The sequence below is a fragment of the bacterium genome (assembly GCA_030646995.1).
Lineage (GTDB): Bacteria > Patescibacteriota > Minisyncoccia > UBA6257 > WO2-44-18 > JAUSKF01.
This window is the reverse complement of sequence record JAUSKF010000004.1, coordinates 110,373-168,043: the sequence shown is the minus strand read 5'-3', so window position 1 is coordinate 168,043 and position 57,671 is coordinate 110,373. Positions and strand designations below refer to the sequence as shown.

54 protein-coding genes, 1 tRNA gene and 2 rRNA genes (2 of these 57 cut by a window edge) are annotated in these 57,671 nt (G+C 46.3%); 54 read left to right on the top strand and 3 right to left on the bottom strand.

The genetic code is table 11. The features are described from left to right. The 10 genes from Q7S83_02400 to Q7S83_02355 form a co-directional block, all read left to right on the top strand. A protein-coding gene (locus tag Q7S83_02400; protein ID MDO8466969.1) for a hypothetical protein crosses the window boundary here: on the top strand, positions 1-139 show its final stretch. It extends 575 nt beyond the left edge of the window; only the last 139 of its 714 coding nucleotides appear in the window; the start codon falls outside the window, past its left edge; it ends in the stop codon at positions 137-139. 535 nt (positions 140-674) lie between these two features. Continuing rightward, positions 675-845: a hypothetical protein gene (locus tag Q7S83_02395; protein ID MDO8466968.1), complete on the top strand. Its 171-nt coding sequence runs from the start codon at positions 675-677 to the stop codon at positions 843-845. Continuing rightward, positions 842-991 carry a hypothetical protein gene (locus Q7S83_02390; protein ID MDO8466967.1) on the top strand — a complete coding sequence of 50 codons (150 nt, stop codon included), beginning with the start codon at positions 842-844 and terminating at the stop codon, positions 989-991. The genes Q7S83_02395 and Q7S83_02390 overlap by 4 nt, the downstream gene beginning before the upstream one ends. 61 nt (positions 992-1,052) lie before the next feature. Then, entirely contained in the window at positions 1,053-2,201 is a 1,149-nt protein-coding gene (locus Q7S83_02385) for a DUF4263 domain-containing protein (GenBank protein ID MDO8466966.1), read from the top strand. A gap of 316 nt (positions 2,202-2,517) precedes the next feature. Beyond that, a complete protein-coding gene (locus tag Q7S83_02380) occupies positions 2,518-3,606 on the top strand; it encodes a S1 RNA-binding domain-containing protein (GenBank protein MDO8466965.1) in 1,089 nt (362 codons plus the stop codon). Between the two features lie 21 nt (positions 3,607-3,627). Next, a complete protein-coding gene (rpsO, locus tag Q7S83_02375) occupies positions 3,628-3,894 on the top strand; it encodes a 30S ribosomal protein S15 (protein ID MDO8466964.1) in 267 nt (88 codons plus the stop codon). 39 nt (positions 3,895-3,933) lie between these two features. Beyond that, positions 3,934-4,464, top strand: coding sequence for an NYN domain-containing protein (locus Q7S83_02370; GenBank protein ID MDO8466963.1), 531 nt, complete (start codon positions 3,934-3,936; stop codon positions 4,462-4,464). 4 nt (positions 4,465-4,468) lie between these two features. After that, positions 4,469-6,580, top strand: coding sequence for a polyribonucleotide nucleotidyltransferase (locus tag Q7S83_02365; GenBank protein ID MDO8466962.1), 2,112 nt, complete (start codon positions 4,469-4,471; stop codon positions 6,578-6,580). Between the two features lie 141 nt (positions 6,581-6,721). Beyond that, entirely contained in the window at positions 6,722-7,639 is a 918-nt protein-coding gene (locus Q7S83_02360; protein MDO8466961.1) for a hypothetical protein, read from the top strand. Between the two features lie 111 nt (positions 7,640-7,750). Further along, a complete protein-coding gene (locus tag Q7S83_02355) occupies positions 7,751-8,077 on the top strand; it encodes a hypothetical protein (GenBank protein ID MDO8466960.1) in 327 nt (108 codons plus the stop codon). 29 nt (positions 8,078-8,106) lie between these two features. On the opposite strand, the gene Q7S83_02350 is transcribed toward Q7S83_02355, so the two are convergent. Beyond that, positions 8,107-8,667, bottom strand: a complete 561-nt coding sequence (locus tag Q7S83_02350) for a hypothetical protein (GenBank protein ID MDO8466959.1) — start codon at positions 8,665-8,667, stop codon at positions 8,107-8,109. Between the two features lie 98 nt (positions 8,668-8,765). Then, a complete protein-coding gene (locus Q7S83_02345) occupies positions 8,766-9,206 on the bottom strand; it encodes a Trp family transcriptional regulator (protein MDO8466958.1) in 441 nt (146 codons plus the stop codon). Between the two features lie 124 nt (positions 9,207-9,330). On the opposite strand from Q7S83_02345, the gene Q7S83_02340 reads away from it, so the two are divergent. The 4 genes from Q7S83_02340 (at position 9,331) to rrf (ending at position 15,735) form a co-directional block, all read left to right on the top strand. Next, positions 9,331-10,854 carry a YifB family Mg chelatase-like AAA ATPase gene (locus Q7S83_02340; GenBank protein ID MDO8466957.1) on the top strand — a complete coding sequence of 508 codons (1,524 nt, stop codon included), beginning with the start codon at positions 9,331-9,333 and terminating at the stop codon, positions 10,852-10,854. Between the two features lie 65 nt (positions 10,855-10,919). After that, positions 10,920-12,131 carry a trypsin-like peptidase domain-containing protein gene (locus Q7S83_02335; protein MDO8466956.1) on the top strand — a complete coding sequence of 404 codons (1,212 nt, stop codon included), beginning with the start codon at positions 10,920-10,922 and terminating at the stop codon, positions 12,129-12,131. Positions 12,132-12,397: 266 nt separating this feature from the next. Beyond that, positions 12,398-15,519 (top strand): 23S ribosomal RNA (locus tag Q7S83_02330). Between the two features lie 98 nt (positions 15,520-15,617). Continuing rightward, positions 15,618-15,735 (top strand): 5S ribosomal RNA (gene rrf / locus Q7S83_02325). 34 nt (positions 15,736-15,769) lie between these two features. On the opposite strand, the gene Q7S83_02320 is transcribed toward rrf, so the two are convergent. Then, positions 15,770-16,204 carry a hypothetical protein gene (locus tag Q7S83_02320; GenBank protein ID MDO8466955.1) on the bottom strand — a complete coding sequence of 145 codons (435 nt, stop codon included), beginning with the start codon at positions 16,202-16,204 and terminating at the stop codon, positions 15,770-15,772. A 49-nt stretch (positions 16,205-16,253) separates the two neighbouring features. On the opposite strand from Q7S83_02320, the gene Q7S83_02315 reads away from it, so the two are divergent. The 40 genes from Q7S83_02315 to murA form a co-directional block, all read left to right on the top strand. Next, positions 16,254-17,024, top strand: a complete 771-nt coding sequence (locus Q7S83_02315) for a hypothetical protein (GenBank protein ID MDO8466954.1) — start codon at positions 16,254-16,256, stop codon at positions 17,022-17,024. A gap of 102 nt (positions 17,025-17,126) precedes the next feature. Further along, positions 17,127-18,224 carry an FtsW/RodA/SpoVE family cell cycle protein gene (locus Q7S83_02310; protein ID MDO8466953.1) on the top strand — a complete coding sequence of 366 codons (1,098 nt, stop codon included), beginning with the start codon at positions 17,127-17,129 and terminating at the stop codon, positions 18,222-18,224. Beyond that, positions 18,217-19,083, top strand: coding sequence for an endolytic transglycosylase MltG (locus tag Q7S83_02305; GenBank protein MDO8466952.1), 867 nt, complete (start codon positions 18,217-18,219; stop codon positions 19,081-19,083). Before Q7S83_02310 ends, Q7S83_02305 begins: the two co-directional genes overlap by 8 nt. Positions 19,084-19,207: 124 nt before the next feature. Beyond that, the gene (locus Q7S83_02300) at positions 19,208-19,891 is read left to right on the top strand and encodes a DUF3800 domain-containing protein (protein MDO8466951.1); all 684 of its coding nucleotides are present in this window, start codon (positions 19,208-19,210) and stop codon (positions 19,889-19,891) included. Positions 19,892-20,237: 346 nt separating this feature from the next. Next, entirely contained in the window at positions 20,238-20,633 is a 396-nt protein-coding gene (locus tag Q7S83_02295; GenBank protein MDO8466950.1) for a hypothetical protein, read from the top strand. Positions 20,634-20,758: 125 nt separating this feature from the next. Beyond that, positions 20,759-22,021: a DUF2130 domain-containing protein gene (locus Q7S83_02290; protein MDO8466949.1), complete on the top strand. Its 1,263-nt coding sequence runs from the start codon at positions 20,759-20,761 to the stop codon at positions 22,019-22,021. Then, positions 22,008-23,162, top strand: a complete 1,155-nt coding sequence (locus Q7S83_02285) for an AAA family ATPase (GenBank protein ID MDO8466948.1) — start codon at positions 22,008-22,010, stop codon at positions 23,160-23,162. The genes Q7S83_02290 and Q7S83_02285 overlap by 14 nt, the downstream gene beginning before the upstream one ends. 195 nt (positions 23,163-23,357) lie before the next feature. Continuing rightward, positions 23,358-25,733: an N-6 DNA methylase gene (locus tag Q7S83_02280; GenBank protein MDO8466947.1), complete on the top strand. Its 2,376-nt coding sequence runs from the start codon at positions 23,358-23,360 to the stop codon at positions 25,731-25,733. 727 nt (positions 25,734-26,460) lie between these two features. Then, on the top strand, positions 26,461-29,667 hold the full coding sequence (locus tag Q7S83_02275) for a DNA-directed RNA polymerase subunit beta (protein MDO8466946.1): 3,207 nt from the start codon (positions 26,461-26,463) through the stop codon (positions 29,665-29,667). A gap of 10 nt (positions 29,668-29,677) precedes the next feature. Next, positions 29,678-33,226 (top strand): DNA-directed RNA polymerase subunit beta', encoded by a 3,549-nt coding sequence (gene rpoC, locus Q7S83_02270; GenBank protein MDO8466945.1) that lies wholly within the window; start codon positions 29,678-29,680, stop codon positions 33,224-33,226. 24 nt (positions 33,227-33,250) lie between these two features. Next, a complete protein-coding gene (rpsF, locus tag Q7S83_02265) occupies positions 33,251-33,694 on the top strand; it encodes a 30S ribosomal protein S6 (protein MDO8466944.1) in 444 nt (147 codons plus the stop codon). Positions 33,695-33,795: 101 nt separating this feature from the next. Continuing rightward, positions 33,796-34,257 carry a single-stranded DNA-binding protein gene (locus Q7S83_02260; protein ID MDO8466943.1) on the top strand — a complete coding sequence of 154 codons (462 nt, stop codon included), beginning with the start codon at positions 33,796-33,798 and terminating at the stop codon, positions 34,255-34,257. Between the two features lie 28 nt (positions 34,258-34,285). Continuing rightward, positions 34,286-34,486, top strand: a complete 201-nt coding sequence (gene rpsR / locus Q7S83_02255) for a 30S ribosomal protein S18 (GenBank protein ID MDO8466942.1) — start codon at positions 34,286-34,288, stop codon at positions 34,484-34,486. A 93-nt stretch (positions 34,487-34,579) separates the two neighbouring features. Further along, positions 34,580-35,107, top strand: coding sequence for a phosphatase PAP2 family protein (locus tag Q7S83_02250; GenBank protein MDO8466941.1), 528 nt, complete (start codon positions 34,580-34,582; stop codon positions 35,105-35,107). Between the two features lie 11 nt (positions 35,108-35,118). Continuing rightward, positions 35,119-35,709 (top strand): hypothetical protein, encoded by a 591-nt coding sequence (locus Q7S83_02245; GenBank protein MDO8466940.1) that lies wholly within the window; start codon positions 35,119-35,121, stop codon positions 35,707-35,709. Between the two features lie 339 nt (positions 35,710-36,048). Next, positions 36,049-36,119: transfer RNA gene (locus Q7S83_02240), tRNA-Pro, on the top strand. 188 nt (positions 36,120-36,307) lie between these two features. Then, positions 36,308-36,949 carry a phosphatase PAP2 family protein gene (locus Q7S83_02235; GenBank protein MDO8466939.1) on the top strand — a complete coding sequence of 214 codons (642 nt, stop codon included), beginning with the start codon at positions 36,308-36,310 and terminating at the stop codon, positions 36,947-36,949. Positions 36,950-37,131: 182 nt separating this feature from the next. After that, positions 37,132-38,265, top strand: a complete 1,134-nt coding sequence (locus Q7S83_02230) for a hypothetical protein (GenBank protein ID MDO8466938.1) — start codon at positions 37,132-37,134, stop codon at positions 38,263-38,265. Positions 38,266-38,334: 69 nt separating this feature from the next. After that, positions 38,335-38,763 carry a plastocyanin/azurin family copper-binding protein gene (locus Q7S83_02225; GenBank protein ID MDO8466937.1) on the top strand — a complete coding sequence of 143 codons (429 nt, stop codon included), beginning with the start codon at positions 38,335-38,337 and terminating at the stop codon, positions 38,761-38,763. After that, positions 38,764-39,108: a hypothetical protein gene (locus tag Q7S83_02220; protein ID MDO8466936.1), complete on the top strand. Its 345-nt coding sequence runs from the start codon at positions 38,764-38,766 to the stop codon at positions 39,106-39,108. It begins immediately after the preceding gene. Positions 39,109-39,214: 106 nt separating this feature from the next. Then, complete coding sequence (gene dnaG, locus Q7S83_02215) at positions 39,215-40,966, top strand: DNA primase (GenBank protein ID MDO8466935.1); 1,752 nt, start codon at positions 39,215-39,217, stop codon at positions 40,964-40,966. 34 nt (positions 40,967-41,000) lie between these two features. Next, positions 41,001-42,293, top strand: a complete 1,293-nt coding sequence (locus Q7S83_02210; GenBank protein MDO8466934.1) for a sigma-70 family RNA polymerase sigma factor — start codon at positions 41,001-41,003, stop codon at positions 42,291-42,293. A gap of 333 nt (positions 42,294-42,626) precedes the next feature. After that, positions 42,627-43,229: a hypothetical protein gene (locus Q7S83_02205; protein ID MDO8466933.1), complete on the top strand. Its 603-nt coding sequence runs from the start codon at positions 42,627-42,629 to the stop codon at positions 43,227-43,229. A 1,106-nt stretch (positions 43,230-44,335) separates the two neighbouring features. Next, positions 44,336-46,096: a hypothetical protein gene (locus Q7S83_02200; protein MDO8466932.1), complete on the top strand. Its 1,761-nt coding sequence runs from the start codon at positions 44,336-44,338 to the stop codon at positions 46,094-46,096. A gap of 285 nt (positions 46,097-46,381) precedes the next feature. After that, positions 46,382-46,765 carry a hypothetical protein gene (locus Q7S83_02195; protein ID MDO8466931.1) on the top strand — a complete coding sequence of 128 codons (384 nt, stop codon included), beginning with the start codon at positions 46,382-46,384 and terminating at the stop codon, positions 46,763-46,765. A 76-nt stretch (positions 46,766-46,841) separates the two neighbouring features. Next, a complete protein-coding gene (locus Q7S83_02190; protein ID MDO8466930.1) occupies positions 46,842-47,261 on the top strand; it encodes a hypothetical protein in 420 nt (139 codons plus the stop codon). A 184-nt stretch (positions 47,262-47,445) separates the two neighbouring features. After that, a complete protein-coding gene (locus Q7S83_02185; GenBank protein MDO8466929.1) occupies positions 47,446-49,209 on the top strand; it encodes an alanine--tRNA ligase in 1,764 nt (587 codons plus the stop codon). A 71-nt stretch (positions 49,210-49,280) separates the two neighbouring features. After that, positions 49,281-50,456, top strand: coding sequence for a hypothetical protein (locus Q7S83_02180; protein MDO8466928.1), 1,176 nt, complete (start codon positions 49,281-49,283; stop codon positions 50,454-50,456). A gap of 39 nt (positions 50,457-50,495) precedes the next feature. Next, positions 50,496-52,043, top strand: coding sequence for a hypothetical protein (locus Q7S83_02175; protein ID MDO8466927.1), 1,548 nt, complete (start codon positions 50,496-50,498; stop codon positions 52,041-52,043). A gap of 36 nt (positions 52,044-52,079) precedes the next feature. Continuing rightward, on the top strand, positions 52,080-52,295 hold the full coding sequence (gene infA / locus Q7S83_02170) for a translation initiation factor IF-1 (GenBank protein MDO8466926.1): 216 nt from the start codon (positions 52,080-52,082) through the stop codon (positions 52,293-52,295). 53 nt (positions 52,296-52,348) lie between these two features. Further along, positions 52,349-52,462: a 50S ribosomal protein L36 gene (rpmJ, locus tag Q7S83_02165; GenBank protein MDO8466925.1), complete on the top strand. Its 114-nt coding sequence runs from the start codon at positions 52,349-52,351 to the stop codon at positions 52,460-52,462. 53 nt (positions 52,463-52,515) lie between these two features. Next, positions 52,516-52,899, top strand: coding sequence for a 30S ribosomal protein S13 (gene rpsM, locus Q7S83_02160; GenBank protein ID MDO8466924.1), 384 nt, complete (start codon positions 52,516-52,518; stop codon positions 52,897-52,899). 45 nt (positions 52,900-52,944) lie between these two features. Next, positions 52,945-53,397 (top strand): 30S ribosomal protein S11, encoded by a 453-nt coding sequence (rpsK, locus tag Q7S83_02155; GenBank protein MDO8466923.1) that lies wholly within the window; start codon positions 52,945-52,947, stop codon positions 53,395-53,397. Between the two features lie 42 nt (positions 53,398-53,439). Next, entirely contained in the window at positions 53,440-54,054 is a 615-nt protein-coding gene (gene rpsD, locus Q7S83_02150) for a 30S ribosomal protein S4 (GenBank protein ID MDO8466922.1), read from the top strand. Positions 54,055-54,081: 27 nt separating this feature from the next. Then, on the top strand, positions 54,082-54,864 hold the full coding sequence (locus Q7S83_02145) for a DNA-directed RNA polymerase subunit alpha (protein ID MDO8466921.1): 783 nt from the start codon (positions 54,082-54,084) through the stop codon (positions 54,862-54,864). 45 nt (positions 54,865-54,909) lie between these two features. Further along, on the top strand, positions 54,910-55,257 hold the full coding sequence (gene rplQ / locus Q7S83_02140; GenBank protein ID MDO8466920.1) for a 50S ribosomal protein L17: 348 nt from the start codon (positions 54,910-54,912) through the stop codon (positions 55,255-55,257). 55 nt (positions 55,258-55,312) lie between these two features. After that, the gene (rplM, locus tag Q7S83_02135; GenBank protein ID MDO8466919.1) at positions 55,313-55,654 is read left to right on the top strand and encodes a 50S ribosomal protein L13; all 342 of its coding nucleotides are present in this window, start codon (positions 55,313-55,315) and stop codon (positions 55,652-55,654) included. 1 nt (position 55,655) lies between these two features. Continuing rightward, entirely contained in the window at positions 55,656-56,063 is a 408-nt protein-coding gene (rpsI, locus tag Q7S83_02130; GenBank protein MDO8466918.1) for a 30S ribosomal protein S9, read from the top strand. Continuing rightward, positions 56,048-56,449 (top strand): hypothetical protein, encoded by a 402-nt coding sequence (locus Q7S83_02125; GenBank protein MDO8466917.1) that lies wholly within the window; start codon positions 56,048-56,050, stop codon positions 56,447-56,449. Before rpsI ends, Q7S83_02125 begins: the two co-directional genes overlap by 16 nt. A 67-nt stretch (positions 56,450-56,516) precedes the next feature. Then, on the top strand, positions 56,517-57,671 hold the 5' portion of the coding sequence (gene murA / locus Q7S83_02120) for a UDP-N-acetylglucosamine 1-carboxyvinyltransferase (GenBank protein MDO8466916.1). 156 nt of this gene lie beyond the right edge of the window; 1,155 of the gene's 1,311 nt are visible here — the first part of the coding sequence; its start codon is at positions 56,517-56,519; its stop codon lies off the right edge, out of view.

The window sequence follows — 57,671 nt, the reverse complement described above, 5'->3', positions numbered from 1 at the left end:
ATGTCAGGTATGCAATGGTGTTTATAAGGATGACTATGTGTTTGACGCAAAAGGGAGGGCTATCGCGGTGGCATCTCCTAGACCTGTTCTGAAGGCCGACAAAGCGGTACAAGAACAAATCAAAAAGTTACTGGGATAGTTAGAAAATTTCGACGTAGACTTTAATTTATTGCAAAGCCAGATCCGCCATGATCTAATTCGGTCATGGCTGGAAATAAGATTGCGGGAGACAAGGGGGAGCAAGAAATAATAAAGTTAATTCCTTGCCCGAATTGCGGGAAAAAGTTAATGTCTTTGCCGCAAAATTATCCCCTTTACGATGTGCAATGCACTGGATGTTCTTTCCGCGCGCAGGTTAAAACTAATAATTCTAGCCTAAAAAAGAAATTTTTGGTGCCGGTTGGGAAATTATGGAAAAAGTTTTAAAATCCGGCTTTATGACCCCGCCAATGATGGCGAATTTTAAATGGACCGACAAACAAGGGCAGCATCAAGAAATTAGATTTTATCCGTTCGTTCCGAAGGGGAGCCTCAGGAAATATACGCTTTCACCGGAAGCTAGGCGCGCTAACTATAAAATGTTCAGGTATAGCGGACTCGATGAGCTCCCGCACTTTGTACTTTACAAGAAATAACCTTTTGATCTTTTCCGGAAAGTGATCAATGATTTAATCATGAATAAAATCACTTTTGTGATCACGGAAAAAGAAATTGAGCGAGTTGCCGGGCGGAAAATAGGCAGGGCGAATGCTAATAAGATTCTAAGGGCAGTCGAAAACGACGTGGTTCTTTGGAGCGACATCGAAAATTCTATTAAAGACGCAATTAATCAAATTCTTTTATGAACCTATTAAGATTCATCAAAGAGCTAGAAAAAATCGCAAAAAGCGTTGAGCGACCGGAGAAAGTAGAAGTTCAGATGGCAGACACCATTCCGGTCGTGGAGCCGCTTTTGATAGAGGGCGTGGTTTATATCTCGGACCAAAAATAATTTTCTGCCCTAAATTTCGGCCACATTTTCAATGAGCAGTCTTTTGTGTTATTTTGTCGCTATGGAAAACATTCAACCGAAAGAGATAGGGGGCATGAAACTGGTTGAGGCGTCAGCACCTGACTATGTCGCTGGAAAATTGCCCGGGAAAATATATGCATCAGATTTTCGGGGTCAAAGCGGGAAGTATTTCAGCGTTGTTGCAGATCAGCCGGAAGGCGGGAGTCGGGTTTTATATGAGGGTGCTCGGCTACAGATAAGAGCCGCCTATATTGCTCAACGTGGGCAGGTGGTTGAGCTAAAAATCGAAAGGTATGAAAAGAAAAAGGGAGTGCTTGACCCGAATAGTAAGGTCGAAATCCGAATTGACACCAAAAACCTAGTTGTACTTCGTGACTTTATTGATTTTTTACAGAAGACAAATCTATCGGCGGTAGCAGCCGGGCGTCTTAGTTTCGATGCCAATTTGAAACTTGACCCTGATCTACAGGCTAAATTAGTTGCCCTTGCTCAAGACGAGGCTGGGAAGGAGATATTGCTTAAATTGTTCCAGGATGGATATCTTACGGCAGGACTTGACCTTCCAGATCTGATTAAGAAAGGTTTGATACGAACAAAAATTGAGGAGAAGTTCTCAGTAATTACCGAATTTGAAAAATTGATTAACACTTCAGGCGCTAATGAGTTGGTAATACAAGAATTTCTCACCTCGGCGCCGTGGATTTTTGGTCCAGAATATATAAGCGCCGATATCCGCGGAGCTGGCTCTTCCGGCATTCCCGATCGGCGCTTAAAAAGAATCGATGGGCTCAGCGATATATTAGAGATAAAACTTCCAACGGCTGAGGTTTTAAGGACTGATAAAATGGGTCGCCAGTACATTGCAGACGACACAGCTAAAGCTCTAGGCCAGTTAATGGCATATCTTGAGTTTTATACCAGCGAGTATCGTCAGGAGAAAGATGATAAAAGCGGCGAGGAGATATTACCGGATACTTATGGACGATATTACAAACCGAAGGGAATCCTTTTGATTGGAAGAAGAAGCGTCGCCTCTGGAGTCGATGGGGTTAAGACGACTTCGGATGTTCATCCAAAATATCTGCGGCGGATAATGTCGTATTTTCATGGTATCGAAGTGCTGACGTATGATGATCTTATTGAGCGTGCACGCAATGGGCTAGAGGCAATATCTGGTGGTGATAAATAAGGTCGTCGGCTTTTTGAGGAGATAATTTCTCCGGGAAATTTTTTGGCGTGGATAGAAAATCCTATTAAGCCGCGGATTTCTGGCGGCTACATACTTCGCCAGCCCCACCCCCCCGGCTTTAAAATTGTAGGCTAGTGCCGGTGAGCTTCTAAGGAACATCTCGGAACCCCGACGGGCTTGGTCTACTTATATAGTAGCCGTCGGGGCGAGAGAGAAGCAGGCTGGCTCGCAGGAAGCCAGCCATGGTGTGTCCGCGGAAGCTTGCCGGCACGAGTCTGTTTGCGTTTTTTTAAGCCATCCGCTATACTTTTACACAATGATTTCTGTAACCAAGACAAACTCTCAGCTCGGAAATTTTCTGAAAACCGAAGGCGCGGGAATAACTATCTTCAAGCATGGAGATTTAGTGGATGGAAAAATGATTAAGAAAGCCCCGAAAGCGGTTTATTTTGACTTGGGTTCTTTCGGCACGGGCGTAGTATATGGAATCGAACTGATGAACGCGCAGGAAATTTTGCGTAATGCCAAAGTCGGCGACACTATCACCGGAAAAGTTTTGGATGCGGAAAATGAAGATGGCTATGTGGAGCTTTCTCTTCGTGAAGTTGGAAAGCAAAAAGCTTGGCAGGAAATTAAAGATTTGAAAGACAAGGGAGATGTGGTGGCGGTAAAAATCACAGGAGCAAATTCCGGCGGCTTGATGACCGATATCAATGGCTTGAAAGCTTTCTTGCCGGTTTCCCAGCTTTCTACTTCCCACTTCCCGAAAGTAGATGACGGCGACAAGGCGAAAATTTTGGAAGAGTTGAAGAAATTAATCGGCGCCGAACTGAAGGCAAAGATCATCGACGTGAATCCTCGCGCCAACAAATTAATCTTGTCGGAGCGGGAAATCGTGAGCGAGAACGTAAAAGAGCTTTTGGCTAAGTATAATGTAGGCGATATTATCGATGGCATCATCGGCGGCGTGGCTGATTTCGGCGCTTTCTTCCAGTTTGCCGATAACCCGAGCATTGAGGGCTTAATCCATATTTCTGAATTGGATCACCGCTTGATTGAGAATCCGAAAGAAGTGGTAAAAATCGGCGATGCTGTAAAAGCGAAAATCGTGGAAATTAAAGACGGTCGCGTCTCCCTTTCTTTGAAAGCTTTGAAACCGAATCCATGGGATAAGGCGGAAGAGAAGTTCAAATCCGGCGGAGAATATTCCGGCACAGTCTTGCGCTTCAACCCATTCGGAGCTTTCGTTGGATTGGATGCCGATATCCAAGGCTTGATTCACGTATCCGAATTCGGCGGCATTGATGAAATGAAAAAGCAGATTGAGGTAGGGAAGTCCTACACCTTCAAAGTCGATTCCGTTAAGCCGATGGAAAAGCGCATCATCCTAAAGTTGAAAAAGTAAGATATAATAAAAAATATAAACATGTTAACTTCCAGAAAAAAGAAAACAGTAATTAAAGAGCACGGCGTACACGACACCGATACCGGTTCGGCCGCGGTTCAGATTGGTTTGTTGTCCAAGCAGATTGAAGAGCTGACTGATCACTTAAAAACGCACAAAAAAGACAACCACTCCCGCCGTGGTTTGTTAAAGATGGTCGGCAAGCGCCGCCGTCTTTTGGCGTATCTCGAAAAGACCGACAACAAAACCTACAACAGCGTTGTCAAAAAACTCGGCCTGAAGAAATAGTATTTGGTATACGGTATTTAGTATTAGGTATAAAGAAATATGATTAATAAAGAACAAAGAGTTGGCATCTTCATAGATGTCCAAAATCTTTACCATTCAGCAAAAAATTTATATAAATCGAGGGTTAATTTTAAAGAATTAGTTCGCGCTTTAGTGGCCGGCCGGAAATTAATCCGCGCCATCGCTTATGTGGTAAAAACCGAAGGTACTGCCGCCGAAGCTGAAACCAAGCAGGCGCGCGATGGTGAAGCGGCTTTTTTTGACGCATTGAAAGAAGCGGGCATAGAACTTCGGATGAAAGATATCCAAGTTTATCCCGGCGGAATGAAGAAAGCCGATTGGGATGTGGGTATGGCGGTGGATGCCATCCGGATGTCGGGATTTCTCGATGTCGTGGTGCTGGTTACCGGAGATGGAGATTTCCTCCCCTTGGTGGATTATCTGAAATGGGGCCAGGGCAGGGTAGTCGAAGTAGCCGCCTTCAGCCGCACAGCGAAAACGGAAATGAAAGAGCAGGCCGATAGATTTATCGCAATCGAAGAATTACCAAGAGCTTTAATACGAAAATAAAAAAATGGATTTACAAAAAAAGATTTTCAAAACAGAATTTGCCGGTCAGCCTTTAAGCCTTGAGGTTTCTACTTTGGCGCATCAGGCCAATGGCGCAGTGATTGGAAAATATGGAGGCAACACCGTCTTGGTCACCGCTGTAATGGGTTCGGAAGATAAAGATTCCGATTATTTCCCGCTCTCGGTTGATTATGAAGAGCGTTTTTATGCCGCTGGAAAAATTTTGGGAAGCCGTTTTGTGCGCCGTGAAGGCCGCCCGGGCGAAGAGGCGATTTTGTCGGGCAGAATTATCGACCGCACCATCCGCCCGCTTTTTGATCACCGCTTGCGCCGCGAAACCCAAGTCGTGGTCACTATTTTAGAAATTGACGGCGAAACTGATTTGGAATTTATTACTTTACTTACCGCTTCTACAGCAATCGCTATTTCCGATATTCCGTGGAACGGCCCAGTAGCGGGAATCAAGATGCTTTTCGATGGCAGTAAACTTACTCTCAACCCGAAGGATTCCGAAATCAAAGCCGTCTGGCCGGCAGAAAAAGGATTTTTGAGTTTCGTCTCCGGCACTTCCGAAAAAATTAATATGATTGAGTTGGAAGGTGTGGATGCTGACGAATCCGAAATCGCCAAGTCTTATGAATTAGCGCAGAAAGAAATCGCCGCGATGATTAAGTGGCAGAATGGAATCGTGAAAGAAATCGGTAAACCAAAATCCAGTGTTCAACTCGCTGAGCCGGATGCAAAGCTGGTTAAAATGGTGCAGGAATATTTGAACGACGGAAAATTGGAAAAGGCGATGTATATCAAAAATAAAGCCGAGCAACATCGCAAGCTCGCTGAAGTGCAGGCCGGTTTGAAGGCTTTGTTGGAAGCGGATGGCCGAGATGAAAAGGATTTGATGTTGGCGAATCAGATATCTGAAAGATTCACCGACGACTTGGTGCACAAAAAAATCATTGAATCAGAAATCCGCCCAGACGGCCGCAAGCTTGATGAAATTCGCGACTTGCACGCCGAAGTGGGTTTGCTCCAGCGCGCTCATGGTTCCGCTTTGTTTATCCGCGGCGAAACCCAAGCCTTGGTGGTAACTACCATCGCCCCCCCGGGAGCCGAACAGCTAATGGAAAGCATGCGTGGAATGGTGGAGCGCCGTTTTATGTTGCACTACAACTTCCCGCCATATTCTACCGGTGAGACCGGCCGCGTGGGCGCTCCAGGCCGCCGTGAAATCGGCCATGGTTCTTTAGCGGAAAAAGCGGTGAAAAATTTGATTCCTACAGAAGACGAATTTCCATATGTAATTCGTGTGGTCTCGGAAGTTTTGTCGTCTAACGGTTCCTCTTCGCAGGCGACTACCTGCGGCGCGGTTCTTTCTCTAATGGACGCCGGTGTGCCGATTAAAAAAGCCGTCGCCGGTATCGCGATGGGTATGATGACCGCTCCTGATGGCAGCTATAAAGTGCTGACTGATATTCAGGGTCCGGAAGATCACTACGGTGATATGGATTTTAAAGTTGCCGGCTCCGCCGATGGCGTGCGCGCTGTGCAGATGGATGTGAAAATTGATGGATTGACCAACAAAATGTTGATTGACGGTTTGGCGCAGGCGAAAAAAGCTCGCTTAGAAATTTTGGAAGTGATGAATAAGGCAATTGATAAGCCGCGCAAAGAAGTTTCGCAATACGCTCCGGTGATTATGCGTTTGGATATCGCTCCTGATCAGATTGGTGAAGTCATCGGCCCCGGAGGAAAAGTCATCAATGGAATCATTGAACGCACCGGCGCTCTTACTATTGATATTGAGCAGGATGGTCGCGTGTTGATTGCCGGCCCCAACAAAGAAACCGCCTTGGCCGCTTATAAAGAAGTTGAAGCTATCACTAAAGATTATTTAGTAGGGGATATCGTGGAAGGCCCGATTGTGAAGATTTTGGAATTCGGAGCGATTGTGGAGTTTTCTCCCGGCCGCGATGGAATGATTCACGTTTCCGAGCTGAAAGACGGATTCGTAAAGAAAGTTGAAGATGTAGTGAAAATGGGTCAGGTGGTGAAGGCGAAAATCATCAAGACCGATATGGGAAAGATAGGGCTTTCGCTGAAGGGCGTACAGCAATAATTGCTCAAAGATTTTCTCTTCCCTCAACCCGCGCTTTTTTAATTCGCAATATTACCTCTTCAATTTGCATTATTAGCGATTACTTTCTGTGGATAGTCTCTCGGTTGTAGGATAATCCAACGCTGATAGACTGGTAAGTATATGGATGATCAAAATAAGTTCCCGTTTGAATTACCAAAAGGCAGTGAAGCTCCGGCTAAGAATCCTCCAGCCCCTCCGCCAGCTGGCGGATCCTCGCGGCCAGAAGTAAAAATCGCCACAGGCAAAGTAGGCTCACCGGCTGGTGGTCCGGATTTTATTTCTCCGGAAACCTTTGAAGCTTCGCCGATTCCCGCAGGTGTAAAATCCAACAGCAGTTTGGTGAAAAATATTATTTTAGCTATTGTGGCAGTAGTTTTCGTGGGGGGCGTGGGCGCGCTCTCTTATTTCGTGGTTTTTCCGTTGCTTTTCCCGCCGAAGGGTTCCGTTACTAATACCCCTCCTGTAGTCGCTAGCCCGATTACGCATAAGAGTTATTTGGTTAAACCTCCGGCCGCCGAAGTTGAATTGAAATTAAACGATCACAAATATCTGACTATTGCGACCGCTTTACAGAGCGAGTCCTTTAATCAATTAGCGGAAGGCCAGATGAAGGAGGTGAAAATTTCTGAGAACGGCGCGCAGGTTCCTTTCCCGACCTTTCTCTCCTCGGTTTCTCCTGTAGCCTCGGCTTTGGCGGATGGAGGATATTTTGAAAAAGATTTCACCGCCATGCTTTATTATGATGCGAGTGGCGTCTGGCCTGTTTATGTGGCGAAATTAAAAGCGAGCGCGAATGCCGCAGATTTGGTGTCTATAATGAAGAGCATTGAAGGAGTTTTGGATTTAGGAAGTTTCTATCTTGCTCCTCCGGGATCCTTTGCGACGTTTAAAGATGGGCAAATTAATGGACGAGCCACTCGTTATTCTGTGGGCACTCAAGCGGGAGCAGCCTTCAACTATGGATTACTCGGCGATTATTTCGTTCTAGCCACAAGCTATAACGGCTTGAAAGCGGCGGTGCCGTTGTTGGGTCTCTGATTTTAGTAATCGCGAATAACGCGAATTGCCCCAAAATAATGCGAATTCTAACGAGGCGATTTACAAAATTAGCATTATTTGCTTAAATTAGAATTATTAGCGAACACTATTATGAATAAAAGCTGGGACGAACAAAAAAAGAAACTTCTTGAGGAGCAGGATGAAATCGTAAAAGAAATGAAGACTTTGGGCGTCGTGGATTTTGGTTCTGACACTGAAAGCGAAGTCGCGGAAGAAGAAGCTGATGAGGCCGAAGAATTTTCCAAGAATAAAGGGATTGAGCAGGAGTTGAAGGGTCGCTTGATTGATGTGAAAAACGCTTTAGATAAGATTGCCACCGGTACTTACGGAAAATGTGAGAAGTGCGGAATGGAAATCGAAGCGGAAGTTTTGGCAGTTGATCCGGAATCCCGTCTCTGCAAAATGGATAAAAAGTAGGAAAACCGCCCCGAAGGGGGCGGTTTTGTTTAGGAGCGGAATCTTTGTGAGTACATCCAGAGATTGGGATTTTCTTTCGGATGGTCGTGCCAGACTCGGGCACTGCAGACATCGCACATGTGGGCGAAGGCGGCGAGTGGGCCCATAAATCTTTTCTTCGGCGAATAATCGTCGATCTCTCCTTCGGCATATTTAATTCCATTGAGGTGCTCGGCAGTTAGCTGAATTCCGTATTGCGCGGATTTCTTCAGTCGGAATTCGTGTCGCGCCGCCTTGTTCTCCATCTTCACTTTCCCGACGTGCTTCCACGGCTTTTCCAGATCGTGCAGGTAGAGCACTAAGAGGGCGTCGGAAAGAGAAAAGGGAAGTGGGCGGACCGCATTAAGAGATTCGTAGATATTCACCGCAATATTCATTACTTCGGTGATATGGTCGAGATAGCCGCCTTCCCAGGCCTGATGATTGTGCGAAGAGCCGGGAGATTTTTCCCAGAGCTTTCTATTTTCCTCATACAATTTCATACAAGCGCTGCGATTCGGTTCTTCGATCTTCCCGATCAGGTACTCCATCCGCAGGTAGTTAGTGCCCATACCAGTTTCCTTAAGTGAAATGTTCCGGCTCTATTATTACATGCCCCAACCTTTTTATCAAAACATTAACCACTATCTCATGAGATAGTGGTGGGTTGTTATCGGCGTAAGAATTTCCAACGGTACTTTGGATCACTGTACCCCATTTGTAGATTTGCGATGTATTCCCCTAAATTTATTAAGAATTTTTCTCCAATGGATTCATCCGGCAATGCTAGTTTAGCAGGTGAGCCTTTTTTGGGCGCCAACCTTCTCCAAGAATAATATTTATTTGATAACAGACTTTTCTTGACGGCACTTATCGTATTCGGGGAAAGCCAAAGCACTTCTCCGATTTGCGAATAACTTAAGCCATCTTGAATTAGTAATATTGTCGTCAATCTACGCAGCATCAAATTTCGCTCATGCTCTCCAAGGAGTTTATTAAGAATCCCTTCCACTTCGCGGTTAGATTTTGCCCGGGCCAGTTTTTCAACCACCTTATCCCACATAAACCGATCCCATTCCGCACGAGACTTAAACTGTTCTAGTTTTTTCATGTACTGAAAATAATACCACTATCTCATGAGATAGTGGTAGGCGGTTGCGCGGGGAATTTTTTGTCACGAACTTTTTTTCTGTCAATCTTTACAAACCCCACGGACTTTATAGACTTGATGGACTATGGCAAACATTTCAAAAGTTTTTGCGGCGGAACTGGATGGCATCGACGCGAAGCTTATTGAAGTTGAGACCGACATCAACGTCGGTCTTCATGCTTTTAATATTGTGGGCTTAGCCGACAAGGCTTTGTCGGAAGCGAAAGAACGGGTGAATTCTGCTTTGAAAAATACCGGAGTAAAAGCGCCGAATCGCGAGAATCGGAAGATTGTGGTGAATTTAGCCCCGGCGGATATAAAAAAGAACGGCTCGCAATATGACGTGGCAATCGCGCTCGGATATTTACTTGCGAGTAAACAGATAAAAGAATTTGATGCCAGCGATAAAATTTTCGTGGGCGAGTTGGCTTTGTCGGGGGAATTGCGTCCGGTGAATGGCGCTTTGAGTATCGCGCGTCTCGCGAAGAAGCTGGGATTCAATTCTGTTTTCTTGCCGCAAGTGAATGCCGTGGAGGCGGCGATGGTATCGGGCATAAAAACTATTCCCGTGAAAAACCTCGCTGATTTAATTGATCACTTGGAAGAACGCGCGACCATCAAAGCTCATCCGCCGACGAAGCTGGATTCTAATTCTCCCGGAAATTTCCCTGATTTTTCCGAGGTGAAAGGCCAGGAGCACGCCAAGCGTGCCCTGACGGTTGCCGCGGCCGGTGGCCACAACATCATTATGGTTGGCCCGCCCGGAACCGGAAAAACTCTGCTCGCCCAAGCCCTGAATTCTATTTTGCCCGAGCCGGACGCGGCCGAAGTAATTGAGATGACTCAGATTTACAGCTCTGCCGGAGCGCTGGCCGGCCTTCCATATATAAACTTCCGTCCCTTCCGCGCCCCGCATCACACCGCCTCGCCCGTCTCGGTGGTTGGCGGCGGCTCTAATCCAAAACCCGGAGAAATCAGCTTGGCGCATCGGGGAATTTTATTTTTGGATGAATTGCCGGAATTCCGACGTGATCTTTTGGAATCTTTGCGCCAGCCGCTGGAAAGCGGAAAAGTTTCGGTGGCGCGCGCCAAGCAGAGCTTGATTTTTCCGAGCAAATTTATTTTAGTAGCGGCGATGAATCCCTGCCCTTGCGGATATCACGGTGATCCGGAAAAAGCCTGCCAGTGCTCGGCCTTTGAGGTGTTCCGTTATCAGAAAAAGGTTTCCGGCCCGTTGCTGGATCGTATTGATATTCAGATTAACGTGCCGCGGATGAAGATAGCAGAATTGCGTGTGGCGAAGACTGGAGAGTCTAAGGCGGTAAAGAAGATGATTTCCGAAGCGCGTGATGTCCAAAAAGAAAGACTTGGAGAGCATAAACTTTTTACTAATTCCGAGATGAGTTCGAAGCTCGTAGATAAATTAGTGGACCTCAATCAGGGTGCCGATAATTTTATTAAAGAAGTCTTTGATAAGTCCATGCTTTCTACCCGCGGTTATTATCGCGTCTTGAAAGTAGCCCGCACGATTGCTGACTTGGAAGGCTCGCAAAAGGTTTCCGCCGAGCATCTCGCCGAAGCTTTCAATTATCGCATCAAGACAATTTAGAGGGGGTTTACAATCCAAAAAGCCGGCGTAATATAATAGGTAGTTACTTTGAAAGGGTCAGAGTCATGAAAATCGCCCGTGCTCCTGTTTTTCTGCTCATTTTCTCTTTGTGTTTCACCAGCATCGGTTGTGGCGAAGAGGCTACTCCGAATTCTGAAGCCGCTACGAAAGTTGAACCTTCGGTTCTTCCGGAACTCGACGCGATGGCTATCGCCGAGCTTTACAGAAATACCCTTGTGGACATTCAGACGGTGGTGACGCGCGAAGATGGACGAACTGAAGTCTGGGGTGGAAGCGGATTCTTTATCGATAAAGATGCGCACGTTCTTACCTGCTGTCACGTCGTCTATGATGACTCTACGGAAGTGCAGGGGATGTTCGGAACTTATCAGGTTTCTCCGGTGCGTCAGTACGAATATTGGATTACGCTGAACAATCGGAAGTACAAGGCGACTCTGCTGGGCGCCAACAAATATGTTGATGCCGCAGTTCTTACTGTGGCCGACATTGAGCCGACTGCTTATCAGGCTGCTAAATTGGGTGATTCCGACAAGGCGAAGATGGGCGAGAGGGTTTACGCTTATGGAAATCCGATGGATCTTCCCAGAACTTTCACCAACGGAATTGTTAGCGCTACTCATCGACAGATTACCGGCGCAGACGATCTTTGGTACATCCAGGACTTTATTCAGACCGACACTCCGATCAACCCCGGCAATTCCGGCGGTCCGCTGATTAACTCGCGCGGAGAAACGATCGGCATCAATGCCGGCACTTATCGCGGTTTTGATGGCTTGCACCTTGCGGTTTCGATCAAGCTGGCGAATCCGAAGAAGTTGATGTCTGACGGAATCGTGAAGATGGCTTACTTGGGAGCGGATGTGATGCTGGATAACTTTGCTCGCACCGGCGTTCCTGGTGATTCTGGTTTCAGCGATATGGTTACGATGAACACGTTGACCGGCATTGATCACCGGAAATCTCTGGAGATGCTGGCTGACATGACCTATCCCGTTCCCGACAACAGTGAACTCCGGTCGATTGTAATCGGAGTTGACGTCAAATCTCCCGCGGAAATTGCCGGCCTGAAGCGTGGCGACTTGGTTACCCACTTCAACGGTGCCGCCGTGAAGAACGGCCGCGACGTCCGCATTATGATGCTGGATATCGGACCTGACAAAGAGTTTGAGGTGAAGGTGACGCGCGTCGAAAAGGGCGTCGCTTCTGAACTCACTTTGAAGCTGAAGCTGATGAAGGAAAAGCCTAAGTCTCCCTAATTAATACCAGCCCCAAAAGGGCTGGTTTTTTAGCTATTGACCTGCTTTTTGACTAGGTATACACTTACTCCTACGAATGAAAGGCAGACCTCGCTTGCGCGATGGTTATTTGAAAATCCACTCCAAACATAAAATGTTTATTTATGAATGGAATTGAAATTGTTTTTTGGTGATGCGCTTGTGGCGTGTCATCAATTGTTATCAACATCGCGATGTGAAAACATCGCAAGCGACATTAAGCATGTCGTGTCTCTAGCGCCCAACTTTGAGGGTGCTTTAAGAGCGTATGGTGGATGCCTTGACACAAAATAGCGATGAAGGACGTAGCGTAGCTGCGATAAGCTTCGGGGAGGTGTGTAGCAACCTTTGATCCGGAGATTTCCGAATGGGGAAACCCCTTTGCGTAGACCGCATTGACCTCGTCATTTATTGACGCGGAGCAGACCCACTGAAGCGAAACTTCCCAGTAAGTGGTGGAAAATAGAAAAATATTTATTACCTTAGTAGCGGCGAGCGAAACGGTAACAGCCCAAACTCAAATTTATTTGAGGGTAGTAAGATAAAGACATTTTAGAGATATGAAACAGGGTTTCTGTCCCGCATTGCGGGACAGATATAGTGCCTTGTTTCGTGTTTCTAAGGGGTCTCGGAGTAATCCGAGGAGGAGTTAAAAATTTATTTGCTAGTCGAAACTTCTGGAAAGAAGTCCCAAAGACGGTGATAGGCCGGTAGGCGAAAGCAAATAAACTCTTGTTTTTACCCGATGTAAAAGTCGGGAATTCCGACAATGCTATCGATCGCAAGATTGATGGTATTGTCGGAAAATCTTGAGTAACTCGAGGCCAACAAACCTTGAGTGAATCCGCCGGTACTATCCGGCAAGGCTAAATATATTTTGTGATCGATAGTGAACTAGTACCGTGAGGGAAAGGTGAAAAGTAGGCCGGAAGGCCGTTGAAATAGTACCTGAAACCATATGCTTACAAGGACTTGAAGGCCGAAGTTCACCGCAAGGTGAAGTGGCTAACAGGGTGCCTATTGAAGAATGAACCAACGAGTTTACGGATATCGCAAGTCTAAGTCCTAAGGGACGCAGGCGTAGCGAAAGCGAGTGTTAATAGCGCGCAAACCGTTTTATTTTATAAAACCAGCGTTATTCGTAAGACCCGAAGCCAAGGCGAGCTTGCCCTGAGCAGGTTGAACCCCGAGTAAAATCGGGGGGAGGACCGAACTGGTGGGTTGTGCAAAACCCTCGGATGACTTGGGGTAAGAAGTGAAAAGCTAATCGAGCTTGGTAATTGCTGGTTCTCTCCGAAATATATTTTGGTATAGCGGGCAGCTAAAACGGTATAGGGGTAGAGCTACTGGTTCGGGCCTACAGGTCGAAAGATCGAGTCTCGAGTCAAACTCCGAATACTATACTGAAAAGTTGCCTAGTCAGACTGTGGGGGCAAAGCTCCATGGTCGCGAGGGAAAAAGCCCAGATCGCCGTCTAAGGTCCCTAAATCTTCGCTAAGTGTTAAAGGTAGTCATCAACCACAGACAGATAGGAGGTTGGCTTAGAGGTAGCCATCCTTTAAAGAGTGTGTAACAACTCACTATTCGACGGTTGGTGGCGCCGAAAATGTACCGGGGCTAAGCGAGGTACCGAAGCCGCGAATTTGTTCGGATTAGTCCGGACAAGTGGTAGGAGAGCATTCGCAACTGCTGTGAAGGAGGATCCGTGAGGACCTCTGGAGTGTTGCGAAGAGAGAATGTTGGTATGAGTAACCACAAATCAAATGAGAAATTTGATCCCCGAAAATCCAAGGTTTCCGTGGCAATGGCAATCATCCACGGGTTAGGCGATCCTAAGGCAATGGCGAGAGCCGCAGCTGATGGGAAGCCGGTTAATATTCCGGCCCGCCTGGTGCATTCGATGGAGTGACGGAGAATATAAGGTTGAGCGCCTAAGTGGTTTGGCGTCGACGGTGTTAAGACTCGATATCCAGGGAAATCCGGGTATCTGCCTTTAATGGCGAGTTTCGCGCATTGGCTTAAGGTTAGGTTTTTACCTGACTAATTCAACTGAAGAGACTTCCAAGAAAAACTTCTAAGGTTCGTGCATTAGGCCTCGTACCGTAAACCGACACAGGTGGGTGAGTCGAGAAGACTCAGGGGAACGAGTGATTCTTCGTTAAGGAACTCGGCAAAAAAGCGGCCGTAAGTTCGCAATAAGGCCTGCCCTTCGCAAGAGGGGCCGCAGCTAAAGTATGTCTGGCGACTGTTTACCAAAAACACAGCTCCCTGCTAACTCGCAAGAGGATGTATAGGGGGTGACGCCTGACCGATGCGAGAAGGTTAACGGTGGGGGTATGTAGTTTACTCTGTATACTCACTGCCCGAAGCCCTCGTCAATGTCAGCGATAACTATAATCGTTCTAAGGTAGCGCAATTCCTTTTCGGGTAAGTTCCGAAGCGCACGAATGGCGTAACGACTGGACAACTGTCTCAACGAAGAGCTCGGTGAAAATGCGATTCCCGTGAAGACGCGGGATACCTGCAGCAAGACGAAAAGACCCCGGAAGCTTTACTGTAGTTTGATATTGGCTTTAAGATTTTGATGCGTAGCGTAGTGGTGAGGGGTTGAAGTGGCGCTTTTGGGTGCCATGGACCCGCCAATGAAACAGCCATCTTTAAAATCTTAAAATCTAACCTCGACGGCAAAAACGTCGCGGGACAGTGTCTGATGGGCAGTTTTAATGGGGCGTTATCCTCCTAAAAAGTAACGGAGGAGTTTATTAAGGTTGGCTTAGCCCGGATGGAAATCGGGCCGGACGTGTAAACGCACAAGCCAGCTTAACGGCAAGACTTACAAGTCGCGCCGGTGCGAAAGCAGAAGTTAGTGACCCGACCACTCTTTAGAGAAAGGTGGGAGACAACGGCTAAAAGTTACTCCGGGGATAACAGGCTAGTGAGATCCGAGAGTTCCTATCGACGATCTCGCTCGGCACCTCGATGTCGGCTCGCCCTAGCGCGGAGGCGGAGAAGTTTCCAAGCGTATGGCTGTTCGCCATTTAAAAGGGCACGTGAGCTGGGTTCAAACCGTCGTGAGACAGGTTGGTCTCTATCTGTTGCAGGCGTAAACACTTGAGGGTAGTCGTCCCTAGTACGAGAGGACCGGGATGAACATACCTCTGGTCTACCAGCTTTGGTACCAACTGAAGCGCTGGGTAGCTATGTATGGAAAGGATAAGCGCTGAAAGCATCTAAGCACGAAGCCTCACCCAAGATTAAGTGTTGTTCGTAAGAACGCGGTCCGTAGAAGACTACTACGTTGATAGGCTCTAAGTGTAAGGCCCGCAAGGGTTTCAGCTGAGGAGTACTAATAAACCGTTGCACCCTCAAATTTGTGCACTAGAACTGTTGATAATAATTGGTCACATTACAGGCGCATCACCAAAAAACAATTTCAAAAAAATAAGTGTTCACATCAAGTTTTTTGCTTGCTGGTGTTTCACTCGAGCGTGTCCCACCTCTTCCCATTCCGAACAGAGAAGTGAAAGCGCTTGAGCCTGATGATACTTGCTGCTTCGGTGGTCGGGAAAGTAGGGTACGCCGGCATACAAAAGCCTTGATGAAAATAAAAAATCCCCGATTCATTTCGGGGATTCTGCGTTTTTCAGATTTTCGTCGTATTCTTTAAGTTTTTGTTCAGTTGACTCATTGAGTTTTTCCGCTTGGGTCGCCAAATAGCGGTAAATACTGAGATTGTCTAGGTAGGTAGAGGAGTCGGGATTATAGGGATTTATTCTTTTTCTGATGGCGTGTGCCGTATCAATGTTCTGGATTGTTTGCAGGATGTTTACCTTAATTGCGCTCAATGCATCCGAATCTTCCTGATAGCTGTCGATGCGTTGATTGTATTCATTGACCAGATGTTCTACTTTTTCATCCGCCGATACTAGCTGTGCCTCGATCTTTTTTAGTTCGCCAACTCGGCGTTTCACCCCGGAATTATAAGCTCCAAAAATTACCACCCAAGACAGACCTACGATGACGATCGCGATCACCGTCCACTTCAAAACTCGCATATGCGTCCTTTCTCAATGAACCGGGTTATCTTATAATAAGAGTTATAAGATGTCCAGAACGATAAAGCAGCTAATTTACGGATTTTTTTACTTAGCGATACTCGCCGGTGTAGTTTACGGCGGTTCGGTAGTAGTCCGAGAGACCGCGCCCTCCTGTTTTGATAATCGGATGAACCAGCAGGAAGAACAGACGGATTGCGGCGGACCTTGTATCTCCTGCGCCATTAAGCGGCTTCAGCCGATTTCTCCGAAATTGGAATATTTTGGAGTGGGGGACAATACCACCGCGATTCTTACTCTTTCTAATCCTAATTTGGAGTACGGAGCGCAGTCTTTTATCTACACAATCAATTTTAATGGCGCCGGCGGAACAAGGCTTTTCTCCATCACAAAAGATTCTTTTATCTATCCGGCCGAAGCTCAAAAGATAATCATTGAACCTAATTTGAAATTTAATTATCGCTCGATAGTCGGCCAGCCGGAGATTGTCATCTCGGCGGTAAATTGGAAGTCGCTCACGGATTTCTCCGAGCCGCAATTCCAAACCCGCCAGATTAAGACTGTCGTGAGCGGCTCCACTGCCACCGTTTCCGGAATTCTGGTGAATCGTGAGGCCTCCAGCTTCCCGAAGGCATCAGTGGGAGTATTGGTGTTCCAGCAAATTTTCGACGGAGAGAATCGCTTGGTGGGAGCTTCAAAAACCGTGCTCCAGACCCTTCAGCCATTCGAAGAGCGCGCTTTCAAGATTATAGTCCCAATGGACGCCGCCTTTAAATTGCCCGAGATTGAAACCTTGATTACCACGGAGGTTCAAAGGTAGTAGTAATCGCGAATAATGCTAATTAAAGAGGTAATATTGCGAATAGATCCTCGATCCATTTGCATTATTTGCTAAAATTCGCATTATTAGCGAATACTCAATATGATGTTTACATTTTTTTCTAAGCAAGACTGGTTTTTGAATTGCGCGCTGTTATTTTTAGCCGGCTGCAGCCTCACTATTTTATCGAGTATTGATCGGGCTTTATTTTTGCCGCAGTTGATTTGGTTTCTGATTGCCTTCGGCCTAATGCAGGCGATTGCCTTTGTAGATTGGCAGCCTTTTTTCAATTATCGCTGGATAGTTTTTGGCGTGTATCTTTCTGCCGTTCTGCTTCTGGCCGCTACCTTCTTTTTCGCCCCGACTATCCGCGAGGCGAGAAGCTGGCTAGTTTTCGGGCCGGTGCAATTCCAAACCTCGGAATTCGCCAAGCTAGCGTTGATTATTCTTTTCTCGTACTTTTTCGCCAGAAGCCACGTTGGTATCGCGCGGGTCGGAGTGTTGGCTAAATCCTTTATATATTTTGCGATTCCGGCCGCTTTCGTATTGAAGCAACCTGATTTGGGTTCCACAATTATTATTTTCTCCATCTGGGCCGGGTTTTTGTTGGTCAGCGGCATTCAGTGGAAGCATCTTATTATTGGACTAGTGTTGCTGTCGGTGTTGGGAGTATTCGGTTGGACTTCATTTTTAAGAACCTATCAGAAAGAGCGCATTATCGCTTTCTTGAATCCCAGTTATTCTCCGTTGAGGATAAACTACGGCGTGATTCAATCTAAGATTGCCATCGGCTCGGCCGGATTTTTCGGCAAAGGCTACGGGCAGGGGACGCAGGTTCAGCTTGGGTTTTTGCCTGCGGCGGAGACGGATTTTATCTTTGCCGCTTTCGTGGAAGAGTGGGGTGGATTGGGGGGCGTGCTGGTGCTGGGGGCTTTCGTTTTAATGCTTCTGCGGATTGTGAAAATCGGCCTAGACGCCAATAATAATTTTTCCAAGCTGATTTGTTTGGGCGCGGTGATAATGTTCTTGGCGCAGTTCGCTATCAATATCGGCTCCACTCTTGGCTTGGCTCCGGTCATCGGTGTTACCTTCCCATTTTTCAGCTATGGAGGCTCAAGTATTTTAATCAATGCCATGCTTCTTGGTATTATTCAGAGCATAGTCTTGCGGGCGTCTTTTTTAAGAAATTCTTATGACTAGGTGGTTGCCAATAATTTTAGTTGCCATAGTTATTTTCACTGCGCCCCCCGCGGCTTATTTTGTGGCTCCGGTAAATTCCGCCGCCGCCCCGCAAAAGTTCGTAGTAGAGAAGGGAGATGGTATGCGGGAGATTGCCGCGGCTCTGGAAAAAGACGACCTGATAAAATCTCCGGCGGCTTTCGTTGTGTATAGCGTAGCCTCTGGTTCGGCGGGTAAGTTGAAGGCCGGCACTTATGAATTGAGTAAGGCAATGAATGTGTTCCGGATTGTGGATTCTTTGCATGCCGGCCCGAAGGAGGATATTTCAATTTTAGTGCGAGAAGGGGAGACGTTGGCGGAAATTGAGGCAAAGCTGGTGAAGGCGGGCATTGTAAAAGCAAAGACGCTTTCCCGATATCCCGGAAAATCTCTTGAAGGATTTTTGTTTCCCGATACTTATCGCTTCTTCCCAAATTCACCAGTGGATTCGGTAGTGAAGAGATTTTTCACCAATTTTTATAATCAGGCTGTTCCTGCCTTGAAAGATTCCAAGCGGGATTTTTATGAAACTTTGATTATCGCCTCAATTTTGGAAAAAGAAGTTCCGTTCCATGACGACCGGAAGTTGGTGGCCGGCCTGCTCTACAAGCGGCTGAAAATCGGAATGGCCCTTCAAGTAGACGCCGCTCCGGAAACCTATGACCACCCCGGCTTGCCGAAAAAACCGATCGCCAACCCCGGCTTGGACGCTATCCGCGCCGCTGCTAATCCGCAGGCCTCGGAATATCTCTACTACCTCTCCGATCCCAAAACCTACAAAACTATTTTTTCCAAAGACTTCGACGAACACGTGCAAAATAAATTTAAGTATTTAAGATAGCTTCTAGGGAGATGGTAGCTAAGGGCTATTAATGGGTAGATTACTATATTTATGGGTAGATTTGGTTAGTAGTTGAGTAGATTTAGGCATTGTGTGGGGCTTTCCTATGCTGTAAAATAGCCGTATGGCTAAGGTAAATAACTTTATTTTTGTGGATGAATCTGGTGATCCGGGCAAGCCTTTTTTAGTTGACTCATCGGGGAATAAGACGGCAACCGGCGCCTCCCCTTTTTATATAATTTCTGCCATGTGTTTTGATGAGAAAACTTTATTTAAAATGGAGCAGAGGATAATGGAAATTAAAAATAAATTTGGTTATAAAAAAGAAATAAAAAGTAATGATGTTTCTTTGCCACTCTATGGGTCGCTATTGGCTATATTGGATGAGTTAAGTATTAAAACCTACTACCGTTTGATAGACAAGCGAACATATAAAGGAGTTTTTGAGGTGGATGGAGATAAAAAGCTGCACAATATTTTTGACGAATATAATTTAGTAAAGGCGGTTGCCTATGCCATTCAAGGTGATAATTTAGATGAGGTGGAAGTGGTCATTGATCGAACAGATCGGAGATTGCTAGATGGGAAATTCGACTCCTTTGACAACTATCTAATGAAAAAAGTGAAAAAGTACATCAAAGATAAAGATAGAGAAAGAATCAATCATATAACGCACGTTGATTCTCGATATGTAAATGCAATGCAAATGTCAGACATTATAGGCGGGGCAATTAAGGACGATTTTACAAAGAAGAATGAGGGTTTAATAAGGTTGGTATCAAGCAAAAATCTTATAAAAGTCCCATAAAAAGCAAAGGGGGCGCCCACACCTGGGACACCCTTTACAATTAAGACTATATACCCGCAGGCCTGCATAGTCAAGTGCTTTTTCCACAGAAGGTCAGCGGTGGTTCTGGGCGAGGAAGAATTCAAAGTTCTCAAAGCGATATGGAAAGAGTCATTATAAAAAATCGGACCCCGCATTTCTGCGGGGTCCTCGGAGGCCGAAGCCCTAATACCTAAAATATAGCAGAATTTCCGCAATAGTCAACGAATTTGTCCACAGCAGGGCAATAGTGGACTCTGGCCAAAGATAGTTGCTTTTCAGGTTAATTCGTGCTATTATCTGCTAAGCCCAATTAAGGAGGTTGGCCATGAAAGGCGCAAGTCCGGAGTTGAAGGCGGCGTGGAAAAAAGCTCGGGAAGTGAATGCGACGAAGGATTTGTCGCATCTCATGTCGGCCAATGGGAAAGCGGAAGACACAAAGACGACGGCAGTGATGACCGAGTTCAAGGATTCGGCGCGAGTTGTGGAAATCACCTTCGTCGCAGTTGCGGGTCCGCGATCGCTGGCAATGCTTCCGAAGATGAGTCAGTTAATCGCGCTTGCGCGGGAAGCATTCCCCGAGATTCCGTTCAGTGATCTGTGCATCGAAGTTGGCCAACCCGAAAAACGATGCGGCGATATGGTGAACAAGATTTACATCAGCGAGTTCCATGGATTCAAGTACCACGTCCATCAGCAGCACTATCCCGTCCTAGGTGGTTAAGTAAGAAAGTGGCCCCGCCTAATAAGCGGGGCTTTTTATTTCCCGAAGACTTGATTCCTTCCTGGGGCGCAGCGAGTTCCTGTATACCAGATTTTCTGGTAGAATCAGTAACAATTAAAATCAAAATGGAAACCCCAGGGCAAAAAATTGAGTGTCCGAAATGCCGTGCGTTATTTTCGATGGATGAGGTTTTGACTCATCAAATAAAAGAAAAATTAAAAAAAGAATTTGGCGAAGAAAGCAGGCTAAAAGAAGCCGAAATTACTACACAGAGAAAAGAATTAGAAGCCGGGCAGGTCAAATTATTAGAGGCTCAACAAAACTCGCAAGCGGAGGTTAACAGGAAAGTAAACGAAAAGATTGCCGCTGAGAAACCTGCTTTGCGGAAGCAGGCTCAAGCTGAGGCAGAAAAGCAAAAGTTGTCTGAATTAAAATTTTTAGATGAACAGCTCAAAGAAAAGGATAAAAAGTTAGAGGAAGCGAATGGAAATGAGTTACGGCTACGCAAAGAGAAGAATAAACTTGAAGAGGACAAAAAGAACTTTGAACTAGAGAAGCAGAGGCAATTAGATGAGGAACGAAAAAAGATATCAGAAGAAGCTAATAAAAAGGCCGTAGAGGAAAGTTGGTATAAAATTGCCGAACTGAATAAAAAAATCTCGGACGTTACGAAAGCGAACGCTGATTTGATGCGCAAGCTAGAACAAGGATCGCAGCAAACTCAGGGCGAGGTTCTGGAATTGGAACTTGAAGAAATACTGAGATCTGAATTTCCGATTGATGAAATTTTGCCAGTCCCCAAAGGAGTTACCGGCGCCGATGTTATTCAGAAAGTTTTGGATCGTGGCGGTCGATTATGCGGAAAAATTGTTTGGGAATCTAAAAAAACCAAGGCTTGGAGCGAGGGATGGATTCAGAAGTTAAAAGATGATCAAAGAGCGATTAAGGCTGATGTAGCAGTGATTGTTTCTGCGGTTTTGCCGGAGGGGGTGAAGGGATTTATTTTTCGAGACGGAGTTTGGATTTGCGACACGAAGCTTTCTATAGCTTTAGCTACGGCCATACGAATGAATTTAGAAGCAGTCACGAGGGAGAGGGCAATGTCGGTTGGCAAGAATGAAAAGATGGAAGTACTTTACAGTTATTTAACTGGCGTGGAGTTTAGGCAGAGGGTAGAGGCAATCGTTGAGGCTTTCACTAATATGGGTGAAGGTTTAAGAAAAGAACGACTGGCATATGAAAAGATTTGGTCTGAGAGAGAAAAGCAAATTCAAAAAGTAATTACGAACACAGTAGGCATGTATGGGGATTTAAGCGGTTTAGTTTCTTTACCACAGATAAAAACTTTGGAATTAGAAGATGGCAGCGGGGCACATGAAGCTCAATAAAATGAAACTTACTATACCTAAGCAAGATGGGACGAGTATCACCGAGGAAATAATATTAGAGTTGGGAAATTACACAATTTTGGCTGGCGAGAATAATAGCGGAAAAACAAGCTTAGTTAAGGCAATTATGGATCATGAAGCAATGGGAGAATATGAGCCTATTTTTATTCCCGCAGAGAATACTCAGCCACAGAACGAAGAAACAAAGACCTCCGCAACAACGACTGATTTTTTTAAGCTCCTAAAGCTTATCCTCGGCCCGATTTTCGATAAAAGTATGCTTAAGGATTTAGCGAATAAATTTGAAACGTCTAAAGCGAAAAAAGAATTTGTTGGCGGAGTAAATAGGATTTTGAATGATTTTGGTTTGGAGAAGAAGGAGTTTGATCTGAAGATATCCGAGGATAGTTTTAAGGAAGATTTGATTATTAAGCTGATAAAAGCCTTCGTAAAAGATTTATATAAAACAAAAGTTGGTGAGGTGGATTTTGAAAAAATTGGAATGGGCGCGCAGCGTCTCATAGTTGCAGCGCTTATTCGGTACTACGCCGAAAGAGAGATTAGAGAAGAAGAGAAAATTTTAATAGTTTTCGAAGAGCCAGAAGCATACCTACATCCAAAATGGAAAAAGAGCTTATATGGTGCCCTCTTTAAGCTTTCTCAAAGGCCGGGCGCGAAAGTTCTTATTACGACCCATGATCCATATTTTATAGAGCTGGGTAAGGGGCAGGCAATTTACCAAATATATCGCGATGATACCAAGAAGGATGCGACCGCCGTGAAAAGAATGGATGGCGTAGGGGTGCTTCCTTATAAGTCAGATGGTGAGATTAATTACCTCATTTTTGGAGTAGCGAGCGAGAGTTACTATTTAGAATTATATGAATATTTAAAGCGCCGTGAAGAAAAAAGTGGTAGGTACACAGGTGATACTTACACTGATTTTGACGAGTATATGTTCAATGCTTATTTTAAATCAAAGAAAGTAGGCCGAATCTGCAAAGCCGATAATAAAAAGGATCCAATCACGCCCATTACTAGACTAAGGCACGATATTGCACATGGTATTGATGTTCCAGTTTCAATAGATCTCGCGGAAGCAACCGAGGCACTAATCAGTTTCATTAAGGCGATAAAGTAGGAAAGGAATTTACTAACCTAGAGAGTAAAATGGAAGAAGGCGGCTAGGGCGAGGATTGGATCCACGCCCTGAGGAGCTTTCTCGGCATAGCTTTGCTATATGTATTATTTACTCTTTTCCGTTTTCGATATAAGCGAAGATGATATAATCAAACAATAGGAGATAATTTTGCTTTTACTGCTTTGGGGGTTTTCCATGACTAAGAACGAGAAAAAAACCGAAAACCTATCTCGTAAACTTCTGACAAAGGCGGGTATTTTTGATAATGCAGAATTTGTTGTTGAAGAACAAAAAAGCGACAATCCCACAATCCAAAAATTACTAAAAAATGCCAGTAAGTCTGGTTTAGGATCGGGAAAGCCGGAGTTTATTGTTAGGAAAAAAGACGACAATGATTTTTTACTAATCATCGAATGCAAAGCGGATTTAAAATATCACGAATCAAAAAGCAGGGATCAGTACAAGGATTATGCAGTTGATGGCGCTCTTTTGTATGGTAGTCACCTGGCCCGGGAATTTAATGTTATTGCCATTGGTATTAGCGGCGAAGATGAAAGTGATTACAAAGTAAGTACATATTTATATCCTAAAAACTCTTCTACCTATACAGATTTATTAGATGAAAATAATAGAAAAATCGAGAAAATACTGCCTTGGAATAGGTATATTGAGCGTGCGAAATTTGATCCTGCGTTAGCAAAGTCCCGGCATTCTGATCTAATGCGTTTTTCCCGGGAGTTGCATGATTACATGCGCGATTATGCGAAGATTACTGAAGCCCAAAAGCCATTGCTAGTTAGCGGTGTTTTATTAGCTCTCATGGATAAGGGTTTTGAGGTTGCATACAAGAAATACGAAGGAGAAGAATTGGCCAACGAGACATTTAATTCTTTAAAAAAGATTATAGATAAAGCGGAGCTTGGAGACACGCATGAAGCTAAGAAGAAAGCAGTTGTAAACGCGTTTAGTTTTATAGCACACCATCCTGAGTTACAAAAGATTGACGCCAAGAAAAACGAATCCCCTTTACTACACATAATCAGAGATTTACAAATGCACGTTCAGCCCTTCACCAAAGATCACTATGATTTTGACATCATAGGCAATTTTTATGGTGAATTTATTCGTTATACCGGAGGTGATGGTAAGGGTCTTGGTATTGTTCTAACCCCAAAACATATCACCGACTTATTCTCAGAGTTGGCAAAACTAGACAAGAATTCAGTCGTTCTTGATATATGCGCCGGAACTGGCGGTTTTCTGATATCGGCGATGAAAAAAATGACTGGAAAAGTTTCGGCGGAAGAGAAAAGAAGAATACTATCCAACTCCCTTATTGGCATCGAGCAAGAACCCCAAATGTTTGCTCTAGCTGTTTCGAACATGATCTTGCGAGGTGATGGGAAGACTAATCTTTATCAAGGTTCATGTTTCGATGACGTTCTTTTCAATAAAATTAAAAATAAAGCGAACGCGGGTTTTATGAACCCACCATATTCACAAAAAGGTGACAATTTGCATGAGTGGGATTTCGTCATTCGCATGCTTGATGGGTTGAGTAAGAACGCGACGGGGATAGTAATTGTGCCAATGTCTCTAGCGATCGATACCAAGCATCCACTTCGTGAAAAACTTCTCAGCGAGCATAGATTAGAAGCGGTGATGAGTATGCCGGATGACCTATTTTACCCCATCGGAACCGTTACTTGTATTATGGTTTTTACGGCTCATACCCCACATGATAGCGACGAGCATCACGAGAGCTGGTTCGGATATTGGAAAAATGATGGTTTTAGAAAAGATAAAAGGGATGGCAGGGTCGCTACCGACAAATGGCGAGATATAAGAGAAGCATGGTTGGCGGCTTTTTACGGGAAAAAAGAAATTCCTGGTTTTTGTGTTCTTAAAAAGATCACCAAAGATGATGAGTGGTGCGCTGAGGCGTATCTCGAGACTGATTTCTCAAGAATTAGTGGATTAGAATTTATTCAAAATACAGTGAATGTAGCTGCGTTTTTATTTAAAAACGGGAAAAGCGAAATGGCTGAGTTCTTGTTAAAAAATAAAGATTCTACTAAGAAGGAGCAATTAATAGATACTCGCAGTTGGAGAGTGTTTGGCTTGGGTGATCTATTTCGCTTTGAGAAAGGGGAGAGATTGACAAAGCCCGATCGTATAGATGGCGAGATCCCACTAATAACAGCTGGAGAAAATAACAACGGTGTTTCCGAATACATTTCTTTGGAGGAGTTCCAAGGCAAGAAGAAGATATTTCAAAATAAAATAACCGTCGATATGTTTTTTAATGTTTTTTATCATGACTATAAATATTTCAGCGACGACAATGTGCACACGCTTATTCCGATTGACTTTGAGCTTAGTAAATTCAGCTCTTTATTTTTGGTAACTATACTAAGTAAATTGAAGTATAAGTATGCCTATGGCAGACAAGTAAGGCTTATGAGATTGCCTTTCGAAAAAATTAAACTTCCCATTGGTAAGAGCGATAATCCTGATTGGCAATTTATGGAAGACTATATAAGGTCTTTGCCTTATCCTTCAGGATTTTAAATTGAGGCTTGGCTGAATCTCGTGAACGAAGTGGCGTGGGCGGATTTCTAACTTAGCGAGCCCCTGTTCCAAACTCCGGACTCGATTCCGAGGCGTAGCCCTGCGCGAATAGGATTTTTTATTTCCCCAACCAGCACCAACGCAGACTGCTCTTGGCCGTAGGGCGGATTACTTGGAGGAACATGCCGCAGGCGATTTGGATTGGCTCATTAGGGACAAATCGCCGAGGGAGAGGTAAATTTGCTCGCTGGAAGCAAATTATGCCGTTTCCGAGAAGTGATCGCCCGAAAGTGCCAAGTGCGGTCAAGGGGAGTTATCCACACCCGGTGCTACAACCAACAGGCTAGATTAGAGTAGCTTTCGGCAAGTTTGTGTGGAAAATAGAGGTTTGTGCTTAGGTCATATTTGTTGTAGCACCGGGCACACCCCAACGCACCCTTGACAATTTTTGTCAACGGGTATACACTATTAACTAATTAAAGAAATCCATAAGCTACGCTCAAATCGGTAAAAAGCGTGGTTTGGGTTTTGGCGTTTTTCTGAATTTGACCCCGCACCTTTTCTATGACGTGAAGTTTGCCTGCCTATGACGCAATAAGGTGCGGGGCAAGCCCCGTAGAAGAGTCATGCGGAAGAAAGACGCAATTTTAATAAAATTTAATAACCAAAATGGTTAGACAGGGTCGCCATTAATATAAACGTCACCCTAAAAAATAATAACCACCTAATGTCGAATAAACTTCCCACGAAAGTTTTCTCTTCGCATCCCGGTTCCTTCGTCGAGCAGCCAAATTTGGTCGAGGTCCAAACCCAGTCCTACAACTGGCTCGTTAAGACGGGTCTGAAAGAATTGTTCACCGAAACCTTCCCAATGAAGGACTACGCGGACAAGAATATCGAATTAAAATTTCAAGAATATTATTTTGACGAGCCGAAATATGATGAGACCTACGCGAAATATAAAGATCTCACTTACGAAGCACCTCTCCGCGTAAAACTTAAGTTAATCAATAATCAGGACAAAGAAACCAAAGAACAAGAGGTTTATTTTGGTGATTTCCCCGTAATGACCGAGCGGGGTACTTTTATTATCAATGGCGTTGAGCGTGTCGTGGTTCCTCAGCTTATTCGTTCCTCGGGTGTTTATTTTACCGCCAACCTTTATCGTGGAAAGAAATTCTTTGGCGCAAAAGTAATTCCGAATCGTGGCGCTTGGTTGGAAATCGAAACTGATGCCGATGGCGTGATGACCGTGAAAATTGACCGTCGCCGTAAAGCGGCCGTTACCGAACTGCTCCGCATTTTTGGTTTGTCCGAGAGCGAAGACATTTTGTCTACTTTTGCCGACGTAGATACAGGTCCGGTTAAATTCTTGGAGGCAACTTTAAAGAAAGATCCGGCAAAAAATAAAGACGAATCCTATTTGGAAATCTATAAGCGCATCCGGCCGGGGGATTTGGCGACCGTGGAAAACGCTTCCAGCTTGATTGATGCGATGTTCCAGCGCTTGGATCGCTATGACTTATCCGCTGTGGGCCGTTTCCAGTTGAATCAGCGCTTGCGCCGTAAGTCTGAATCCCGCCTTTTGGAGCTGGATGACTTGGTATTGATGATTAAAGAGGTAATCCGCTTGAACAACGAACAAACCGCCGAGCCTGATGATATCGATCACTTGGGAAATCGCCGCGTCCGCGCGGTCGGTGAGCTTTTGCAAAATAAATTCCGCTTGGGCTTGGCTCGCATGCGTCGCATCGTTCAAGACAGAATGTCTACCTTTGAAGCCAAGGCTTTGACTCCGGTGCAGCTGGTCAACGCCCGTCCGCTGATGTCTGCCATCAAAGAATTCTTCTCGTCCTCCCAGTTGTCTCAATTTATGGACCAGGTCAATCCGCTGGCCGAATTGGAGCACAAGCGCCGCTTGTCGGCGATGGGTCCGGGTGGTTTGACTCGTGAGCGCGCCGGCTTCGAAGTCCGTGACGTGCATCGTTCTCACTATGGCCGTATCTGCCCGATTGAAACTCCTGAAGGTGCCAACATTGGTTTGGTGAATCACTTGGCTAACTATGCCCGTATCAACGAGCTTGGTTTCATTGAGACTCCATACATGGTGGTGAAGAAAGGAAAAATCACCGATGAAGTGGTTTGGATGAATGCCTTGGAGGAAGAGCGGAATAAAATCGCCCACGCCGGTGTGCCTTTTGACGACAAAATGAATTTAATCGGCGAGGTAATCGAGGCTCGTATTAATGGAGAGCCGGGAACTTGCCTGAAATCGGAAGTTCAATTGATGGACGTTGCTCCGAACCAAGCAGTCAGCGTGGCTACTTCTATGATTCCGTTTTTGGAACACGATGACGCCAACCGCGCTCTGATGGGTTCGAACATGCAACGGCAGGCCGTGGTTTCCGTGCGATCTTCGGCGCCTTTCGTAGGTACCGGCATTGAAGATAAAGCCGCTTATGATTCCGGCCACTTAGTAATTGCCCCGCAGGACGGCACGATTGAAGCCGTGGATGCGAACAAAATTGTCTTCAAGGGAAAAACCGGCACCAAAGTTACTTATACATTAAATAAATTTAAGCGTTCCAACCAATTCACCTGCATCTCCCAGCGCCCGCTGGTTGATAAGGGTCAGAAGGTTAAAAAAGGAGAAGTGTTGGCCGATGGTCCGTCTACCGATAACGGAGTTTTGTCTTTGGGTCAGAACTTGGTGGTTGCCTTCCTTTCATATGAAGGAGCCAACTTCGAAGACGCTATCGTTTTGTCGGAGCGGGTTGCTCGTGATGATTTCTTCACTTCTATCCACATCGAAGATTTCTATTGCGATGTACGCGACACAAAACTTGGACCGGAATTAACTACTCCCGATATCCCGAACGTTTCTGAAGAAAAATTAAAGAACTTGGACGAAGAGGGTATTGTGCGCATCGGCGCGGAGGTTCATTCCAACGATATTATGGTTGGTAAAATTTCTCCGAAAGGCGAAAGCGAACTGACTTCGGAAGAGCGTTTGCTCCGCGCCATCTTCGGTGAAAAAGCCCGCGACGTGAAAGACACTTCCTTAACCGTTCCGCACGGAAAATATGGCCGCGTAGTCGGTGTGAAAATTTTCAGCCGAGAGCGTGGTGACAAGTTGGAGCCGGGAATTATCAAAAGAATTCAGGTTGAAGTTGCCCAGTTGCGCAAAGTTCGCGCCGGCGACAAGTTGGCCGGCCGTCACGGAAACAAAGGTGTTATTTCCCAGGTTCGCCCGGTGGAAGACATGCCTTATTTGGAAGACGGCACTCCGGTGGATGTAGTTTTGAACCCGTTGGGTGTGGCTTCTCGTATGAACCTCGGTCAGATTCTTGAAGTTCACTTGGGTTGGGCCGCGAAAAAACTTGGTTATCGGGCCATTACTCCAGTATTGTCCGGCGCTACCGAAGCGCAGATTAGAGAGGAATTAAAAGCTGCCGGATTGCCGGAAACTGGAAAAGTTATTTTGCACGACGGCCGTACCGGTAAGACTTTTGCCCAGCCGGTTACCGTTGGTGTTATGTATATGTTGAAACTGAACCATTTAGTGGAAGACAAGATCCACATGCGTTCGACCGGTCCATACTCCTTAATTACCCAGCAGCCGTTGGGAGGTAAGGCGCAATTCGGAGGTCAGCGTTTCGGTGAAATGGAAGTCTGGGCTTTGGAAGGCTATGGCGCAGCGCACACTTTGCAGGAAATGTTGACGGTTAAATCCGATGACGTGGTGGGCCGCTCGGCAGTTTATGAGTCCATCATCCGCGGCGGAGAAATTAAAGCTCCGAATATCCCGGCTTCCTTCAATGTGTTGGTTAGCGAGTTGAAAGCTCTTGGATTGAATGTGGAGTTGATGGAAAAAGCTCCGGACTCCAATAAAGCAACAAAGGTCATGAAAACGACAAAGGTGACTAACGACTAACTACAAAAACATGAACTTTCAAGCCATTAAATTAAAACTCGCCTCTGCTGAAGACATTCTGAAATGGTCTTTCGGTGAAATCATCAAACCGGAAACCATCAACTACCGCACCCAGCGTCCGGAAAAAGACGGTCTTTTCTCCGAGCGTATTTTCGGTCCGACTAAGGATTGGGAATGTTATTGCGGTAAATATCGCCGTATTCGCTATAAGAATGTGGTTTGCGACAAGTGCGGAGTAGAAGTTACCCGCGCGATTGTGCGCCGCGAAAGAATGGGTCACATCAAGTTGGCCGCTCCGGTAGCTCACATTTGGTTCTTCAAGAACGTCCCATCTAAGATTGGCGTGCTTTTGGACACTCCGATAATGAAATTGGAGAAGGTTATTTATTACGCTTCTTACATCATTACTGCAGTAAAAGAAGACGCGAAAAAGCGGGTGATGGAGGATTTGGAAAAAGAATTTTCTACTCGTAAGAAATCTGCCCGCAAAGAAGGCGTGAAGACGGAAGAATTGCGCGCCGGTATGTCGGCTGCGAAAAAGGAAATCGCTTCTTTGTATGTAGGTAAGATTTTGACCGAAGTTGAATACGTTAATTTGTCTAAGCGGTTTGCGGATATCTTCCAAGCCGGCACCGGCGCCGAGGCTTTGCAGAAAATCTTATCCAATTTGGATTTGAAAGCTTTGGTTTCCGAAATGAAGAAAGAAGCCGAGACCGTGAAAGATCCGTTGAAAGAACGGTTGGTTTTGCGCCGCTTGAAATTAGCCACCTCTCTTTATAAGACTGGCATTGATCCGGCTTCTATGATTTTGACCGTTTTGCCGGTGTTGCCTCCGGATTTGCGTCCGATGGTGGCTTTGGACGGCGGCCGTTACGCGACTTCTGATTTGAATGATTTATATCGCCGCGTTATTAACCGCAATAACCGCTTGAAGAAGCTTTTGGAATTAAAAGCTCCGGATGTAATCGTGGTCAACGAAAAACGTATGTTGCAGGAATCCGTGGACGCTTTAATCGACAATTCCGCCCGCTTCGGAACACAACAGCTTTCGAGCCAGCGTCGCCCGCTCCGCTCTTTGGCGGACATGTTAAAGGGCAAGCAGGGCCGTTTCCGCCAAAACCTTTTGGGTAAGCGCGTAGATTATTCCGGCCGTTCGGTTATCGTCATCGGCGCGAATTTGAAGTTGAATGAGTGTGGTCTTCCGAAAAAAATGGCCTTGGAATTGTTCAAGCCGTTTGTAATCAATAAAGTTATTGAAAGGGGATTGGCCTACAACATCCGCAATGCTAACCGCTTAATCGAACAAGCTCCTTCGGAAATCTGGGCAATCTTGGAAGAAGTAATCGCGGGACGCAAAGTGCTTTTGAATCGCGCTCCGACTTTGCATCGCTTGGGTGTTCAAGCTTTCCAGCCTGTTCTGACCGAAGATTTGGCTATCCGCATTCCTCCTTTGGTTTGCTCCGCTTTTAACGCTGACTTCGACGGTGACCAGATGGCCGTTCACTTGCCATTGGGCGAGCAGGCTCAAAAAGAAGCCCGAGAAATCATGCTTTCTAGCGTTAATTTGCTGAAGCCGGCTACCGGAGATCCGATTACCGTGCCGACTCAAGATATCGTTCTGGGTTGCTATTACCTGACCAATATTAAAGAAGACGCAGTTGGCGCCGGAAAGATTTTCTCTACTAATGAGGAAGCTATTACCGCCGAGCATCATGATATGTTGGCGATTAACGCTCCAATCAAGATTGGTTCTCCTCACGCGGAAACCACTTCTTTGGGTCGCGTAATCTTCAATCAGATTTTGCCTCCGGACTTTGGTTTCGTGAATAAAAAGATGAGCAAAAAGGAGCTCTCGAAACTTATCGCCGCTGTAATTCACAAATACGGAATTGAAAAGACTGCCGAAGTGCTTGATGGTATCAAGCGTTTAGGTTTCGAATACGCGACTTTATCCGGTATCAGCTGGGGTATGGCTGATTTGGTGATTCCTCCACAGAAACCCGAATTAATGAAAAAGGCGGAAGTTTTAGTGTCGGAAATTCGGGAGCAGTATCAGCAAGGTTTACTGACCGATTCCGAACGCCGCGCCCGTGTAATTTCAGTTTGGGAAAAGATTAAAGGAGAGGTTGCTAAATTAGTTCCGGAAACTCTTAATTCGCAAAGTTCCGTTTACCAGATTATTGATTCCGGCGCTCGTGGCACATGGTCCCAGCCGGTACAGATGGCCGGTATGAAAGGTTTGGTGCAAAACCCGAAAGGCGAACCAATCGAGTTGCCAATCCGTTCTTCTTATAAAGAAGGCTTGGGTGTGTTGGAATATTTCATTTCCACTCACGGTGCCCGTAAAGGTTCTACTGATACCGCTTTAAAAACCGCTTCTGCCGGTTACTTAACCCGCCGCTTGGTGGACGTGTCCCAAGATTTGGTAGTTCGTGAAGAGGACTGCAAAACCAAAGAGGGTATTACCGTTGATCGCGCTGACGGAATGGAATTCGGCAGCACTTTGGGCAGCCGCTTGTTCTCCCGTACTTCCTTGGAAGACATTAAAGTAGACGGCAAGACCGTGGTTAAAGCAGGAGAAATGATTAATCGCGAGCAGGCTGAATTGGTTAATTTGTCTAAGATTGAAGCGGTGAAAATGCGTTCTCCGATTACCTGCAAGACTTTGTATGGTGTTTGCACGGCTTGCTACGGTTACGATTTGGGCAACAATAGCGCAATCAAGCTTGGTCAGGCTGTTGGTGTAGTTGCCGCTCAATCTATCGGTGAGCCTGGTACCCAGCTGACTATGAGAACTTTCCACATCGGTGGCGTTGCCGGATCTGACATTACTCACGGCTTGCCTCGTATTGAAGAAATTTTTGAGGCTCGCCCTCCGAAAGGACGCGCCTTCTTGGCTGAAGAAGATGGAATCGTGGATACCATCGAAGACCGAGGTTTGTCGAAGGTTATTAAAGTTAATTCCAAAAAAGAAACCAAAGAGTACACTGTGTCCCGTTTGGTGGATGTCTTTGTTAAACCGGGAGATGAAGTAAAGAGAGGAGATCAGCTTTGTGAGGGCAACTTAGACCTGAAAGAAATTTTCTCGTTGAAGGGCGCAGAGGCGGCTCAGAAATACATCATCAATGGAATTCAAAGAATCTACCTGTCTGAAGGTGCCAGCATCAACAACAAGCATATCGAGGTAATCGTGCGTCAGATGTTCTCCCGCGTTAAGGTAAAAGAATCCGGCGATACTGAATTTGTGCCGGGCGATGTGCTGGAGAAATCTAAGTTCTTGGAGGTAAACCGCGCTATCAAGAAAGCCGGAAAAGAACCCGCGAAAGCCGTGCAGATGTTGATGGGTATCACCAAAGTTGCTTTGTCTACCGAAAGCTTCTTGTCCGCCGCTTCTTTCCAAGAAACTGCTCGTGTTTTGATTGCCGCAGCTCTTGAAGGCAAAGTAGACGGCTTGCGTGGCTTGAAAGAGAACGTAATCATCGGCCGATTGATTCCGGTCGGCACAGGCTTCAACGCTGTACTGGCTGATGAAGAGCCAGTTGACGAGGCGGTCGCTTAACGCTAATATCTACTAACTAGAAAAATGAAAGAGGAATCTAGAAAAGAATACGAAATTTCTTATCTCTTAGACACTCCGGAGGCGGAGCAGGAGGTAGTTTCGGTTTTGAAGGAGAATGGCGCTGAGATTACTCATCAGAAATCGGTAGCTTCCATTACCTTGGCCTACTCGATTAAAAAGCATGCTACTGCGTATTTTGGCTTTTGCCATTTTACTGCTGAACCGGCAGAGGTGAAATTGATTCATGGAACCCTCCAGTTGAAAAAGCCGATTTTGAGATTCTTGATTCTCACCCCTCCGGTGAAAATGCCGGCTCCGAGGGTTATGCCAGGGCAGGCCGAGGTTGCCGGTTTACCCGCCGGGGCGGGAAAGCCGGCCACGGCTGGAAGGGTGGAAAGGAAAGCTCCCGCATCGACTACTCTCAGCAACGAAGCCTTGTCGGAGAAACTTGAGGAAATTCTAAAATAGCCCATTGGGGCTATTTTAGTAGTATTAGGTATAAAGTATCCGGTATTCAGTATGCGAATTATACTTGATACTTAATACAAAATACTTAATACTAATCACATATGAATCTCAATAAAGTCTTTATTCTAGGTCGGTTGACTGCTGATCCGATTCTTCGCAGTACTCCCGGCGGTCAGCAAGTTGCCAGCTTCAGCTTGGCTACTAATCGCTATTGGACCGACAAGGCGGGTCAAAAGAAAGAAGAGGTGGAGTATCATAATATTGTCGTTTGGGGCCGTTCGGCGGAAATCGCCGGTAAGTTTTTAACTAGAGGGGGATTGGCTTTAGTGGAGGGCAGATTGCAGACCCGTAAATGGCAGGACAAGCAGGGTCAGAACCGTAGCACCACGGAGATTATAGCCGACAGAATTGAATTAGGGCCGCGATCAGGAGGTGTAGGAAGTTCCGGTAAGCCTATGGAATCAGCTAATTCGGCTGATGTCCGTCCGCCAGCCGGCGGAGCTGAGCCGATTCCGACTATTCAGATTGACGAAGATATTAAGATGGAGGATTTGCCATTTTAATTGAGTTAGTCTATAATAGATTTACTTTATGATTCAGTGCATATTTTGCTCGCAGAATATCGAGGTTATCGATTACAAAGACGTCGCCTTCGTGCGTCGGTTTACTTCCGGCCAAGCTAAAATTATCGACCCTCGTTATACAGGTACTTGCGCATTACATCAGCGAAAATTAGCTCAATCCATTAAGCGCTCCCGCTATATGGGTTTGCTTCCGTTCGTCCGCCGCTAGGAGTAATCGCGAATAATACGAATTTAATTTAATAATGCGAATAGGATTTATTGGCATTATTTGTCATAATTAGCATTATTAGCGAACACTTACATGGGATACGATTTAGCTATTTTTAATTTCCTGCACGGATTCGCCAATCAATCAGCCCTTATGGACGGATTGATAGTTTTTTTTGGTAAGTACTTGGCCTACTTGTTAATTTTGTTGGTTGTCGGACTTCTTTGGTGGGAAAAAAGCTGGAGGCATCGTTTTTATAAATTTTCCTTATTGGCGTTGGCGGTAATTATTTCCCGTGGAATTATCGCGGAGGTTATTCAATTTTTATTCTTTCGGGCTAGGCCGTTTGTAGAACTGAACCTAGTTCCCGTTTTTAATCATGGCAATGTGGCGTCTTTTCCATCGGGCCATGCATCCGTATTTTTTGCCCTGGCTTTTGCGGTATTTTTATTCGATAAGAAGAAGGGGAGTCTCTTTTTGCTTGGAGCTTTTCTGATAGGAGTGGCTCGGGTGGTGGCGGGCGTTCATTGGCCGTTGGATATTTTGGCCGGCGCGCTCATTGGTATTCTTAGCGCTTTGTTAGTAAACTTGGCCTTAGCTAAAGGAGCTTCTAAAGAATAGGAGGGCTTCACTTGAAAATCTGGAAGACGTTTAAGGCCGGTCTTATCTGGTCGGGTGTAATTGCGATTCTGGTGTCTTTTATCATTTGGGCTTTGTCGTTGCTGTCGAACTTTGTTATTTCGTTCAGCGATGCAAAGATCATCAACCTGCCACTGAATTTGGCGGTGTATGCTCTAGGCATTCTGTTCATTGGTTGGCTGATTGGTAAACCGAAACTGCGGCAGTTTTTCCTTAAGCTTTTCTCGAAGATCCCCCTGGTCTCGGTAGTGATCGATTTTTTTCTGAATCAGGATTACATCGACAAGGTGACTAGCGGCAATGTGCCGGAAGTTATTTTTGATTATGCCGGTCAGAAGGCAATCGGAATGGTAGTCAACGAAGCTTATTTGCCGAATCCGGGGCGCGAGGCTTATGAAGATTATCTTCTGGTAATCCAGCCGACGACGCCCTTTGCCCCGACGGGATTTCTTACTCTAGTTCGAAAGAAAGACGCGCTCTACACTGGCCGCACCTTCAAAGACACAATGGTCACGACTGCGTCCTTCGGCTTCAACTTCCGCCAGCCGGATCAGAAGAATTTCAAATTTGGATCCCCCGCATAAGGGGATTTTTTTATAGTTGACCGCTTTCAAGAAATCGATTATCATAGTATTCAATATGAGACAGTGTGCAGTATGTCAAAAAGGATCTCTGATGGCGGGTACCCGCGTTCTTTTGCGTGGTCACTACAACCCGACCAATTGGACTCGCAAATATCCGAACTTGCAGAGGACTCGTCTCGCTTCCGGAGTAAGAGCTTTGGTTTGTACTCAATGCTTAAGGAGTCAGAATAAGCCTCTTCCGAAGTACCAAAAGCCGAAAGCTCCAGAAACAGTTCCAGCAAAATAAAATCCCTTTCATTCGAAGGGGATTTTTAGTAGGATTGGTTGGTAAGTAAATATCGGGGCGTAGTATATCGGCAGTACGTACGCATGGGGTGCGTATAGGCCGGGTTCGATTCCCGGCGCCCCGACAAAAACAAAATCCGGCAATGCCGGATTTTTAGTATTTAGTATCAAGTATGAAGTATTCCGTATTTGAGCGAGGGCATACTTAATACCGGATACCTTATACTAAATACCGATTTGGGTTTACTAACCCAAGTCTACGTGCTAATCTCTTCCTAGTTTTTTGAATCAAAGAGGAGGCTGAAAAATGATATTGAAGTGGTGGAAGGAGGTGCGAGATACTTTTGTTTTTTGCTGGCGAGAGAAATTTAAGGCCCTTATTATCTTTTGGATAATGGCTGGCGCGACTTACGCAATTATTCCGAAAATTCTAATTTTGGAACCAGACGTCACGCCATTCTATCATCTCGACCAGGCCATCCCTTTCGTGTCGTGGACGGTAGTAATTTACCTGACTCTCTATCTGCAAGTCACCCTAATTTTTCTGACGGTTCGTAATCGACTAGTTCTTCGGAATCTTTTTTGGGCATACATGCTCGGTGGTCTGCTCTTGAGTCTTTTCTATTTCTTTCTGCCGACGACGCATAATTATCCTACGCCGGTAGTGCATTGTCTGAATTACTTTGACGGCGCCGTGCTCTGGTTGCGGGCTACCGATGTGGCCGCCAATCAATTTCCCAGCGGGCATGCCTTTTTCAGCTTACTTGGGCCATTTCTCTTGATGTCCGCCGGGCGTTATCGGAAGGGTGTACTGTTCATGCTTTGGGGCGCATTGATTACCATTAGCACCCTAACCGTGAAACAGCACAACCTTGTGGATGTGGTAGCCGGCGGACTCTTTGCTATGGCCTTCGGTTATCTGTTTGGTGAGTCCTGCCCTCGACGTGATGATTAGTCTCCGCATTTTTGCGGAGATTTTTTATAAAGCGAATGAGGCCTTTGCATAATTTCGAACGAGATTCCGAGGCGTAGCCCCGTGCGAATAGAGATTTTTTCGGGAACGAAGTGTCCCTTTAGGGCCGGAAAAATCTCGTTAAGTGAGTCGCGGCATGGCCGCCGAAGGTCGAGTGAGAAGTTATGCAAAGACCGAGCGAGCCCTTTACTTTTTGGCAAAAAATTAGTAAGATATCACCGCTGTCTTGGAGAGGAAAAGCCATGCATGCGGAGACGAGTACGCTCAAGGGCAGTGTCATCTTGATGGACGTTGAAAATTTGACTATTCAGGCAAGGCACGATGATGGTTGCAGCCTGACGGATGTAAAGGTTTTGAATCTAGCGATTGATCAAGCTGATCGAATTGCCGGTCAATTTGGACCTTTGATTCGCGCAGATGCTGCGCTGTCTGCCCCGAAGTCTGTTGTGCATGGAGAGAGCGCTGACATTCGGAAGAAGCCGGTGGCGATGCGCAAAGATAATTCTCGGATGATGCAGTGCCTCATTGATCGCGACTTCACTTCCGTGATTCTGGTTCCACAAGGGAAGGATTCTGCGGATTTGGCCCTTTGCGAAATCGGTTTGCTGATGGCTAACGATGCTCGCGTTCAGGGAGTAGTGCTTTGCACAGGGGATGGCGGTGAGCCGTTCTTCAAGCTGGTGCAAGCGCTGATTGTCGCCGGAAAATTGGTACATGTTATTTCCTACGACCACATCCCGCAATCTTTGAAAAATTTGAATCTGCCTTGTTCGCTGTTGGTTTCCGATGTCAGGCTGGCATCGGCCGAGCCCGAAGAGAAGGAGATTGATTCCGAGGCAATCCTTCTCCTGCCATCTTGCGAAGTGCTTGAAGCGGATCCGCCTCCGCCAGAAAGGGCGGATGGCGGAGGCATCGGCGGAGTGTTGGCCTGCCGCGCGGCATCAGTTAAGAGGCCGCCTTCTTTCCGGTCGGTTCTCCGAGCCGTGAAAGAATGCAACGCTGACACAAGCTCTGAGACTTATGCAAAACTTCGCGATGCGCTTTGGTTCCTTGCGAAAGAGTTGCCGAGGCGGATGCTCGAAGAGCGGGCCAAGAGAGTGCCCGGCCGAGATCCCGAGCTTCTTTCCCCCAAATACACTATCGAAGTTTTGGAGAAGGGAATGAAGGAAAGTTTGACTAGCGAAGAAGCGAAAGAGATTGTCTTTGCGCTTGAGCAATGTAGTGACTTCTTCGAACCGGTGAAGAAGTTCAGGTTTAATCCGGCTTCCGATTTGCTGAAGCAAATAAAGCCATTTTAGAAACAAACAAAGCCTCTGCGTAATTGCAGAGGTTTTTTATTACCGGAATTTGCGTTAGACTTTTCTTGTATGAAGCGTTTATTTCTAATTGGAGTATTGACCGCCGCTATTTGTTTGGCCGGTTTATTTGTATTTTTTAATTATTTTCAATCGGGACTGCCGGAGAAAGAGGAGGGTATTTTTACAGAAGAGGTGCCAGCCGGATATTTTGATTTGCGGGGAATCACGGAGGTGCTGGTAGATATGAAAGATTTTGATTTTAATCCTCGTAGGATTGTAGTCAGCCCGGGGACGAAGGTTCTCTGGAAGAATGGTGACGAACTTTTTCATTCCGTGAACTTTGATTCTCAACCGGCCGGATTACTGACTAAACTTGCGAATTCTACCCAACTTAAATACGGCGAGCTTTTTACTCATCTGTTTAATTTCCCCGGCACCTACACTTATCATTCCTCCGACAATCCCGCCACAATGACCGGCGAAATAAGAGTTAAATAAATGACAATTGAATTTCTAAACTTCACCGAGAATCTTACCGACTCGATGCGTTCGGTCGGTTATCATTTTGACGGCAACGACCAAAAAACGGGGGAGTGGCGTTTTTATCGCGGCCTATCGGATAATTTGTATCCGCGTTTTCACGTCTATGCTTCTTTCAATAAAACCACGAAAAAATTGGTGGTTAATCTGCACCTTGACCAGAAAGCGCCGGTTTATAAAGGCTCAACTGCGCACAGCGGAGATTATGACGGTCCGGTAATTGAAAAGGAGGCTGCTAGCTTGAAAATGGCTCTTATCGACACCATTAATTTGCCCAAGCTGGAGTCCTCGATGGATTTTTAGGTAGTACTTTCTCTCGAATTATCAAAAACTGTTGAACCATAACGATCTAGAGACATGCTGGGTCTTTTTATTGCCTACAATGGTATAAATCGAGTAAAATCAAGGCATGTCGGATAACACCCAGCAGATAAAAGATAAGTTGGATATCGCGGATTTTATCCGAGTTTACGTGCCGTTGAATCCTGCCGGAAAGAATCTCAAAGGCCATTGCCCGTTTCACAAAGAGAAGAGCCCGTCTTTTATCGTTTCGCCTGACCGACAGATGTGGCATTGTTTCGGTTGTAATGTCGGAGGAGATATTTTTGCATTCTTGATGCGTTTTGAAAATATAGAATTCTTTGAAGCCTTGAAAATTCTCGCGGAAAAAACAGGCGTGGATATCGGGCAAATTTCCGGACCTGATCAGAAAGCCCTGAATGTTTTATATGAAGCTAATCGCTTAGCTAAGGACTTTTTCAAATCCCAACTCACCCCCGCCGTCCGCGAATATTTAAAATCCCGAGGCCTGAAGCCGGAAACTATAGCAGAGTTTGAAATCGGGTTCGCTCCCGACCAACCCGAAGTCCTCACCAGATTTTTACTCGGCAAAGGCTATGCAATCACCGCGATTGAAAAAGCCGGACTTTCTCTGAAAACCGACCGCGGTACTTTTCGGGACCGTTTCCGTAATCGGATAATGTTTCCGTTGATTAATTCTTTCGGCAAAACCATCGCTTTTACGGGAAGAATTATGCCGGGATTTGAATCGGAAAATTTAGGGAAATATGTGAACTCGCCCGAAACGCCAATTTTCAATAAATCGAAGCTACTTTATGGCCTGGATAAGTCCAAGAATTTTATCCGCGACAGCCGTACCGCCGTACTAGTGGAAGGTCAGATGGACTTGATAATGTCTTGGCAGGACGGAGTGAAGAATTTGGTGGCGACATCCGGAACGGCGCTCACCGTTGATCACCTCCGTAATCTCAAACGCCTTTCGGATTCTTTAGTACTTTCTTTCGATCAGGACGCCGCCGGAAAAATGGCCGCCGAACGCACGATTGATTTGGCAAATGCCGCCGATTTTTCGATTAAAGTTTTGTCGGTGCCGGCGGATCTTGGCGTGAAGGATCCGGCAGATATCGCGCAGGCGAATCCCGGAATGATGGTGAAGCTGGTTTCCGAGGCTAAGCCGGCGATGGAATATTTGATTAGTCAGCATCAAATATCTAATCGTTCCGACACGCTGGTTTGGAAAAAGAATGTACGGGCGCTTTTATCCCGACTTCGGGTGATAGCTAGCCCAGTGGAGCGTTCGCATTGGTTGAAAATTATTTCCGATCAGAGTGGTGTCGCTCAGACAACGCTGGAGGAAGAAATGTTGAACATCAAAGATGAGGCGCCGAAATTTACCGACTCGGCTGTGGAGCCCGCCGAAAAAGCCAAACTTCCGCAATTATCACGCAAGGATCTGATTAGCCAGCGGACTATTTCGCTAGTGTTAAATCATCCGGCTTTCTATGAAGATATAAAAAATAACATTGAGCATATTCCGGAAAGTTATAGGGCTATTTTGGAGCACGGTAGGGACCCGAAATCTTTGTCGTTGAATGTTGAACTGAAGCCGGTGGCTGATTTAGTCAGCTTACGATCCGGTTTGGACTTTGAATCCGACGAAGTTAAGGCCAAAGCCGAGTTATTGGAGTTGGTGCGTCAGTTAAAGATGGAAAATTTGCGCTCCCATAAGCAGGAATTGCTCTGGTCTATTAAACTCGCCGAGCAGAAGAATAATGAGGCTGAGCTTACAGCGGCCCTCTCTGCCTTTGACAAAGTACTTCAAGAAATGCAGAATTTAGAGAAACAAGCGACTTTGGCATAGCAAGCAGGGTCGTTTTCTACTTATGGTGAAAAAATTGAAACCCCGTAAAGTTGCTTCGCTCTCACGGAGCAAGCTTAAAAAAGTTAAGAAGATAGCTAAAAAGACGGTCAAAAAAACCGTTAAAAAAGCCCTGCCTACCGGTAGGCAGGCGTCTAGAAAGGCTAAGGGGATTACTATGAAGTCCAAGAAGGTGGAGAAGTTCTCGAAGAAATCTAATGCAAAACAGGGTAAACTCACCGGCAAAAAAGCCGCGAAACGGGAAATTGATTTGCAGGCCTTGGGTGAGCTTATCGAAAGAGGCCGAAGTCGCGGTTTCGTGACCGACGGCGAGGTTTTGAATTATTTTCCGCATGTTGAAGACGATATCAGCTTTTTAGAAGAGATTTACGACAAACTCGAAGAGTCCCAGATTAAAGTAATAGAAACCAATCAATTAATTGAACTTCCGAAAGAAGAGATTAGCACTAAAGAATTGGAGGAGGCGACCGTAGGCGAGCATTTGCCTGACGCTGTACAGATGTATTTAAAAGAAATTGGTAAGACCCCACTCTTGAAAGGCGAGGAAGAAAGGGAGTTGGCGAAGAAAATTGAAAAAGGGGACCAAGAAGCCCGCCGTCATTTCATTCAGGCCAACCTGCGTTTAGTGGTTTCTATCGCCAAGCGGTATGTGAATCGCTCTCCGAATTTGAGCATTTTGGATTTGGTGCAGGAAGGTAACATAGGTTTATCCCGTGCCGTCGATAAATTTGATTATCGCCGTGGTTTTAAATTTTCTACCTATGCCACTTGGTGGATTCGCCAGGCCATTACCCGCGCTTTAGCCGACCAATCCCGCACCATTCGTATTCCGGTGCATATGGTGGAAACAATTTCTAAATACACGCAGGCCAAACGCCGTCTTCTACAAGAGCTGGGCCGTGAGCCTTTGGCGGAAGAGATTGCTATTGAGATGAATATACCGGTAGAAAAGATCCGCCACATTCAGAAAATTTCCCAGGACGTCGTTTCTTTGGAATCTCCAGTAGGCGATGATGATGAGGATTCCACCCTTTCGGAGTTCATTCCCGACGACCGCAACCTGACTCCTTCACAGGTAGCTTCTCAAACTTTACTCCGTGACAAAATCAAAGAAATTTTGGTTGACCTGACTCCCCGCGAGCAGAAGATTTTGAGCATGCGTTTTGGTTTGGATGATGGCGTGACCCACACTCTGGAAGAAGTGGGCAAGGAATTCGGCGTTACTCGTGAGCGTATTCGGCAGATTGAAGCTAAGGCTTTGGTTCGTATTCGGGGGCACGGGAAGGCACACACCTTAGAAGGCTACTAGGGCTCACTCGGCTACTTTTATTCTCTCGCAAAGGGCTCTGGCGTATTGATTCTCGGACACAGAATAACCCCACTCCAACGGCGGGGTTTTCTTCTCTCTCGGCGGTTGTTCGTTCGTAAATATGGACAACGAACGAGCCAAGCCCAACCGCCTCCGAGATGTTCCTTGAACCAACACGCCTTCGCCTCTGCTTTGAGGAGCTACGAGAACAAAAAGTAACCTCGTTCGCTTTGTTCTTATTGAAGGGCCTGCCTGCCGGCAGGGATTTTTATAGTTTGACGAATTCAGTTTGACATGCTAATATCTCGCCAGTCCCTTACAAGGAGGAAAGCTGTGAGTGAAGCCCCGCAGGACGGTTCCAAGTATGTCGACCAGCCGGATTATGTGGAGTTGTGCACCGAGAAGCAGAGGCGGATTGATGAGCTGGAAGGAATGCTGGAGCAGAGGAATGGCTGGCTGCGCAACGCCTTCATGAAGGTTGTGGGTGTGGCCATGTACCCTTTCCGAAAGCCGCTGGCGAAGCTGAAGGCGGTAGGCACGCATCCTGCAACGCTAATTTCCACCGGGGTCTTCGCGCTTGCGTTCAGCATCTGGTACTTCGGCGAGTTCGGTGAATTTTTCCGGGCGCGTCGCGGGCCGGAGTTGACGCTTCGACAGATGCTCGACTATGACGGTTACCGGGTGAAGAGGGTCAAGCTCTTTCAGCTCGTCGATCCGCGGGAGTCTGTGGCGCAACTCATCAGCCCCGACGGGGACGATGTCTATGTGCGCGTCCCGTTCGAGGTTTGGGAGCGAATGGCGTATTGGGATAGGGTCGATTTGGAAAAAGTGGAGTGTGGCTATCAAGAGGCAGAAAGAAACCGGCGGGAGCGCAAGGCGATCGTGGATCGCATCCGCAGAGAGAACACTCCCGCTGAGGATTCAACAAACAAGTAACGAATCAGCGTGTTCGCGTCGCGATCCTTGCGGGCAACTAACAGCGATGATTGATCCCAAGCGATGCCGCCCGCTAAACTAGCGCGAACACGTCATCCGGCCCCTACCTTCTGCAGAAGGTAGGGGATTTTTGTTTTTATAGTCAACGATGGGGTGTTATCTCGCGGGATAACACCGGTCGGTTACTATCTTGGGAAAACATCTTCAAGGAACGTCTCGGAGGCGTTTTTTTCCAAAGCGCAGGGAGTAGTTTCGAGGAACATGCCGGAGCCCTTGACCCCCACACCACAACGAGAAGCAAAAGAATTCAGCCAAACTTCTCGTTTGGTGTGGGGGCTTGACAAGAATTAGGTTATACGCTATAATCTCTCCTAGAACGTTAAGTAGTCCACCCGCATCAAAAAGGGTCTTTTATTTACCCGCCTCAGGCGGGCTTGCCCATCCCGCTATAAAGGGGGATTAGGGCTTCGCAGTGTGTTCCATAAAGCTAGAAAAACGAAGTGCTTTTAGTGAATGACTGTAGTGTTAGAGACCGTACATTTCTAATGTATGGGACAAGTCCCTTGCGTAAGGTCTGATGATCTACGCGAGGGACAAGGATCCTTTTTGGTGCAGGTGGGCGCGCGCAGCCACCCTGGCAGCCGCATCACAAGAGTGGTGCGTGTCAATTCCGGCCTTATAGAACTCCGCTTAATTGGATGGCGCGGAGAGAATAGAGTACCCTCAGGGGCTCGCCGGAACATAGAGGCGAATGAGTGGCCTCTACACCGCGGTGGGGCCACACCGCGGACTGCGCGCAGTTTTCTCGAAAAGGTTGCGTCGGTAGCGCGATGCCTGCCGATGGGCAGGACAATGGCGAGGCTTACGCCCCCAACCCGCTACCACGCGACCCAGATTTACCCCCGCTTGCTCACGCAGACGGGGGCTTTTTTATTCCCCAAAGAGGATTGTTTTCCGATACCCTTTGTGATATAGTATCCCTAAGGTCTGTTAAGGCCTTTTTTGTTGGGCAGAGTCCAAATCTACCCATTTTAGATAGCTTTTTGCCTCCAGCCATGCCTTCGGCAGGCAAGTTCTGCTCTCAACAAGGTGTAGCTGGAATTACTATGAAACAACTACATAAGATACTTATAACGGCGGCCGTTGCATTGTCTATAACGGTCCCGCAGGCATTCCTTTTGGCTCAAGAAGGGGGTGATTTGGGCATCCAAAGCTCCGGTCTTTTGCCTTCGAATCCTTTCTATTTTTTGAAAGAATGGGGACGGGGTTTCCGCAAGTTACTCTCGGCTAGCGCCAGCAATCGTGCCCAGTTGGAGTTGAATGTTTTGAACGAAAAAGCGGCAGAACTTAAGAAGCTGGAGGAAATTGCCACCGGCAATCTTTTTGCCATTGATCGCGCATTGGATAGTTATTTGGATAGCCTTTCCCGGCTGATGGAAAATCTCGAGGCCATCAAAGACGAGCTCGGAAGCTCCAAATTGTCGGCTATTTCGGAGGATTTGATTTCACAGGGATTGCGCCACTTCCGATTGCTGGAAGATTTGTCCAATAAATATTCGAATGAAAAAGCTTCATTAGAGAAAATAGAAAAAGCGGTTGATTCCTTGGCAGCTGCTTTGGCGCAGGCGCCGATTCGGTTGGTTAACCCACGAGACTTCAAGGCTCAATTTCTTTTGGAGGTTCAGGAGCTTAACGATCCCTTCAGAGAGTTGCGGGCCGCCGATTTGGCGGATCGTTTAGGAGAAGCGCTTTCAGGAGAAGCGGAAAAATCCGTTTCTTTTCTACGCGAGGATTTACTTTTGAAATTTGGTGGAAAATTGGAGGGATTAGTATTGGCTGGCGGGGAATTGGGGGATTTAAGCGGGTTGTCCGGAGATCGTTTGCGTCGATTACGGCTTATTGATGAAGTTCGAGAAAAAGTGCTTACCTCGGCATTGCGTAACGAATTAAATATTATTCGCCAGAGAATTTTATCCAAGATTGAAGATGCCGGAGGCATCAGCGAAGAACGGGCCAAACAGGCCATGGCCGAAGCGCAAGACTTGCTGGCCAGGGTGGAAGAGATGATTAGTGAGCGGGTATCCGTAAAAAACGCTCCCAAGGAGCTGGTGGAGCGGGCAAAATTCGGTCTTTTGCAAGCCGAGAAGTTTTTAGAAGAAGGTAATTATGGAGGAGCTTTCGGACAGGCTACCGCCGCCCAGGCCGCTTTAAAAAATGCGATTAATCAGCTGAATCCGGATATATCGGATGCCGAGAGTGATTTGGAAAATATTAATAAGGTATATGACTTTTGGCTTTCCGAGGTAAATAAGTCCGACTTTACTAAAGAGCAGAATCCGAAACTATTCTCTTTGCTAAGCGAGGCCGAGCGAAGAATTGTTGCCTTGGCTAAATCAATCGAAAGAGAAGAGGCTCCGGAAAGCATCGCGGCTTCCCTGCGGACAGTTAAGATTCTTCTTTCTACTATTGAAGAATTTTTTAGAGCTTTAGAAAATCCTAAATCGATTGAAGTTCCCAAAGCGTTGAATTCTGTTCCGGCCAATGAAGCAATCGGCCATGTGCCCATTAAAACTACCTCCGTTCTTCAGCCGGAATCAATTACGGTCTTTATCACTACCACCGGATTTGAGCCTCCGATGATTCAAGTTGCGGCTGGCGCGAAAGTTACCTGGTTGAATAAAGATATTCGTCCACACTGGCCGGCTTCGGCGTCGCACCCAACCCATTTAGTTTTACCGGGCTTTGATTCCCTGGGCGGTTTAAGCGAGGGGGAGTCTTATTCTTTTGTATTTGAAAAGGCAGGTTCTTGGAAGTATCACGACCATTTAAACCCGGGCATGGGCGGGGCCGTAGAAGTGAGCGAGTAGGGGATTCTTGGTTCCAGTTTTAACAAAGCGAATCAGGCTTTACCCCAATGCTCCGAATAAGATTCCGAGGCGTAGCCCCGTGCGTTTAGCTATTTTGGCGCACCCCAATTTTAGGGCCGAAAAAATAGCTTAAATAAGTCGCGGTTTGGCCGCCGAAGGTCTTATGAGGAGCTTGGGGTAGGAAGCCATGAGCCCTTGACAAATAGGCTCAAGTATGCTAGACTTTCTTGGCTTGGATTGAGGTGATCTAAGCTTAACCTTGAAAACTAATTTAGGAGGAGGTGTATGGCCGTCAACACATGCTTTACGCTCTACGACCGGCCTCGGATTGGCATTGCCGCCGACGAGGTTCAGCACCAGCTCATGACGGGCTGGGGGCGGCTGAAACAGAAAATCGTCGAGCAGATCGACGATCTTCTGAAGGTTGGTGGCCGATTGAAATCGAAGCTCGTCTTTTCGAGCTTCCAGACCGGCCACGGCGCCAATCTCCAGCTGGAGATTGGGGTTTGGATCCTGAAACCCGATAGCACTAGAACGCCGTCGGGCGCGTGTACGGTCAGGGTCCGGAACACCAGTTCCGGAGAGTGGGCCTACCGGATGAATCGTGGGCCGGAGGTCAAGCCGGTGATTATTGCCATCACGGTGGCGGGTCGCCTGCGTATGCTGTAGTCGCCGGTTCCGGGGCTAGATCGGTCCATCGCGGATCGATCGCCTAATCAAGAAATTCTACTCAAGGAGAAAAGTTATGAGCAACACCACGACGAGCAGACGGGCAGTCAGGTCGTTGTCGGAGCTTTCCCCGGCGGGGCGGACCTTCGCGAAGGAATTCGCGGAGATCCAGAAGCTGGCGCCCTCCATCGTGGAGGGTGTCGAGCGGGCGCTGAAGTGCGACCCGGACTTCGTTCTCTTCTTTGAGAGCGGAGTGCGGGTCATGGCCAACCTCCGGTGCGCGCCCGAAGAGAGCGCGTTCGGGGATATCCCGACCGGCATTCTGGAGTATCGTATCCAGATGCCGACCGGGGAGGAGTTGGTTCTTCAGCAGGAGCTGAAGATCCAACTGTCGTACTCCGGCACCCCGATCTTCTGGGTGGGTGAGCTCCGGCTCACTAGCCTGAAGGCGGCGTCGCTGGTGATGGAGACCGCCGTCAAATACATGCTCGTGTAGGCATAGTTCACGAGGCCAGTTCCCCTTCGGTGTAAAAACCGGAGGGGATTTTTTTACCTACTGCTCCAAATTTTCAATTCAAAGAAGCAGAAAATTTGGTTAGCAGTAGCAATCCTGAGCGTAGCGTAGGATTACCATATTGTATTAACTTGAGAATTGTCTTTGGAATCTATAAAATCATTGAATGACCTCCGAGGAGATTCGTAAATCATTTCTGGACTTCTTCAAGTCCAAAGGGCACGCTGTCGTGCCGTCTTCGTCATTGTTGCCAACCGACCCCTCGGTGCTTTTGACGACTGCCGGTATGCAGCAGTTCAAGCCATATTTTATCGGAGAACTGAACGCGCAAAAAGATTTCGGCAGTTTAAGTACGACTTCTGTCCAGAAATGTTTCCGCACTTCCGATATTGATGAAGTCGGCGATAAAACTCATCTCACTTTTTTTGAAATGCTCGGCAATTTTTCTTTTGGCGGTTATTTCAAAAAAGAAGCGATTCATTGGGCGTATGAATATGTCACGAAAGTTCTCGGAGTGAATCCGGAATTGGTTTATGTCACCGTGTTTGCCGGGGAGGGAGCAGTTCCATATGATCACGAATCTTTTGATATCTGGCACAAAGAACTCGGCATGCCGGTGGAGAAAATATTTAAACGTGGCCGAGCCGACAATTTCTGGGGTCCAACCGGCAGTGAAGGTCCTTGCGGGCCGACCACTGAAATTTATGTAGCTAAGACTGCCGAGGAGGCGAAAAAAGGCGAGGGGGTGGAGATTTGGAACAATGTTTTCAATCAGTTCTACCAAAAGTCCGACAAGACTCTGGAAAATTTGAAAACCCCTGGCATTGATACCGGCATGGGCTTTGAGCGGTTGGTAACGGTGATGCAGGGCGCGCCGAGTGTTTTTGAGACAGATGTTTTCAGCGATCTAATCGCCAAGATCCGCGAGATGGCGCCGGGAATTGAAGATCGAGTTGTTCGTATTCTCGCCGACCATCTTCGCTCCTCCATTTTCTTGGTCGCCGACGGCGTGCGTCCCTCTAATAAAGAGGCAGGATATATTTTGCGTCGCCTACTTCGCCGCGTTTTGGCTTATCAGACCATCCACGATGTTCACGGGAATCTCTTTGGGATGGCGGTGGAGTGGGTGAAAGAAAAATTCGGCAATATTTATCCGGAAGTTAAAGAGTTGAGGATTTTGGAGGTCTTGGAGGCGGAGAAAGATAAGTTCGAGCAGGCAATCGCGCTCGGCGTGAAAGAAATTAAAAAATACCCCGCCATCAGTTCTAAAGAAGGCTTTTATCTTTACGAAACTTTCGGTCTGCCATTTGAGTTGATTAAAGAGTTGGCTCCGGAGGCGAGCAAGGGATTGGATCGCACCGAGTTTGATGAAGAATTTAAAAAGCATCAAGAAATTTCTCGCGCGGGCGTAGAAAAGAAATTCGGCGGTCATGGTCTGCTTCTGGACACTGGAGAATTGAAAGCGAAAGACGCCGAGGAATTAAAGAAAGTAACTCGTTTGCACACTGCGACTCATTTGATGCAGGCGGCGCTTCGGAAAGTTTTGGGCAATGAAGTTCAGCAAAAAGGCTCTGATATCACCGTAGAGCGTACTCGTTTTGATTTTATCTTCCCGCGGAAGCTGACAGTCGAAGAAATTAAAGAAGTGGAGGACTTAGTGAATGAGCAGATCCAGAAAGACCTGCCGGTGGGTTTTGAGGAGATGGCGAAAGAAGAAGGCGCGAAAACCGGGGCGCTCCATTTCTTTTTGGATAAATACCCCGAGCGCGTGAAGGTTTATTATGTCGGCCACGATATTCCTTCGGCATTTTCCAAAGAATTCTGCGGCGGTCCCCACGTGTCTAACACCCTAACGATAGGGAAGTTTAAGATTGCCAAAGAAGAGGCAGTTTCCGCTGGAGTTCGCCGTATCAGGGGAATTGTAGAATAGGCTCGAGTAGCGCGTAAATACTGGTGTTTGAGATGGTATACTTAACTTAAGTGACCTCCACCTAAAAATGGATGGATTTTAACCTACTAAAAACAAAACTGTCGTCGTTATTGAGAGGAAAGGATGATAGGTTTTTGGTCGTCGAAATTCTGGAGAATAGCAATCGGGTGGCCTATATAAAAGCTAATTTTGATAATAAAGAACTCAAATTCATTAAAACGCATACCGGCCCGGACCTCAAAAAGCTTCTGAAAAAGTTCGGCCGGCTGGCGCAATACAAAATAATTTTGGGATTAGACTCGCATTTAGCTACTACTATTTATTCTTCCGTAGTTCTAGTGCGTGATCGTTTCAAGGAGCTTATCGATGAGCCGGAGTTGGACAATCTTATCTCTCAAGCAATCTGGAAATTTTTTGATCGTCAGCGGAGTAGGGTGGCCGTAAAAATGTCAACTAGCGATCTCGACGTAGTGCTGTCGGACGTGAAAATCCGGGGAGTGCGATTAGATGGGCACAAGGTAGTGAATCCGGTTGGATTCAAGGCGAAGACGGTAGAAATTCTTTTCAGCCAAACTTTTTTACTGCGGCAATTCGCCGAGTCATTGAAAGATTCCCTGCCGATCAATCAGGTGGTGTTTATTTCGGAGAACGGCACGGCTTGGGCTAACGTAATTGCTAAATCAGAGGCGGCGGAAAATTTTGCCGTAGCCAACATTTTTCCCGGAAAAACTTTAATGTTTGCCTCCTCCGGATCGCAAAATTCTTATTGGGATCATTTCCCTTGGGGAGAAAATAACCTTAATGCTTCTTTGGCCGCCGATCTTTCCGTGGATTCTGAGACCGCGGCCAAAGTTATTGGCTTGTATAATCAAGGTTTTATTTCTGTAACTTTCAAGCGGCGAGTTGAGGCTTTGCTCGGCCGGGAATTACAGATGTTGGCTAACGGTATCGGACAGGCGATTAAAAAAATGGATACCAATTTGGTATTTGTAAACCCGTCCTTTGACCTGCCGGCGATGTTTGTGGCGAATTTTCGCGGTGAGCTTGGTAAGCCGGCCCAATTACGGCTTCTTGACCTTGACATAATTAGCAAAAACTTCGGCTTTGATATAAAATTTAAGCATACAGCCCAGTCTAAGAATTCCTTCGGCCTACTTGCGAATGTTTTGGAATGGTACCTTGCCCCGCAAGACGATCGGATGAGCCAGATGGCTAAGCGACGGGTACGTTGGCTGTCGCCTGTCTAGATGAAATTTCGATATATCGACATTCTGAAATAAAAATATATGAGTCCCACGAAACCAAACATCCATCGAATTAAAAAAATCGCCGTCGGCAAAAGCGATGAGGTGGCTTTGGTAGTAGAAAAATTAATCGATTCCGACGCCAAAGAAATCGTTTTAAGTATTCCCCGATTTTCCAAGTTGGCTGATTCGCTTTCTAATTTCCATCTCATCTCCAGAGAGTCAAAGCTTTTGAAAAAGAAAATTGTGATTGAATCGGTGGATGATAAGGTTATTGAGTTGGCCAGTCTTTCGGGGTTGGAATCGTTGAACCCGATTTTGTCACGTTCTCGCCGCCAGTTTTACGATATCGTTTCTTCCAAAAAAAGCCGAGAAGATGATGAAGAGGCGGATATCAAAAAAAAGAAACTGGTGGAGTCGGTTCAGCGGAAGCCCATTGCGGCTCGCATTCGTGGCCGGCTGACCGGTTTTATCGGCGGGGGAGCAGTACTGGCGGTTGTAGTAGTTGCGGGCATCGTGGCCGCGACCGTGCTTCCTAGCGCGGAGATAAAAATCGTGAGCGTCAAACAGGTCTGGCCTTACAAAGATTCAGTGAGGGCGGAAAAATCAGCGGTAATCGATCCGGCGCTCGCTACCATTCCCGGCCAATCTTTTTCTGAAAAGAAATCCCATCAGCTTTCCTTTCCGGCTACCGGAAAGAAGAATGTCCAACAGAAAGCTACTGGTACCATTACCATCTTCAACGCCTACAGCTCCGACCCGCAACCCTTAGTAGCAACTACCCGCTTTATCGCTCCGGATGGAAAAATCTTCCGCCTAGCGCAAAGCATTATCGTGCCGGCGGCAAAAATTGTGGAGGGGAAGATAGTGGCTTCAAGTTTGGAGGCTACGGTAGTCGCTGATCAGGCAGGGGCTTCATATAATATCGGACCCGTGAGTTATTTGAGCATCCCCGGATTTAAAGGCACGCCAAAATATCAGGCTTTCTATGGTGAATCAAAATCGGCGATGACCGGTGGATTTATCGGAGAGACCGCTTTTCCGACCGATGCTGACCTCAAAAAAGGAAAAACCGCCGTAGCAGAGGCATTAGAAAAACTATTGAATGATGAGTTGGTAAAAAAGATTCCGGCTGATTTTAAAATCATCGACGGCGCTTCCGGTTTTAGTATTTTAAAGCAGGAGGTGATTACTCAAGTTGATTCGGCGGGCAACTTTAGCGTGAAGGCGGATGGTCAAATTAATGCGGTGGCCTTCAAAGAGGCTGACATGATGAAGATGCTGGAGAAAAAGATTAATCAGGAATTAAAAGATGAGTATGTGATTAAGAGTCATGAGTTGAGTTATGGAAAGGCTCGCGCGGATTTTGCCGCCGGCCGGATAAGCTTCCCGATTGATTTTAAAAGCTCTGTGGCAAAAAATATCGACGCCGAAGCTCTGAAGGCGCGGTTCTTAGGTAAGTCAGAGGTGGAGCTGAAGAGCCTGATTGGGGCTATGAAGGATGTAGATTCGGCAGTCATCTCGCTCTGGCCTTTCTGGGTTACCAAGGTTCCGAATAATCTCGCTAAAGTTACGGTGTCGGTTGATTAGACTAACCGCTCATAATTTGCTATAATTACTCGCAACATGGCAGAAAAGAACGTCAGGGTGCTTGAGGGGAGAGTAGAAGAGGCTTTGCCGGCGGCCACCTTTCGGGTCAGTGTTCCTCCGGATAAAATGGTACTTGCCCATCTTTCAGGCAAAATGCGCATACACCATATTAAGATTTTGCCGGGAGATAAGGTCCTGTTGGAATTCAGTCCTTATGGGGACACTCGAGCTAGGATAATTCGGCGTCTTTAAGCGAGTTGCGTTTTTTACGATATTAGTATATACTTGCTAAATCTTTTGTATTTATGAAAGTACGCTCATCCGTAAAGGTAATTTGCATTAACTGTAAGACAACCCGCCGGAAAGGACGGGTTTATGTTGTTTGCAAAAACCCGAAGCATAAGCAGAGGCAGGGCTAGCGTGAAGCGCCATGTTTAAATCTTTAAATATTTAAATAATAAAATATACTTCAATGAGAATCTCCGGATCAAATATTCCAGACAACAAGCGTATTGATATAGCGCTGACTTATCTTTTCGGCATCGGCCGGACTCTGGCAATCCAGACTTTAGAGAAGGTAAAAATTGATCCGAGCAAGCGTGCCAAGACTCTTACCCCTGAGGAAGTAAACCGGATTCAGGCGCATATAGAGAAAAATTTTAAAGTTGAGGGTGAGTTGCGTCAAATCATCAAGCAGAACATTAATTTATTGAAAGATTTGCAGTCATATCGGGGTATGCGTCACTCCCGCAAGCTCCCGGTCCGTGGCCAAAGGACGAAGACTAACTCCCGCACTGTGCGTGGCAATGTTCGTAAGACCGCTGGCAGTGGAAAACGTAAAAACGAGTTGAAATAATATTTAAACGTTTAAATATTTAAATACTAAAAATACACAACCAACATGGGTAAAAAAGTACCAACAAAACAAACCACCGAAGAAGTCCTCAAAGAGGGCCAGAAGACTGAAGCCGCTGTTGCAAAGGCGAGCGAGAAGTCGGTTTCCAAAAAATTTGATACCGGCAAAGTTTTCGTCAAAGCTTCCTACAACAACACCCTAGTTTCGGTATCGGATGATAAAGGTAATATACTCGCTTGGAGCACTGCCGGATCTTTGGGTTTCAATGGTCCGAAAAAGGCCACTCCTTTTGCCGCTTCGAAGATAATCGCCGTGATTGCTGAGAAGTTGAAAAAGTCCGGTCCGGTCAATGTGCACGTGGTAGTCAGCGGAGTAGGCGGAGGCCGGGATTCCGCGGTCCGCACTTTGGCGAACCATGGCTTCAATATCCTTTCTATTAAAGACGTAACCCCGATTCCGCATAACGGTCCAAGACCACCCAAAGTCCGCCGCATTTAATGTTTAAATATTTAAATTTTTAAATTATAAAAATATACATCCATGTTTGATACACGAGAAAAAAGAGAACGTTCGCTAGGCACAAAGCTTTTTTTGAAAGCGGAGCGTTGTAATTCTCCAAAATGCGTTACTTCACGCAGGCCGCATAAACCGGGAGCTCACGGTAAATCTTTTAGCAAACAGCTTTCTGAATTTGGAACTCAACTGAAAGAGAAACAAAAAATCCGCTATACCTATGGTATTCGTGAGAATCAGATGCGTTTGATCGTAAAAAGAGCTACCAGTAACCCCGGCGTCACCGGTCCGTTGATTATCAGCTTGTTGGAAAGCCGTTTAGATAACGTGGTCTATCGCGTTGGATTTGCTGCTTCCCGTTCCGTTGCCCGCCAGTTAGTTAGTCATGGCCATATTATGTTGAATGGACGCAAAGCCACGATTCCTTCAATTCAGCTTCGAGCCGGAGACATTGTTTCCATTCGTCCGCAGTCTAAAGAACACCCGCTTTTCAAAGATTTGGGAGAAAAACTAAAGAAATACGAAGCTCCGGTTTGGTTGGCTGTCGATGCTGACAAACAAGAGGGAAAGATGCTTTCCGCTCCTAAGGATTTCGACATCCCGTTTGATGTGAACCTTGTGGTTGACTTTTATAGTAAATAGAGGTAAAATATAAAGAATAAAAAACTTATGGAATATCAATATTTAAGTGAGACGGTTGGAATCAAAAAGGTCTCGGAAACCGATAAAGAGGGGGTTTTTGAAATTGAGGGATTGTACAGTGGCTATGGTTTAACCCTTGGCAATGCTTTGCGTCGTGTTTTGCTTTCTTCTCTTCCGGGCGCCGCGATTACTCAAGTAAAAATCAAAGGAGCCAGCCATGAATTTTCTACCGTTGAAGGAGTGAAGGAGGACATGGTGGAAGTAGCTTTAAATTTGAAAAAAGTTCGCTTTAGAATTCACACCGACGAGCCTCAGGTTTTGATTTTAAAGATTAAGGGAGAAAAAGTTGTGACTGCGTCCGACATCAAGACCAACTCTCAAGTTGACCTGATTAGCTCCGACGTTCACATTGCTACCTTGACCAGCAAGGATGCTGAATTAGATATGGAAATCACCGTGGAGAAGGGTTTGGGTTATTTGCCGGTTGAATCCCGTAAGAGCGATAAGTTGCCGATTGGTGTTATCGCTATCGACGCTTTATTCTCTCCGGTAGTACAGGTAAATTTTTCGGTAGAAAATATGCGGGTAGGGGAGCGCGCTGACTACAACCGTCTCCGCTTGATTATCGCAACCGACGGCAGTATCACCCCATCTTCCGCTTTGAGAAAGTCCAGTAATATTTTGCAGGATCACTTTGTTAAGATTTCCGGTGTGGAAGTCAAAGAAGTAGAGGCGTCTGCGGTTGCTGCAGAAGAAGGAGAGGAAAAGAAAGCGAAAAAGGCCTCTAAGAAAAAGAAGAAAGAAGAGTAAAGATGTTTAAATATTTAAACATTTAAATAATAGAAATATACTACAATGGCAAAGCACGCGCGAAAATTTAATCGTACGATGGGTCGTCGAAAGTCTTTCCTGCAAGGATTGGCTAATAATTTGATTATGAAAGAAAAGATTTCGACTACGGTTGCGCGCGCCAAAGCAATTCGCCCGATGGTGGAAAAAATGGTTACCATCGCCAAAAAGCAGCAATTAGCATCACTTCGACGCTTGCTTGCCGCTTTGCCTAAGAAATCTGCCAAGAAGCTTTATTTTGACGTCGCGCCTCGTTATCAGAATCGCGCCGGCGGTTACTTGCGCATCACTAAGTTGGCCAAGGCCCGCATGAGAGATGCCGCCCCGATGGCGGTGATTGAGTTTGTGAAGTAACTCATATATCATATCTTTAAATATTTAAACGTTTAAACAATAAGAATATCCTACAATGCAATACGTAATTGACGCAAAAGATCAGAAATTAGGACGCTTGGCATCACAGATTGCCCAGATTTTGCAGGGCAAAATGCATCCTGATTATCAGCCACGCAACCCCGGAAAAGATAAGGTGGTTGTTAAGAACGCTTCGAAGATTGTAGTCACCGGTCGGAAAATGACTCAAAAGATTTACTATCGCCACACTGGCTATATGGGTCACTTGAAAGAGCAGGTTTACCAGGAGGCTTTTGCAAAATCTCCGGAGAAAGTTTTGATGTTGGCCGTGAAGCGTATGTTGCCGCAGAATTTTTTGAAACAAAAACGTTTGAATCTTTTAACTATAGAAAAATAATATGGCCGAGAAAAAAACAATTGTCCGTTTCTTCCAAGCTAAAGGTGGCCGTAAAAGCGCCAATGCCTCTGCTCGTGTTTTTGCCGGAAAGGGTTTGACTGTAAACAATAAGGATTATAAAGAATATTTCAAAACGTCGTTGCGCAATCAACTCACGGCTCTTTTGCCGTTTGAGATTTCTGATTTGAAAACTCGTGTTGGCGCCAGTGTTATGGTTCATGGTGGCGGAATTAATGCACAAGCTGACGCAGTAAAGAATGCCGTCGCCCGCGCTATGGTTAAATTTGAGCCTGACCTTCGTAAGTTGTTGAAGCCAGCCGGTTACTTGACCCGTGATTCTCGTATTGTTGAGCGCAAAAAGTACGGATTGCTCAAAGCTCGCCGAGCTCCGCAATGGGCCAAACGTTAAAAACCGTCCTGCTCTTTTGGTTGGCCTTGATGGTTTCATTGGTGTATTTCGATGTTTGGTATTTTGACGAAATTATAAATTTTCGCCCGTGGTATTTGGATATGGTTATGCATTGTTTGGGTGGGGGATTCATTTCCGTATCGTTCTTGTATTTTGCGGGTCAGAAATATTTTGGTGAGTTGAGCGGCCGGTTATTACCGTTCCTCATTTTAACTCTGGGCGTTGTTGCTCTTGTGGCGGTGGGCTGGGAGTTTTATGAATATTTTGTGAATATTCTTACCGGTATGCCGCAAGAGCCGGCCTCTGATACTTTTAGTGATCTGTCTTTGGGTTTAGCGGGAGCGGCGATGACGGTAGTTTTGATTCGCCACGCTAAGCGTGGCTAAACCCCGCTCAGCGGGGTCGCCAAAACCGTTAAACCCAAAATTCTAATTTTGGGTTATACTTACGCTCATGAGGTTTTTAATTCGGGGTGGAAATAAGCTTTCGGGCGAAATAAAATTGGCCGGCGCGAAGAATGCGGCGACGAAAATGCTGATTGCTTCGCTTCTTACTTCCGAGCCGTGCATTTTGGAAAATTTCCCTGATATCGGCGATGCAAAAATCACCGAAGAGCTTTGCCGGGCCGTTGGCAGTCATATCTCCAAGAGCGGCAATACTCTTACTATTGAAACTCCGGAAATTACTAATTTCAAAGTAGTTTCTTTGACTCGTCGGAATCGGATTCCAATTCTCGCCCTAGGCCCGTTGTTGGCTCGCGTTGGCAAGGCTGAAGTTCCTATGTTGGGCGGAGATAAGATTGGGCCACGCCCCGTGGATATTCACATTGATGCCCTAACCGCGATGGGCGCCAAGATCGAAGTACTTGAGGATCGTTATGTTGCCATTGCCCCAGATGGCCTGCATGGGACGGAAGTAAGGTTGCGCTATCCCAGCGTCGGCGCCACCGAAAATACAATTTTAGCGGCTGTTTTGGCCAAGGGGCGCACCGAAATACAAAATGCGGCTCTTGAGCCGGAAATTCTGGATTTGATAAAACTGCTTCAAAAAATGGGCGCGATTATCGAATTCGGCGCCAACCGTACAATTTATATTGATGGAGTAGAAAGTTTACACGGAGCTACTCACCGGATTATGCCCGACCGTAATGAGGCGATTTCTTTTGCTTGCTTGGCAGTAGCCACCAACGGACGGATTTTAGTGAAAGATGCGCGTCAGGAAACACTTTCAACATTTTTGAGTGTCTTGCGCCGCGTGGGTGGAGACTATCAAGTATCGGATGGCGGAATTGAATTTTGGAAAGCCGTGGATGGCCCGCTTCGCCCGACTGCCATTGAAACTGATACTTATCCTGGGTTTATGACCGACTGGCAGCAGCCGGTGGCAGTCCTACTTACCCAAGCTAACGGAGTCTCCACGCTGCATGAAACAGTCTACGAAGATCGCTTCGGTTATGCGCAAGACTTGAATTTAATGGGCGCGGAGATTAAAGTACAAGCAAAGTGTTTAGGGGAGGTTCCCTGCCGGTTCGCCGGAAAAACTTTTCTTCACAGCGCAGAGATCACGGGGCCGAGTAAGCTGCATTCCGCGAAGTTGACCGTAAGAGAT

Bases quoted from the DNA above. Each gene is read 5' to 3' on its own strand.
- Q7S83_02175 (MDO8466927.1), top strand. From the start codon at position 50,496: ATGAGTCCCACGAAACCAAACATCCATCGAATTAAAAAAATCGCCGTC.
- infA (MDO8466926.1), top strand. From the start codon at position 52,080: ATGGCAGAAAAGAACGTCAGGGTGCTTGAGGGGAGAGTAGAAGAGGCT.
- Q7S83_02310 (MDO8466953.1), top strand. From the start codon at position 17,127: ATGATGTTTACATTTTTTTCTAAGCAAGACTGGTTTTTGAATTGCGCG.
- rpsK (MDO8466923.1), top strand. From the start codon at position 52,945: ATGGGTAAAAAAGTACCAACAAAACAAACCACCGAAGAAGTCCTCAAA.
- Q7S83_02285 (MDO8466948.1), top strand. From the start codon at position 22,008: ATGAAGCTCAATAAAATGAAACTTACTATACCTAAGCAAGATGGGACG.
- Q7S83_02335 (MDO8466956.1), top strand. From the start codon at position 10,920: ATGAAAATCGCCCGTGCTCCTGTTTTTCTGCTCATTTTCTCTTTGTGT.
- rplQ (MDO8466920.1), top strand. From the start codon at position 54,910: ATGGCAAAGCACGCGCGAAAATTTAATCGTACGATGGGTCGTCGAAAG.
- Q7S83_02230 (MDO8466938.1), top strand. From the start codon at position 37,132: ATGCAAAGACCGAGCGAGCCCTTTACTTTTTGGCAAAAAATTAGTAAG.
- Q7S83_02195 (MDO8466931.1), top strand. From the start codon at position 46,382: ATGGCCGTCAACACATGCTTTACGCTCTACGACCGGCCTCGGATTGGC.
- Q7S83_02225 (MDO8466937.1), top strand. From the start codon at position 38,335: ATGAAGCGTTTATTTCTAATTGGAGTATTGACCGCCGCTATTTGTTTG.
- Q7S83_02290 (MDO8466949.1), top strand. From the start codon at position 20,759: ATGGAAACCCCAGGGCAAAAAATTGAGTGTCCGAAATGCCGTGCGTTA.
- Q7S83_02250 (MDO8466941.1), top strand. From the start codon at position 34,580: ATGGGATACGATTTAGCTATTTTTAATTTCCTGCACGGATTCGCCAAT.
- dnaG (MDO8466935.1), top strand. From the start codon at position 39,215: ATGTCGGATAACACCCAGCAGATAAAAGATAAGTTGGATATCGCGGAT.
- rpsM (MDO8466924.1), top strand. From the start codon at position 52,516: ATGAGAATCTCCGGATCAAATATTCCAGACAACAAGCGTATTGATATA.
- Q7S83_02385 (MDO8466966.1), top strand. From the start codon at position 1,053: ATGGAAAACATTCAACCGAAAGAGATAGGGGGCATGAAACTGGTTGAG.
- rpoC (MDO8466945.1), top strand. From the start codon at position 29,678: ATGAACTTTCAAGCCATTAAATTAAAACTCGCCTCTGCTGAAGACATT.
- Q7S83_02350 (MDO8466959.1), bottom strand. From the start codon at position 8,667: ATGGGCACTAACTACCTGCGGATGGAGTACCTGATCGGGAAGATCGAA.
- Q7S83_02220 (MDO8466936.1), top strand. From the start codon at position 38,764: ATGACAATTGAATTTCTAAACTTCACCGAGAATCTTACCGACTCGATG.
- Q7S83_02280 (MDO8466947.1), top strand. From the start codon at position 23,358: ATGACTAAGAACGAGAAAAAAACCGAAAACCTATCTCGTAAACTTCTG.
- Q7S83_02355 (MDO8466960.1), top strand. From the start codon at position 7,751: ATGAATAAAAGCTGGGACGAACAAAAAAAGAAACTTCTTGAGGAGCAG.
- rpsI (MDO8466918.1), top strand. From the start codon at position 55,656: ATGGCCGAGAAAAAAACAATTGTCCGTTTCTTCCAAGCTAAAGGTGGC.
- Q7S83_02345 (MDO8466958.1), bottom strand. From the start codon at position 9,206: ATGAAAAAACTAGAACAGTTTAAGTCTCGTGCGGAATGGGATCGGTTT.
- rpmJ (MDO8466925.1), top strand. From the start codon at position 52,349: ATGAAAGTACGCTCATCCGTAAAGGTAATTTGCATTAACTGTAAGACA.
- rpsR (MDO8466942.1), top strand. From the start codon at position 34,286: ATGATTCAGTGCATATTTTGCTCGCAGAATATCGAGGTTATCGATTAC.
- rpsD (MDO8466922.1), top strand. From the start codon at position 53,440: ATGTTTGATACACGAGAAAAAAGAGAACGTTCGCTAGGCACAAAGCTT.
- Q7S83_02305 (MDO8466952.1), top strand. From the start codon at position 18,217: ATGACTAGGTGGTTGCCAATAATTTTAGTTGCCATAGTTATTTTCACT.
- Q7S83_02295 (MDO8466950.1), top strand. From the start codon at position 20,238: ATGAAAGGCGCAAGTCCGGAGTTGAAGGCGGCGTGGAAAAAAGCTCGG.
- Q7S83_02260 (MDO8466943.1), top strand. From the start codon at position 33,796: ATGAATCTCAATAAAGTCTTTATTCTAGGTCGGTTGACTGCTGATCCG.
- rpsF (MDO8466944.1), top strand. From the start codon at position 33,251: ATGAAAGAGGAATCTAGAAAAGAATACGAAATTTCTTATCTCTTAGAC.
- Q7S83_02320 (MDO8466955.1), bottom strand. From the start codon at position 16,204: ATGCGAGTTTTGAAGTGGACGGTGATCGCGATCGTCATCGTAGGTCTG.
- Q7S83_02395 (MDO8466968.1), top strand. From the start codon at position 675: ATGAATAAAATCACTTTTGTGATCACGGAAAAAGAAATTGAGCGAGTT.
- Q7S83_02275 (MDO8466946.1), top strand. From the start codon at position 26,461: ATGTCGAATAAACTTCCCACGAAAGTTTTCTCTTCGCATCCCGGTTCC.
- rpsO (MDO8466964.1), top strand. From the start codon at position 3,628: ATGTTAACTTCCAGAAAAAAGAAAACAGTAATTAAAGAGCACGGCGTA.
- Q7S83_02180 (MDO8466928.1), top strand. From the start codon at position 49,281: ATGGATTTTAACCTACTAAAAACAAAACTGTCGTCGTTATTGAGAGGA.
- Q7S83_02300 (MDO8466951.1), top strand. From the start codon at position 19,208: ATGGCTAAGGTAAATAACTTTATTTTTGTGGATGAATCTGGTGATCCG.
- Q7S83_02200 (MDO8466932.1), top strand. From the start codon at position 44,336: ATGAAACAACTACATAAGATACTTATAACGGCGGCCGTTGCATTGTCT.
- Q7S83_02340 (MDO8466957.1), top strand. From the start codon at position 9,331: ATGGCAAACATTTCAAAAGTTTTTGCGGCGGAACTGGATGGCATCGAC.
- Q7S83_02365 (MDO8466962.1), top strand. From the start codon at position 4,469: ATGGATTTACAAAAAAAGATTTTCAAAACAGAATTTGCCGGTCAGCCT.
- Q7S83_02380 (MDO8466965.1), top strand. From the start codon at position 2,518: ATGATTTCTGTAACCAAGACAAACTCTCAGCTCGGAAATTTTCTGAAA.
- Q7S83_02125 (MDO8466917.1), top strand. From the start codon at position 56,048: ATGGGCCAAACGTTAAAAACCGTCCTGCTCTTTTGGTTGGCCTTGATG.
- Q7S83_02390 (MDO8466967.1), top strand. From the start codon at position 842: ATGAACCTATTAAGATTCATCAAAGAGCTAGAAAAAATCGCAAAAAGC.
- Q7S83_02145 (MDO8466921.1), top strand. From the start codon at position 54,082: ATGGAATATCAATATTTAAGTGAGACGGTTGGAATCAAAAAGGTCTCG.
- Q7S83_02315 (MDO8466954.1), top strand. From the start codon at position 16,254: ATGTCCAGAACGATAAAGCAGCTAATTTACGGATTTTTTTACTTAGCG.
- Q7S83_02370 (MDO8466963.1), top strand. From the start codon at position 3,934: ATGATTAATAAAGAACAAAGAGTTGGCATCTTCATAGATGTCCAAAAT.
- Q7S83_02190 (MDO8466930.1), top strand. From the start codon at position 46,842: ATGAGCAACACCACGACGAGCAGACGGGCAGTCAGGTCGTTGTCGGAG.
- Q7S83_02185 (MDO8466929.1), top strand. From the start codon at position 47,446: ATGACCTCCGAGGAGATTCGTAAATCATTTCTGGACTTCTTCAAGTCC.
- rplM (MDO8466919.1), top strand. From the start codon at position 55,313: ATGCAATACGTAATTGACGCAAAAGATCAGAAATTAGGACGCTTGGCA.
- Q7S83_02360 (MDO8466961.1), top strand. From the start codon at position 6,722: ATGGATGATCAAAATAAGTTCCCGTTTGAATTACCAAAAGGCAGTGAA.